This is a genomic window from Streptomyces sp. NPDC026500 (genome assembly GCF_055567635.1).
In genome coordinates, this window is the sequence record NZ_JBVHQB010000008.1 from 300,880 (window position 1) to 356,784 (window position 55,905).

The following is a 55,905-nucleotide window of genomic DNA, read 5'->3' on the forward strand; positions in this document are numbered from 1 at the left end:
CGCGTCACCCCGGCGAGCGCCGCGGTGCTGCCGTACATGGACCATGCCTTCGGCACCTGGTACGTGCGCGGCGGCGTCCGGGAGCTGGCGCGCGCCGTGTACGAGCGGTGCCTGGAGCGCCGGGTCGAGTTCCGCTTCTCCACCTCCGTCGGACGGATCGTCGAGAAGGACGGCCGGGTCGTCGGTGTGGAGCTCTCCGGAGGCGGCTCCGAGCTCTCCGGCCCCGAGGGCTCCCCCGGCACCTCGGGATCCGGGGGAGGCACGTTCGCGGAGGCGGACTTCGTGGTCGCGGGCGTGGCGCCCGGCGTCCTGGGCGGCCTCCTCCCCGGGGAGGTGCTCCGGGGCGGTGACGAGGTCCCGCCGCAGCCCGGGGCGTCCAGCCGGCTGACCGTGCTGCTCGCGCTGCGCGGCGCGCGGCCCGCCGGGGTGGCGCATCGGACGGTCGTGCACACGGTCGACCGCGACGGCGAGCTGGACCGGCTTTTCGGCGAGCGTCCCGGGGTGCCCGCGGCGCCCACCGTCGTGGTGTCACGCCCCGACGACCCGGCGCTCGTTCCGGACGGGGAGCACGAGGCGGCCACGCTGACCGTCACGGTGCCGTCGGGCGCTCCGGTGTCCGATGCGGACGTGGAGCGGGTCCTGGGTGCCGCCGAGCGTGCCCTGCCGGGTCTGCGCGACCGGCTCCTGTGGCACGAGGTCCGCACCCCGGCCGACATCGCGGCGGCGACCGGCGCGGAGGGCGGCGCGGTCCCCGCCCCTGCCCTCGCCGCGGCGGACGGCCGGCTGCTGCACCCGTCGAACAGCACGCGGATACCCGGGCTCTTCGCGGCCGGGGGCTGGGCGCACCCCGGCGGCGGTCTGCCGCACGCGGGCATGTCGGGCGCGCTGGTGGCCGGGCTGATCGTGGAAGGACCGGAGTTCCAGGGCTCGCAGTGAACGGCCCGGTGGGCAGGAACGGCGGCCGGGGCACGGACAGGCGCAGGCGGCAGGACGCGACGCGCCGGCGGGCGGCGGTGGCGGGCGGCTGAGACTCAGGTGCGGCGCACAGCGATGCGCGGAGGCCTTCGGCCGCTGTCCGGTCGGTCAGTAGCGGTACTGCTCGTCGAACCCGGCGTTGCCGTTGCCCTGGCCGTTGCCCTGGTACGGGTACTGCTGCTGCTCGGGCGGGAGTTCGGCGCCGTACTCGTCGGTGCGCTGCTGCGGCACCCAGACGCCGCCGGCCGGGGTCTCGCCGCCGTACGTGCCGGTGGCGTACTGGTCCTGGCCGTAGTTCTGCTGCTGGTACTGCTGGTCACCACCGTTGTAGGCGGTGTTGTCGTACGAGGCGCCCGTGTACGTCTGCTGGCCGATGTACGGGTCCGAGTAGGCGGCGTACTGCTGCTGACTGTTGTCGTAGCCGTACTGCTGCTGCTGGTCGTAACCCGTGTAGCCGTCGTAGGCGTAGGCCTGCTGGCCCTGGGCACCCGCCGCGTAGGCCTGCTGGCCCTGGGCACCCGCCGCGTAGGCCTGCTGGTCCTGGGCCGTGGCGTAGGCCTGCTGGTCCTGGGACTGGGACGCGCCGGCGTAGGTCTGGTCGGTGGCGGCGGCGTAGGCGGCGCCGTTGTAGACGCCGTAGGAGCCGGTGTCCTCGGGCAGGGGCTGCGGTTCGTAGACCGAGGTGGACTCCGCGGCAGTGGGCTCGGCCGACTCCGGGGGCATGAACCGGTCGGACGCCGCGGGCGTGAAGACGTCGTCCTCGCCGGCGGCGTACTGGTCGTCGCGCCGGTAGGCCGCCTCCTCGACCTCGTCGAGGTCGGAGCCCTCGAGTGACGGGTCGTCGCTCTCCAGGTCCTCCGGCTCGCCGCGGCGGCGCTTGCTGGGCTTGTCCGGCGTGGAGGGGCCGTTGATGGCCCAGCCCTGCGCGAAGCCCTGGCGGAACGAGAGCGTCACATAGGTCTGGCCGACCGTGAAGGCGGCCGCGCCCAGGCCGATCACCACGACGGAGTGCATCAGGACGCCGAGGACCACACCGAGGAAGCCGACGAACGCGAGCAGCCGGAACCGCAGCCGCGCCTTGTACTGCAACAGCACCTCGCCGAGCAGCCACAGCGCGACGATGCCGAATGCCAGATAGAGGACCGTCAAGCCCATGTACGCCCCTCTCCCAGTGGCCGCTACGCAGTGTGTCGTACGCGGGTGCGACCGGTCTAGGCCTGCTGCGGGTGGTGCAGGCCCAGATTCTCGTAGATTTCCAGCGTCGCCGTGGAGTTGTTCAGCGTGATGAAGTGCAGTCCGGGGACTCCCTCGGCCAGCAGCCTCGCACAGAACTCCGTCGCGAACTCGATCCCAATGGAGCGTACAGCCGCCGGATCGTCTTTGACTGTGAGGATCCGCTCTTTCAGGACGTCCGGGAACGAAGCATTCGACAGTTTGGGCAGCCGTTCCAACATCTTCACACTTGTCACCGGCATCACTTCGGGGATGACCGGCGTCGCGCAGCCCGCCGCGTCGACGCGGTCACGCAGCCGGAGGTAGGACTCCGGCTGGAAGAACATCTGCGTGATCGCGTAGTCGGCGCCGGCGCGGCACTTGTCGACGAAGTGGGAGACGTCCAGGTCCCACGTGGTGGACCGGGGGTGCATCTCCGGGAAGGCCGCGACCCCGACGCAGAAATCGCCGGATTCCTTGATGAGGCGCACGAGTTCGGCCGCGTAGGTCAGACCCTTGGGGTGGGGGACCCACTCGGCCATGGGGTCGCCGGGCGGGTCTCCGCGCACGGCGAGCATGTTGCGGATGCCCGCGTCCGCGTACTGCCCGATGATGTTGCGGAGTTCCGCGACGGAGTGGTTGACCGCGGTGAGGTGCGCGACTGGGGTCAGGGTCGTGTCGAGGACGATCTGCTCGGTCTCCTTGACCGTGCCGGCCCGTGTGGAGCCGCCGGCCCCGTAGGTCACGGAGACGAAGTCGGGCGCCACTGCCTCGACCCGCCGCAGGGCGTTCCACAGGTTCCGCTCGCCCTTGGGGGTCTTCGGCGCCGAGAACTCGAACGAATAGGTCTGTTTGCCGGTCGCGAGCATGTCGCGCACGGTGCGTGCGCGATCAGTCCTGGTGGAAGCAGATCCGAGGGCCATACTCGCAGGTTAGTCAGAGGGTGTCGGTCTCCCAACCGAACCGCTGCCATTTGTCCGATCTGTCGATTTCTTGTCCACCCCTCGGACACCCTCGGACGCTCGGGCCCTCGGTCGACGGCCGGCGGCGGCCGGCTGACCTGCCGGGACGCTCCGTGCGGGGCGGCCGCCGTGTCTACGCCTCGCGCAGCCGCTTCGCGAACTCCGCCGCCGCCGCGCCCGGGTCGTCCGCCTCGGTGATCGCCCGTACGACGACGACCCGGCGGGCGCCCGCTTCGAGCACCTCGTCGAGCCGGCCGAGGTCGATGCCGCCGATCGCGAACCAGGGACGGTCGGTGCCGAGGGCAGCCGTGCTGCGGACCAGGTCGAGGCCGGGTGCGTGGCGGCCGGGCTTGGTGGGGGTGGGCCAGCAGGGGCCGGTGCAGAAGTAGTCCACGCCCTCCTGGACCGCGGCGGCCGCGGCCTCGGACTCGGCGTGCGTGGAACGGCCGATGAGCACCTCGTCGCCGAGGATCGCGCGGGCCGCGGGAACCGGGAGGTCTCCCTGGCCCAGGTGCAGTACGTCGGCGCGGACGGCGTGGGCCACGTCCGCCCGGTCGTTGACCGCGAGGAGCTTGCCGTGCCGGGCGCAGGCGTCCGCGAAGACCTGGAGGTGTTCCAGTTCCTCCCCCGCCTCCATGCCCTTGTCGCGCAGCTGCACGATGTCGACTCCGCCCGCCAGGACCGCGTCGAGGAACCCGACGAGGTCGCCCTGACGCCTGCGGGCGTCCGTGCACAGGTAGACGCGGGCGTCGGCGAGCCGGCCCCGCGGGGTCGTGGCGGTGTTCTCGGGCATGCGTGGATCCCCCGTTTGTCGGTGCGCGGGGAGGGCGGCGGCCGGGATGGTCCCGCCCGCCGCGCTCCCCGTGCCGGACGGTCGCGTTCAGGTCAGACGGCGAGCGCCTGGGCGCGGCGCTTCACCTCCGTGCCGCGATTCTCGCTCAGAGCCTGCGCGGGGGTGCCGGGCAGGCTCGGGTCGGGAGTGAAGAGCCACTCGAGGGCCTCTTCGTCGGAGAAGCCGTCGTCCCTCAGGAGCGTCAGGGTGCCGGCCAGGCCCTTGACGACCTTCTGTTCGTCCACGTCGATGAAGTCGGCGGGGACGTGCAGCGCGCGGTTCTCACCACGGCGTACGGCGATCAGCTGGCCGTCCTTGACCAGCTGCCGGACGCGCGTCACCTCGACGCCGAACTGTTCGGCGATGTCGGGGAGGGTGAGCCAGGCGGGGACGAGAGCATCGATCTTTGCGTCAATCTCGGTCACGGGACAAGCCTGCCATCCCGGACCGACAGTCGGAAGCCAAGGGCGTCCGACCTGGGGTGACGGATCAGGCCGTAGCACCCTTCAGCGGCCTCGACGGGTCCGCGAGCAGCTGCGGATCCATGCGTGCGCCCGCTTCGATGAGCCGGCGGCCCTGGGCGAGATCCCTCGGACGGCCCACGGCCAGGAGGGCGACCAGACGTGTCTCGCGGAGCCAGCACACCGACCAGGAGGCGCCCGAGGAGTCGCCGCGCCACACCAGGGTGTCGGCGGGCGCATGGTGGCCGACGTACTGCACGAAGCGGCCGAACTGCTCGGACCAGAAGTACGGCACGGGGTCGTAGGCGGCGGGTGCCTCTCCGACGATGTTCAGGGCGACCGTGCGCGGGCCCTGGAGGGCGTTGTCCCAGTGGTGGACGAGGAGGCGGTCCTCGTAGCGTCCCGACGGGAAGGAGGCGCAGTCGCCGACCGCGTAGACGTCCGGCAGGGAGGTGCGCAGGTGGTCGTCGGCGACGATCTCGCGGTGGGCGCCGAGTTCGATGCCGGAGCCGGCGATCCAGGCGGTCGCGGGCCGCGCCCCGATCCCGACCACGACGGCGTCCGCGGGCACCCGGGAGCCGTCGTCCAGGATCACCGCGCCCGGCTCGATGCGCTCCACGCGCGCGTGGGTGCGCAGCGTGGCCCCGCTGTCCGCGTACCAGGCGGTCATCGGCGCGGCCACCTCGGCGGGCAGTGCTCCGGCGAGCGGCCGGTCGGCGGCCTCGACGACCGTGACCACGCAGCCCGCCTCACGCGCCGCCGTGGCGAACTCGGCGCCGATCCAGCCCGCGCCGACGACCACGATGTCGTGCTGCTGGGTGAGAACGGGACGCAGCCGGTCGGCGTCGTCCAGGGTGCGCAGCAGGTGCACCCCGGGCACGCCTTCGGCGCCCGGCAGCTGGATCGGTTCGGCGCCGGTGGCGACGACCAGGACGTCGTACGGGACGGGTCCCGCGGCCGTGTCCAGTTCGTGGTCGCCGGGACGCACGCCGAGCGCCTCGCGGCCCAGCCTGAGGTCGATGTCCAGGGCCTCGAAGTCGATGTCGAAGGCGGAGCCCTCGGCCTTGCCCAGCAGGACGGCCTTGGACAGCGGGGGCCGGTCGTACGGCTGATGCGGCTCCGCGCCGATCAGCGTGACGGTGCCCGTGAAGCCCTGCTCGCGCAGGGCGACCGCGGTCTGCACTCCGGCCATGCCCGCGCCCACCACGACGACCCGCCGTGCCGTGGGCCCCTGCGACTGAGACTGTGCCTGCGTCTGCTCGCTCACCTGATCACCATAGACACCTGACAGGTACCGCTTACCTGCAAATGGGGTACGCGGCGTCCCTTCCGCAGCGTCCGGTAACCCCGAGTCACTAAGAGCGCTTTTTCCGCAGCCCACAGCGACTCTTAGCAAGGGGAGAGCTGCGGACGCTGAACGCTGCGGAACGACGAAGAGACCACCCGCGCCGGTTCCTCGTGCAGCCCCCCGGCAGAGATCAGGGCCCGGTAAGGAGGCTGTTTTTCGCAGGGGCCAACGGCCGTCGGAGTCCAGGGCGTTGCCGCGCGAGCGTAGCGAGCTGCCAAGGGTCGTGCGGCTGTACGCCGCTCCTTGACCGTGCCGTCCTGCTCGTGGTACGCGAACCGGGTGCGGGTGCCCACCTGGCCCGGTGCCTGGTCGGCGACGGGGGCGAGGACAAGGCCGTCGAGCGGTCGCGCCACGGGCGGAGGCTCCCTTACTGAGACGGAGCGGGGCGGGCTAGGGTGGCCAACGTAAAGCACTCGCGGGAGCCCGGACGCAGCGGGCTGAGAGGGAGGCTGGAGCGGCCTCCGACCGTACGAACCTGATCCGGGTCATGCCGGCGAAGGGAGGGGCTGGACGCCCATGTCGCCTGCACGTTCGTCAGACGTCCTCGTCATCGGGGGCGGAATCATCGGTCTGGTGACGGCCTGGCGGGCCGCGCAACGCGGGTTCACCACCGCGCTCGTCGACCCCGGGCCGGGCGGTGGGGCCGCCCAGGTCGCGGCCGGAATGCTCGCCGCCGTCACCGAACTGCACTTCGGCGAGGAGACCCTGCTGGGCCTCAACCTGGCCTCCGCGCGCCGCTATCCGGACTTCGTCGCCGAGCTGACCGAGGCGACCGGCCAGGACCTCGGCTACCGCCGGTGCGGCACGCTGGCCGTCGCGCTGGACGCCGACGACCGCGCCCATCTGCGGGAACTGCACGCTCTGCAGGTCCGGTCGGGGCTGGAGTCGGAGTGGCTGAGCGGCCGTGAGTGCCGCCGTCTGGAGCCGATGCTCGCGCCCGGCGTACGCGGGGGTCTTCGGGTCGACGGCGACCACCAGATCGACCCGCGGCGCCTCGCGGGAGCCCTGGTCACGGCGTGCGAGCGGGCCGGAGTCGTCCTGCACCGGACCTGGGCGGAGCACCTGACGGTCGCGGGGGACCGGGCCGCCGGAGTGGTCACCACGGAGGGCGCCGAACTCACCGCGGGCCAGGTGGTGCTCGCCGGGGGCAGCCTCAGCGGACGCCTGGCGGGCGTCCCCGACGACGTCGTGCCGCCGGTGCGCCCGGTCAAGGGACAGGTGCTGCGGCTGACCGTGCCGCAGCGGTACGCGCCCTTCCTCAGTCGCACCGTGCGGGCCGTGGTGCGCGGCAGCCACGTCTACCTGGTGCCGCGCGAGAACGGCGAGCTGGTGGTCGGCGCGACCAGCGAGGAGCTGGGCTGGGACACCACCGTGACGGCGGGCGGCGTGTACGAGCTGCTGCGTGACGCCCACGAGCTGGTCCCCGGGATCACCGAACTGCCGCTCACCGAGACCCGCGCGGGGTTGCGCCCCGGCTCACCCGACAACGCACCGCTGCTCGGCCCGACGGCACTGGACGGACTCCTGCTGGCCACCGGCCACTTCCGCAACGGCGTGCTCCTGACGCCCGTCACCGGTGACGCGATGGCCCACGTCCTGACCACCGGCGAACTCCCCGCCGAAGCCCGCCCCTTCAGCCCTCTGCGCTTCGGCGCCGACGCCCTCACGGAGCAGCCCGCATGAACATCGTCGTCAACGGGGAGCGGCAGCGGATCGCCGCGGGAACCGCTCTCGACGCGCTCGTCGCGACCCTCACCCCGGCACCGGCCGGAGTGGCCGCCGCGTTGAACGAAACCGTCGTCCCGCGCGCGCAGTGGTCGTCCACCTCCCTCACCGAGGGCGACCGCGTCGAAGTCCTCACCGCCGTCCAAGGAGGCTGACCATGGCCGACGACCCCTTCGTCCTCGGTGGCAGGTCCTATACGTCCCGGCTGATCATGGGGACGGGCGGCGCGCCCAGCCTCGACGTGCTGGAGCGTTCCCTGGTGGCGTCCGGTACGGAGCTGACGACGGTCGCGATGCGGCGCGTGGACGCCTCCGTGCACGGCTCGGTCCTGTCGGTGCTCGACAGGCTCGGCATCCGCGTCCTGCCGAACACGGCCGGCTGCTACACCGCCGGTGAGGCCGTGCTGACCGCCCGTCTGGCGCGCGAGGCGCTGGGCACCGACCTGGTCAAACTGGAGGTCATCGCCGACGAGCGCACCCTCCTGCCCGACCCGATCGAACTGCTCGACGCGGCGGAGACGCTGGTCGACGACGGCTTCACCGTGCTGCCGTACACGAACGACGACCCGGTGCTGGCGCGCAAGCTGGAGGATGTCGGCTGCGCGGCGATCATGCCGCTCGGTTCACCCATCGGGTCCGGGCTCGGGATCCGCAACCCGCACAACTTCCAGCTGATCGTCGAGCACGCGCGCGTGCCGGTGATCCTGGACGCGGGGGCGGGTACGGCGTCGGACGCCGCGCTCGCGATGGAGCTGGGCTGCGCGGGGGTGATGCTCGCCTCGGCGGTGACGCGGGCTCAGGAGCCGGTGCTGATGGCGGAGGCCATGCGGCACGCGGTGGAGGCGGGGCGCCTGGCCCGGCGGGCGGGGCGCATCCCCCGGCGGCACTTCGCCACGGCGTCCTCTCCCGTCGAGGGCATGGCGGCGCTGGACCCGGAGCGCCCGGCGTTCTGATCACCCCTCCGCACGCCGTCGGTTTCCGGCCGGAGGCCGACGGCGGGTCTCCTGCGGAAGCGCTCGCCGTCGGCCGGTGCGGCGGGGGTGCGGTGTCGGCGCTCCGGGTGCGACCCGCGTGACGTGGACCTAGTGCCCTGGGGCGGACCGCGCGGCGGTGGAGGCCGCGGCCGGTCGCGGGCCGCTCCCGCGACGGTGCACGTTGTCCCGTTGTCGCCTGGTGGCGAACAGGATCTGATCGGACATATGTGCGACGAACGGATCTTCGCGCGTGCGGTGTGCGTCACAGCTCGGCTGCAGTCGGGCCCCGGTATCCGCCGAACGGGGCGTCGTGACAGTGGCGGCTCGTAGACTCACCTGCGTGGATACGACCCTTCAGGACCCTCTTGTCGGACACGTGCTCGACGGCCGCTACCGCGTCGACGCACGGATCGCGGTCGGCGGGATGGCCACGGTCTACAGGGCCCTGGACACCCGCCTCGACCGCGTGCTCGCACTCAAGGTGATGCACCCGACGCTGGCCGCCGACGGTTCGTTCGTCGAGCGGTTCATCCGCGAGGCCAAGTCGGTGGCCCGGCTGGCGCACCCCAATGTGGTCCAGGTCTTCGACCAGGGGGCGGACGGGTCGTACGTCTATCTGGCCATGGAGTACATCGCCGGCTGCACCCTGCGCGACGTGCTGCGCGAGCGCGGCGCCCTGCAGCCCCGGGCCGCGCTCGACATCCTGGAGCCGGTGCTCGCCGCCCTCGGCGCCGCCCACCGCGCCGGGTTCGTGCACCGCGACATGAAGCCGGAGAACGTCCTGATAGGGGACGACGGCCGGGTCAAGGTCGCGGACTTCGGCCTCGTCCGCGCCGTGGACACGGTGACCAGCACGACGGGCGCCGTCCTCGGCACCGTGTCGTACCTCGCGCCCGAACAGATCGAGCACGGCACCTCCGACACCCGGGTCGACGTCTACGCCTGCGGAGTCGTCCTCTACGAAATGCTCACCGGCGCCAAGCCGTACACCGCGGACTCGCCCGCGCAGGTTCTCTACCAGCACCTCCACGCCGACGTGCCGCCTCCGTCGGCCGTCGTGCCGGGCATGGCGTACCCGCTGGACGAGCTGGTCACCGCGGCCACGGCCCGCAATCCCGAGGTCCGCCCCGCTGACGCCGTGGCGCTGCTCGGCCACGTCCTCGAAGCACGGGCCGGCCTCACCGCCGAGCAGCTCGACGCGGTGCCGCCGGGTGCCCTGTCCGTGGGCCACTACAACGCCGACGACCGTACGAGCGTGATCCCGCGCTCGCTGTCCGTCCCCCGTCCGCTGCCCGTGAACGACGACGACAACGCTCTCGACCGGACCAGCCGGTTCGAGCAGAGCAGCCCCTTCGGTGCCGCGCCGGCCATGCCGCCGCAGCCTCCGGGCACACGTCCGCGGCGCGGGATTCTGATGGTCGTCGCCGCGATCGTGCTGGTGCTCGGCCTCGGGGGCGGTGTCTGGTACATCAACTCGGGCCAGTTCACCAAGGTCCCGCCGGTCCTGGCGAAGACGCAGAAGCAGGCCACGTCCCAGCTCCACGGCGCCGGGCTCGACGTCAAGCGGGTCAAGCACGCCTACAGCGACACCGTGAAGCGCGGCACTGTCATCAGCACCGATCCCGGTGTCGGCGAGCGGATCCGCGACAACGACTCCGTGACGCTGGTCATCTCCGACGGCCCCAGGACGGTGAAGGTGCCGGATCTGAAGGGCTTCGCGCTGTTCAAGGCGCAGGAGGTGCTGAAGGGCGACGGTCTCGCCGCGGGCATGGTCACCCGCGCATTCAGCGAGGACGTGGCCAAGGGCTTCGTGATCAGTACGAACCCGGGCGCGGGTATCCCGCGGCACTCGGGCTCGGCGATCGCGATCGTCGTCAGCAAGGGCGCCGCGGTGGAGCTGCCCGACGTGACCGGCTCGTCGGTCGAGGACGCCACCGCTCAACTGGAAGGCGCGGGCCTGAAGGTGAGGATCGCCGCGGAGCAGGTCACCTCGGAGTTCGACAGGGGCCAGGTCGCCGAGCAGACGCCGGGCGCGGGCCGCGAGGCCGCAACGGGCGACACGGTGACGCTGACGGTCTCCAAGGGCCCCGAGATGGTCGAGGTCCCGGACGTCGTGGGCGACAACGTGGACGACGCGAAGAAGGCGCTGCAGGATGCCGGGTTCGAGGTCAATGAGGACCGCGGACTGCTCGGGCTCTTCGGCGACACGGTCAAGAAGCAGTCGGTGCACGGCGGCGACACGGCGCCCAAGGGCTCGACGATCACGATCCAGATCCGCTGAGCCCTCCCGACGTACGGCCTCCGAACGGGCAGCCGCTCGGAGGCCACTCCCCCGCCAGGCCCGCGAGGTCAACTTGTGGGGCCCGCCCGTGAGGCCCGCTCGGGAGGTCCGCCCGCGGGGCGTTCAGCCGCGCGTGACACCCTGATGGGTGTGACCAGCGAGCAGCTCCGCAACCCCGTCGGCGGCCATGTCCCCGTGGCCGGCGGCCTCAACTCCGTCGGCCTGGCCTACGCCCGCGACCTCGCGGCCGAGACCGTCCAGGTCTTCGTCGCCAATCCGCGCGGCTGGGCGACGCCCGCCGGGAATCCGAAGCAGGACGAGGACTTCCGTGCCGGCTGCGCGGCCGGGTCGATCCCCGCGTACGTCCACGCCCCGTATCTGATCAACTTCGGTTCGCACACCGAGGCGACGGTCGAGAAGTCGGTGGAGTCGCTGCGGCACTCGCTGCGGCGCGGGCGGGAGATCGGCGCCCTGGGCGTGGTCGTGCACACCGGGAGCGCCACCGGCGGCCGGGAGCGGTCCGTCGCCCTGGAGCAGGTGCGCGACCGTCTGCTGCCGCTGCTGGACGAACTGACCCATGACGACGACCCGTTCCTCCTCCTGGAGTCGACGGCCGGCCAGGGTGCCTCGCTCTGCTCCCGCACCTGGGACTTCGGACCGTACTTCGAGGCCCTGGACGCCCACCCCAAGCTGGGCGTCTGCCTCGACACCTGCCACATCTTCGCGGCGGGCCACGATCTGACCGGGCCGAGCGGTATGCACCAGACCCTCGATCTGCTGGTCGACACCGTCGGCGAGGGACGGCTGAAGCTGATCCACGCCAACGACTCCAAGGACGTGGTGGGCGCACACAAGGACCGCCACGAGAACATCGGCTCCGGCCACATAGGCGAGGACCCGTTCCGCGCGCTGATGACGCATCCCGCCACGGAGGGGGTACCGCTGATCATCGAGACGCCCGGCGGGAAGGAGGGTCACGCGGCCGATGTGGAACGGCTGAAGAAGCTCCGCGATGAATGAGGACAGAACCGCCCGGCGCTTCGCGGACACCAGAGGGAATACCCCAGGGGGGTATACGGTTCCTAAGAGGCAGCAGGTACCGCAACCTGGCATTGGGGGCCACTCATGCAGCACGAGACGCAAGCGCAGCAAGCGGGGCACACGCCGGACACGGGACACACCGTCGATGCGCACGGGCACCACGAGGCGCACGGACACGCGCACGCGCCGGCCGGGGCGACCTGGCCGACGGCCGCGCGGGCGACCCTGCACTGCCTCACCGGCTGTGCCATCGGCGAAGTGCTCGGCATGGTGATCGGCACGGCGTTCGGCTGGGGAAACACGCCCACGACGGTCCTCGCGATCGTGCTGGCCTTCTTCTTCGGCTACTCGCTCACCCTGCGCGGCATCCTGAGGGCGGGAGTCGACTTCCGGACGGCGTTCCGGGTGGCCCTGGCCGCGGACACGCTGTCGATCGCCGTGATGGAGCTGATCGACAACGGGGTGATCGTGCTGTGGCCGGCCGCGATGGACGCGAAGCTGGCCGACGCGCTCTTCTGGTTCTCGCTGGCCGTCTCCCTGGTGATCGCCTTCGCGGTCACGACGCCCGTCAACAAGTGGATGATCGGCCGGGGCAAGGGGCACGCGGTCGTCCACCGGTACCACCACTGACGCACCCGGACAGGAACGCCGGGATTCAGAGCTCGGGGCCGTCCCCGGGCTCTTCCTGGTAGGAGTAGCGCTGCTCCCGCCAGGGGTCACCGACGTTGTGGTAGCCGCGCTCCTCCCAGAAGCCCCGGCGGTCGGCGGTCATGTACTCGATGCCGCGCACCCACTTGGGCCCCTTCCACGCGTACAGATGCGGGACGACCAGGCGCAGCGGGAAGCCGTGCTCCGCCGTGAGCAGTTCGCCGTCCTTGTGGGTGGCGAAGATGGTGCGCTCGGAGGCGAAGTCCGCGAGGCGCAGGTTCGAACTGAAGCCGTACTCGGCCCAGACCATCACGTGGGTGACCGTGGGTGCGGGCGGGGCTATCTCCAGGATCGTACGAGCGGGGACGCCACCCCATTCGGCCCCGAGCATGCTGAACTTCGTGACGCAGTGCAGATCGGCGACGACGGAGGCGTACGGGAGGGCGGTGAACTCCTCGTGGGTCCAGCACTGCTTCCCGCCGTCGGCGGTGGCGCCGAAGACCCTGAATTCCCAGCGTTCGGGGCGGAACTTGGGGACGGGCCCGTAGTGCGTGACCGGCCAGCCGCGCTGAAGTCGCTGTCCCGGCGGAAGCTCCGACTGTGCTGTTTCTCCAGATTCGCGCTCCACCGGCTGACCCATGACTCCATCCTGACAGACCCGGAACAGTGCCCATGACCAGCACAGGGCGAATTCGGGCAACTCCTAGTAAGCATGCACTTACTGGACGCTCTCCGGTGCCGGTGCAAAGATGCGGCGCAATCTGCCCAGTCCCCCGCTTGGAAGGAGCCGCTGCGATGCAGGGCGACCCCGAGGTCATCGAATTCCTCAACGAGCAGCTGACCGGTGAGCTGACCGCGATCAACCAGTACTTCCTGCACGCGAAGATGCAGGAGAACTTCGGCTGGACGAAGCTAGCGAAGTACACACGGCACGAGTCGTTCGACGAGATGAAGCACGCGGAGGTACTCACCGACCGCATTCTCTTCCTCGACGGACTGCCGAACTACCAGCGGCTCTTCCATGTCCGGGTGGGGCAGACCGTCACCGAGATGTTCCAGGCCGACCGACAGGTGGAGGTGGAGGCGATCGACCGCCTCAAGCGCGGGATCGAGGTGATGCGCACGAAGGGCGACATCACGTCCGCGAACATCTTCGAGTCGATCCTCGAGGACGAGGAACACCACATCGACTACCTGGACACCCAGCTGGAACTGGTCGAGAAGCTCGGTGAGGCGCTCTACATCGCACAGCTCATCGAGCAGCCGGAGAGCTAGGCGGCCTCGCGCCCGGCGGTCCCGTACTCGACGGCCTCACGCCGGCCGGCCTCGACCTGTCCGAGGACGTCGGAGAGCACCGGCATGCCCTGGTCGGCCAGCTCACGGCGCGGACACGAGCCCCTGCCCAGCAGTGCCTGGATCCGGCGTACGCACGAACCGCAGTCCGTGCCCGCCTTGGAGGCCGAGGCTATCTGCCGAGGAGTACAGGCACCGTTCTCCGCGTGCTTCTTCACCTGCTGTTCGGTGATCCCGAAGCAACTGCAGACGTACACGCGGTTCACCTTCCCGCCGGAATCGCTGGGTAGTGCCGTCCCGATGATCGGTGAGGCTAACCTAACCTTACCCGTCACACAGGAACCACAAAAGTGGCATGGGGCGCGGATCGTATGTGATCCGCGCCCCACTTCAGGTGCCGGTAACAGGCGTCGCACCTGTTGATCTACTACTGGTCGCGGTACATCTCGGCGACGAGGAACGCCAGGTCAAGGGACTGGCTGCGGTTCAGACGGGGGTCGCAGGCCGTCTCATAGCGCTGGTGCAGATCGTCGACGAAGATCTCGTCGCCGCCGCCCACGCACTCGGTGACATCGTCACCGGTGAGCTCGACATGGATGCCGCCCGGGTGCGTGCCGAGGCCCTTGTGGACCTCGAAGAAGCCCTTGACCTCGTCGAGCACGTCGTCGAAGCGGCGGGTCTTGTGGCCCGAGGCCGCCTCGAAGGTGTTGCCGTGCATCGGGTCGGTCACCCAGGCCACGGTCGCGCCGGAGGCGGTGACCTTCTCGACCAGCTCGGGCAGCTTGTCGCGGACCTTGTCCGCGCCCATCCGCACGATGAAGGTGAGGCGGCCCGGCTCGCGGTCCGGGTCGAGGCGCTCGATGTACTGGAGCGCCTCCTCGGCCGTCGTCGTCGGGCCCAGCTTGATCCCGACCGGGTTGCGGATCTTCGACGCGAACTCGATGTGCGCGCCGTCCAGCTGACGGGTGCGCTCACCGATCCACACCATGTGGCCCGAGACGTCGTACAGGTGGCCCGTACGCGAGTCGACGCGAGTGAGCGCCGACTCGTAGTCGAGGAGCAGCGCCTCGTGGGAGGCGTAGAACTCGACGGTCTTGAACTCCTCCGGGTCGGTGCCGCAGGCCCGCATGAAGTTCATCGCGTTGTCGATCTCGCGCGCCAGCTGCTCGTAGCGCTGACCCGACGGGGACGACTTCACGAAGTCCTGGTTCCAGGCGTGCACCTGGCGCAGGTCGGCGTAGCCGCCGGTGGCGAAGGCACGCACCAGGTTGAGCGTGGAGGCGGACGCGTTGTACATCCGCTTCAGGCGCTCGGGGTCCGGGATACGGGCCTTCTCGTTGAAGTCGAAGCCGTTGACCGAGTCGCCCCGGTACGTCGGCAGGGTCACGCCGTCGCGGGTCTCGGTGCCCTTGGACCGCGGCTTGGAGTACTGGCCGGCGATCCGGCCGACCTTCACCACCGGTACCGAGGCGGCGTACGTGAGGACGGCGCCCATCTGGAGCAGGGTCTTGAGCTTGTTGCGGATCTGGTCGGCCGACACGGCGTCGAAGGCCTCGGCGCAGTCGCCGCCCTGGAGAAGGAACGCCTCTCCCTTGGCGACGGACGCCATCCGGGCGCGCAGCTGGTCGCACTCGCCCGCGAAGACGAGCGGCGGATACGACTCGAGGTCCGCGATCACATCGCGCAGAGCCTCGGCATCGGGGTACTCGGGCTGCTGCGCCGCGGGCAGGTCTCGCCAGGTGTTGCCAGCGCTCGCGCTGGACTTAGCGTTCACGGTCACCCCCACAACATTACGGGGTCGTGTCGGGCATCCATTCCCGTGCTCATCAATTGAGACGAAGCGCGCTCGATCGGCGTCTCCCCGGGCGGCCATACGACACGTCGCCGCGGCAGCCCGGGAAGGCAATCCGCTAGTCCACGTCGAGGCGGTCGCGGTCGATGGAGATCTTCACACCGCCGTGGGTCTCGGTCGTGTCGCCCACGTACTGGTGAATGCGCTGGTGCTTGCCCCACAGCGTCGGGGGCATCGAGGAGTCGGAGGTGGTCGACTCGCCGTTCCATCGGGCGAAGTGGATCACGTCGGGCAGAGTGACGTCCCCGCGGTTGGCGATCAGGTCGGACACCAGGGACGAGGTGTTGCCGTACGCGCCGGAGCGATAACCGAGTGCGTGCAGGCGCACGGTGTAGGCGTCGAGGTAGGCGAGCACCTGGTCGGTGACCTTTCCGCCCGGCTCGTAGTGCTCCAGGTCGTTGTAGATCACCGTGCCCTTGGCGAAGCCCAGCGCGGCGGCCTGCTTGACCGCGTCGTCGGCCGCCGCGGTGCCCTGCGACACCGGGCTGGTGATCGCCGAGCAGCCGCCCCCGCAGCTGCCGCCGTCGGAGGAGGGCTGCCGGCCGACGTACAGCGGGAAGAACCGCCAGCCGCGCGTGTACTGCGTCCGCACCCAGTCGGCGGTGAGGTGCTGCTGGGCGCAGGCGCGGTTGAGACCGCCGATGTAGACGCCGATGGCGCCGTAGCCGGAGTCGTCGCGCCAGGCGTCCATCGCCGACTGGCTCGGGGCGGTGCAGGCGTCGAAGCCCTCGCCGCGGAAGGAGGTCGCGTCCTTGGGCAGCGGGGCAGCAGCCCGCTGCTGCGCGGGTTCCTCGCGCCGGGCGGCGGCGACGGGCAGTCCGGCGCTGTTCAGGACGTCCTGGATGCGCGCGCGGTCGTATCCGTAGGCCGCGGTGACGGCGATGCGGTCGGCGGTGGCCCGGTAGGTGCGGGCCACCGGGTTCTCGGTGACGGCCCTGGGGGCCACGGGGGCGGGCTGGACCAGCAGCGCCTCGGTACGGCCGCTGGCCCTGGCCGGGCAGTTCTGGTCGGTGCCGGGGGTGCCGAGGTAGACGGCGTGCCGGTCGAAGCGGACACAGGTGTCGGGATGTTTCTTCAGGTCCACGATCCGCCAGGAGTCGGGGACGGTGAAGATGTAGCCGCGGTAGGCGACCTGGGTGAGGTCCTCGGCGTCGCTCGGGCGCGGGGCGGAGCTCGCGGGGACGAGCGGTCCGGCGGCGAGGGCGGCTGCCGCGAGGAGCACGGTCAGGGCGCGGGCGCCGGTCCGGCGGCTCTGGGGTGAACGGACTGCGTGCATGGCTCTCGTTTCACGGTGGGTTCGGACGGTCGGACTGTCTGGCCATCCATGGCCGGTGACCGGGCGGTCGGAACGCCATGCGGGAACGGTTCACGCTGTTGCCCGCCCCTCCGCGTCGGGTAAGGTGCGGCGCATGTTCGCGCATTCGAACCAGAACTGGTGGTGGACCGCTCATCCGGCGGCCCACTGACTGCGCGTAGACACGACTTCGCGAAGGCCGCCCGAGGGGCGGCCTTCGGTGTTTGCGGACCCGGGTCGTTCCTCTCCGAGATGCACGCTTCGAGAGAAGGACCGCACCGATGAATCTGCTCGACCTGCTGGACGATCCCCGTCCCTTCGCCCTCCTGCGCCGCCGGACTCCGGGCCGCGACCACGATGTGGTGGAACTGCTGCTGGGGCCGGTGCGCGAGGTGGAGCGCCTCGCCGACATCCCCGACGAGGGCCTCGCGCTGATCCCGTTCCGGCAGATCCGGGAGCGCGGCTTCGACGTCCGTGACGACGGCACCCCGCTTTCGGTGCTCGTTCCCGAGGAGCGCCACGAACTGCCGCTCGGACAGGCGCTGGCGGAGCTGCCGGCGCACGACGTCCGGGTCGAGGGTGGTGGCTTCGACGTCGGCGACGAGGAGTACTCCCGGATCGTGGAACGGGTGCTGCGCGAGGAGATCGGGCGCGGCGAGGGCGCCAACTTCGTGATCCGGCGGACGTACGAGGGACGGATCCCGGGGTTCGGACGGGCCGACGCGCTGCCGCTGTTCCGCCGGCTGCTGGTCGGCGAGCGGGGCGCGTACTGGACGTTCGTCGTGCACACCGGGGAGCGGACGCTGGTCGGGGCGAGCCCGGAGGTGCATGTCCGGATGGCCGCCGGGACGGTCGTGATGAACCCGATCAGCGGGACCTACCGCTATCCGGCCGGGGGGCCGACGCCCGAGGACCTGCTCGCGTTCCTCGCCGACGGCAAGGAGATCGAGGAGCTCTCGATGGTCGTCGACGAGGAGCTCAAGATGATGTGCACGGTCGGCGACATGGGCGGCGTGGTGATCGGGCCGCGGCTCAAGGAGATGGCCCATCTCGCGCACACCGAGTACGAGTTGCGGGGCCGCTCCTCGCTGGACGTACGGGACGTGCTGCGGGAGACCATGTTCGCGGCGACCGTCACCGGCTCACCGGTCCAGAACGCCTGCCGCGTCATCGAGCGCCATGAGGTCGGCGGGCGCGGCTATTACGCGGGCGCGCTGGCGCTGGTGGGACGGCGGCCGGCGGACGGGCCGGAGGGAACGGCCGGGGCGCAGACCCTCGACTCCCCGATCCTCATCCGGACCGCCGACATCGACGCGGCCGGCCGGCTGCGGGTACCGGTCGGCGCCACCCTCGTACGGGGATCGGATCCGGCGGGCGAGGTCGCCGAGACACATGCCAAGGCGGCGGGCGTGCTGGCGGCGCTGGGCGTGCGGCCCGGCAGGCCGCGCCCGGACGGCGTACGGCCGAAGCTGGGCGACGATCCGCGGGTGCGGGCATCGCTCGACGGGCGGCGGGCCTCGCTGGCGCCGTTCTGGCTGCGGATGCAGGAGCGCTCCCGGGAACTCGCCGGGCACGCGCTGGTCGTGGACGCCGAGGACACCTTCACCGCGATGCTGGCGCATCTGCTGCGGTCGTCCGGGCTCGACGTGACCGTGCGCCGGTACGACGAACCGGGGCTGCGCGAGGCGGTCCTCGCGCACGAGGGGCCGGTGGTCCTCGGCCCCGGTCCCGGGGACCCCTCCGATCCGGCGGACCCCAAGATGCGCTTCCTGCGCACGCTCACCGCCGAGGTGCTCCGGGGCCACCGGCACGGCGTCCTCGGTGTCTGCCTCGGCCACGAGCTGATCGCGGCCGAACTGGGGCTGGACATCGTCCGCAAGGACGTGCCGTACCAGGGCGCGCAGACCCGCATCGACCTCTTCGGGCGGGCGGAGACCGTCGGCTTCTACAACAGCTTCGCGGCGCGCTGCGACGACGACGCGCTGGTGGAGCTGCGGGCGCACGGCGTCGAGGTCAGCCGCGCCGCGAACGGCGAGGTGCACGCGCTGCGCGGTCCCGGGTTCGCGGGTGTGCAGTTCCACCCGGAGTCGGTGCTGACGCTGAACGGCGCGACGGTCGTACGGGAGCTGACGGGTCAGCTGCGGGGCACCAGCACGTTCTCCGAGCGGCGGCCCTCGGTGTAGTCGAGGACGTTCCGGACGGTGGTGTCGACGATCTGGCCCACGGCGTCGCCGGTGTAGTACGCCTGGTGCGAGGTGACCAGGACGTTCGGGAAGGTGACCAGGCGGGCCAGGGTGTCGTCCTCGACGGTTTCGAGGGACTTGTCGAGGAAGAACAGCCCTGCCTCGGCCTCGTACACGTCGAGGCCGACGCCCGTGAAGCGGCCCTCGCGCAACTGGGCGACGAGGGCCTGGCTGTCGATCAGGCCGCCTCGGCTGGAGTTCACCAGGATCGCGTCGTCCTTCATCGCGAGCAGGGCGTCGGCGTCGATGAGGTGCTCGGTCTGCGGCATCAGCGGCACGTGCAGGGTGACCAGGTCGGACTCGGCGAGGAGTCGGTCCTTGGAGACGTACTTCATGCCGAGTTCGACGCAGGCCGGGTTCTCGGCGATGTCCCACCCGAGCAGGTTCATGCCGAAGCCGTGGGCGATCCGGGTGAAGGCCTCGCCGATCTTCCCGGTGCCGAGGACGCCCACGGTGCGGCCGTGCATGTCACGGCCCATCAGTCCGTCGAGGCGGAAGTCGAAGTCGCGGGTGCGGTTGGCGGCGCGCACGATACGGCGGTTGACGGCCATGCCGAGGGTCCAGGCGAACTCGGCGACCGAGTAGGGCGAGTAGTACGAGACCCGGGCGACCGTCATGCCGAGGCGCTCGGCGACCTCGAGGTCGATGTTGTTGAACCCGGTGGAGCGCTGGGCGACGAGTTGGGTGCCGCCGGTCGCCAGGGTCTGCAGAACGCGGTTCCCCAGGCCGCAGTTGACGCTGGTGGAGATGGCCTCGTAGCCGGCCGCGATGGGGGCGGTGTCCTCGGTGAGGAAGACGCCGAGGCAGCGGACCTCGTGGCGTCCCGCGAAGGCCTTCTCGATCAAGGGCTTCTCGTCGGACTGGACGCCGAACGCCAGAATCTCCACCGGTTTCTCCCGTTCTGGGGTATGGGCCGAATATACGACCCATACCCCGGAGCCGCAGAGGAGCCGCCGTCAGCCGAAGAAGACCCCGACCTCTTCGTACAGCTTGGGGTCGACCGTCTTCAGCTTGGCGGTGGCCTCCGAGATCGGAACACGGACGATGTCCGTGCCGCGCAGGGCCATCATCTTGCCGAAGTCGCCGTCACGGACGGCCTCGATGGCGTGCAGGCCGAAGCGGGTGGCGAGCCAGCGGTCGAAGGCGCTGGGCGTCCCGCCGCGCTGGACGTGACCGAGGACCGTGGTGCGGGCCTCCTTTCCGGTGCGCCGCTCGATCTCCTTGGCCAGCCACTCGCCGACACCGGAGAGCCGGACATGCCCGAAGGAGTCCAGCGTGCCGTCCTTGAGGACCATGTCGCCGTCCTTGGGCATGGCACCCTCGGCGACGACCACGATCGGCGCGTACGACGCCTTGAAGCGCGAGGTCACCCAGGCGCAGACCTGCTCGACGTCGAAGCGCTGCTCGGGGATGAGGATGACGTTCGCGCCGCCGGCCAGGCCCGAGTGGATGGCGATCCAGCCCGCGTGACGGCCCATCACCTCGCAGACGAGGACGCGCATATGCGATTCGGCGGTGGTGTGCAGGCGGTCGATGGCCTCCGTCGCGATGTTGACCGCCGTGTCGAAGCCGAAGGTGTAGTCGGTGGCGGAGAGGTCGTTGTCGATGGTCTTCGGTACGCCGACGATGTGGATGCCGTACTCGTCGCCGAGTCGCGCGGCGACGCCCAGGGTGTCCTCGCCGCCGATCACCACGAGGGCGTCGACCTCCTGCTTGGCGAGGTTCTCCTTGATCCGGCGGATGCCGTTCTCGTGCTTGAGGGGATTGGTGCGCGAGGATCCGAGGATGGTGCCGCCGCGCGGCAGGATCCCGCGCACGGCGGGGATGTCGAGCTGTACCGTGTCGCCTTCGAGCGGCCCCCGCCAGCCGTCCCGGTAACCGACGAAGTCATAGCCGTACTCCTGCACGCCCTTGCGGACGATGCCCCGGATGACGGCGTTGAGCCCGGGGCAGTCGCCGCCTCCGGTCAGTACTCCGACCCGCATGGAAAGTCCCTTCGCCATGGGTGGCTGTCGGACTCACGCTAATAGTGATCCAGGTCACTTCGGCATGGTGCGGAAGGTCTATTCCGGTGAATTGTCGGCCAGTTGATCAGTGCAGATCACCCGAAGGGCGGCATGCGACCGGGTCAGGCCTCGTCCAGTCCGCGCTCTATGGCGTAGCGGACCAGCTCGACGCGGTTGTGCAACTGGAGCTTGCCCAGGGTGTTCTGCACATGGTTCTGGACGGTGCGGTGGGAGATGACCAGGCGCTCGGCGATCTGCTTGTAGCTCAGGCCCTTGGCGACCAGCCGGAGCACCTCGGTCTCACGGTCGGTCAGCTGCGGGGCTCTCGGCTCGCCCGAACCCGTGGACGTGACCGGCTCCGAGGCCAGCCGGCGGTACTCGCCGAGGACCAGGCCCGCGAGGCCCGGTGTGAACACCGGGTCGCCGACGGCCGTCCGGCGCACCGCGTCGGTCAGCTCCTCCGCGGACGCCGACTTCAGGAGGTAGCCGGTCGCGCCGGACTTCACCGCCTCCAGCACATCGGCGTGCTCGCCGCTGGCCGACAGGACCAGAACGCGCAGGGCCGGGTTGGCGCCGACCAGCTCCTTGCAGACCTGGACACCGGGTTTGGCCGGCAGGTTCAGATCGAGGACGAGGACGTCGGGCGCCACCGCCAGCGCGCGGCGCACGGCCTGTTCGCCGTCGCCCGCCGTGGCGACCACGTCGAACCCGGCGGCCGCCAGGTCACGGGCCACGGCGTCGCGCCACATGGGGTGGTCGTCCACCACCATGACCCTGATGAGGTTCTCGCCCGCCCGCGGCTCCGCCGCCGTCCCGCCCGTCATCGCCGTACCGTCGCCTTCGTCATCGCGTCGTCGCCTTCCCCCGCACGTCCTTCGGTACCTTCAGCTCGACCTCCGTGCCCTGCCCCGGGACCGAGATCAGCTCCGCCGCGCCGCCCAGCTCGCGCAGCCTGCCGCGGATCGACAGCGCCACCCCTAGCCGCCCCTCGCCCTCGGCCTGGGCGAGCCGCCCCTCCGGGATGCCCGGGCCGTCGTCGCGCACCGTCACGATCACCGCGTCCGGCTCGTCCTCGACCAGGATCCAGGCACGGGCGTCCGCGCCCACGTGCTTGCGGACATTGTCCAGGGCGGCACCGACGGCAGCGGCCAGTTCCCGCGCCACGGGCGGGTCGAGCGGCACCGGCGCGCCGGGCTCGGAGAGGGTCACGCGCGCGGTGGCGTACGGGGCGAGCAGGGCGCGCAGGTCGACGGGGCGCGCGGGATCCTCGTCGTCGGGTTCGTCGACGGCCAGTACGACCGCGCCGAGCGCGGCGTCCTCCGACACCCGTGAGACGGGCACCAGACCGCCTGACACCAGCGTGCGCAGCGCGGCCTCCTGCTCACCGGCCATCCGGCCGAGCTCCGCGGCCTCGCCGCCGAGCGCGCTGCCACGCCGCTGCACCATGGCGAGGACCTGGAGCACGCCGTCGTGGATGTCCCGGGCGAGCCGCTCGCGTTCGCGGGTGGCTGCCTCGATCTCCAGGGCGCGGGCGAGGGTGCGCTCGGAGGCGCGGGCGACCTCGACGACATAGCCGATGGCGATGGAGGCGACCCAGACGAGGACCACGTTGTGCACGGTGTCCCGGGTCGGGGCTCCGCGCTCGATGATGTTGGCCGCGGCGACGAGCGTGGAGGCGAAGGCCGCCCACCGCCAGCCGCCCTTGATCGCGAAGGCCAGGACGGCGCCCGCCGTCCATATCGACGGCAGCGTCGGGCCGCCCGATTCGATGCGCGAGGCCGAGTCGGCGACGCGGGTGAGCATGATGCCGGCCAGCGCGACGGTGAGGTCGGCGGCGAGGAACCGCTTGGTGCAGTTGGCCGCCCCGGAGACTCTGGGGAGTGTGGCCAGCGTCCAGACCAGCAGGAACGCGAAGAACCCGACGGCCACCCAGGGGCGGGCGAACTTGTCGTACGCGGTGGCGAAGAGCCCGATCGCGTACAGAACGGTCAGCACCCGGTACCCGGTCAGCGCACGCCACAGCGGCTGCTCGACCGACATCCTCATGACTCTCTCGCGCCTGGCCATGCCCCCCACCCCACGCTGCCGACGTCCCTACGGACGCTTCTAGGAGCCGGACCGTTGCCTGTCGGCCGGTCCGGCTTCCCCGGCGGCCTGCCGACCGCTCGACGGATCGGCCTGCTCGCCGACACGCCCCTCGACAGCCTGCTCCTCGTTCTCCTCCTCGGCCGCCTGATCCTCGGCCGGCTCTTCGTCCTGTTCCTCGGCCACCTGATCCTCGGCCGGCTCGTCGGCCTGTTCCTCGGCCGCCTGCTTCGCGGCCTGGGCGAGTGCCGCCCTGGCCGCCTTCTCCGCGTCCTTCTCGGCCTTCGCCGCATCCGCGATCTGCCGCTTGGCGGCCGTCGCGTACATGTCGACGTACTCCTGGCCGGAGAGCTTCATGATCTCGTACATGACCTCGTCGGTCACCGCGCGGAGCACGAACCGGTCGTGCTCCATGCCGCTGTAGCGGCTGAAGTCCAGCGGCTTGCCGATGCGGATGCCCGGACGCATCAGCTTGGGCATCAACTTGCCCGGCGGCTGGATCTTCTCGGTGTCGATCATCGCGACGGGGATGACGGGCGCGCCGGTGGCGAGAGCCACGCGCGCGAGGCCACCGGGCTTGCCCCGGTAGAGGCGGCCGTCGGGCGAGCGCGTGCCTTCCGGGTAGATGCCGAACAGTTCACCGCGCTCGATCACGTCTATGCCGCTCTTGACGGCCGCCTCGCCCGCGCCGCGCGCGCCGGAACGGTCCACCGGGAGCTGGCCGACACCCTTGAAGAAGGCGGCGGTCATCCGGCCCTTGATGCCCGGGGTCGTGAAGTACTCGGCCTTCGCGATGAAGGTCACCTTGCGGTCGAGGACCGCCGGCAGGAAGAACGAGTCCGAGAACGACAGGTGATTGCTCGCCAGAATGGCCGGGCCCTCGGCGGGGATGTTCTCGAGGCCTTCCACCCAGGGCCTGAAGGCGAGCTTCAGCGGCCCTCCGATGGAAAACTTCATTGCGCCGTAGATCACCCGAGTGCCTCCTGTGTCGTAGATCAGACCTTAACCCGGAGCACCGCCAAAGGACCCGACGACCCTGGTCGGTGTCAGTACGGTCGCGTACGGTGAAGCACACCTGGAGTCGTTTTCCGCCCAACTCATGAACAGGAGACCGAGGTGCCGGTCCTTCCTGGAGCCGAGCCGTTCCGCCACGAGGGCGGAGAGGTCGGCGTCCTTCTCTGCCACGGTTTCACCGGCTCCCCGCAGTCACTGCGTCCCTGGGCGGAGTATCTCGCCGAGCGCGGTCTCACTGTCGCGCTGCCCCTGCTGCCGGGACACGGCACCCGCTGGGAGGACATGCAGCTCACCGGCTGGCAGGACTGGTACGCCGAGGTGGACCGCGAGCTGCGTGCCCTGCGCGAGAGCTGCTCCCAGGTCTTCGTCTTCGGGCTCTCGATGGGTGGCGCGCTGGCCCTGCGGCTCGCCGCCAAGCACGGCGACGAGATCAGCGGCGTCGTGGTCGTCAACCCGCTGAACAAGGTGCAGGGCCTCTCCGCGCACGCCCTGCCCGTGCTCCGTCACCTTGTTCCGTCCGTCAAGGGCATCGCGAGCGACATCGCGAAGGAGGGCTCCGAAGAGCTCGGCTACGACCGGGTGCCGCTGCACGCCGCGCACTCGATGCGGCAGCTGTGCGGGGTCGTGGACGCGGAGTTGCCGCAGGTCACCCAGCCGCTCCTGCTGCTGCACAGCCTCCAGGACCATGTGGTCTCCCCCGCCGACTCGGCGCGCATCCTCGGCCGGGTGTCGTCCACGGACGTGACGGAGATCGTGCTGGAACAGAGCTACCACGTCGCGACGTTGGACCACGACGCGGGCCGGATCTTCGAGGAGAGCTACTCCTTCGTCACCCGGCTCGCACCCGGTGCCGGCAAGGAGGCCGACGCGGGTCAGGTGGGTCGGCAGGAAGGGACGGCAGCCGGTGGCTGAGCACGACGCGGACCGCGGCGATTCCGAGGAGAAGGGCGTACCCGTCGGCGAGCCGCTCGACGGGACTCTCGGCGAGGGGCTCGGCGACGCGCTCGGAGAGTCCGTGGGGGACCCGCTCGGAGAGTCGCTCGATGGTGCCCGCGGGGAGTCTCCCGGTGACGAGCAGAGCGTGCCCTTCGACGAGGACGCCGCCTGGCAGTCGATCGTCGCGGGATACGGCGAGGAGCCGCCGGACCCGCCCGGCTCACGGCCGTATCGGTCGGTGGAGGACCTCGCGCTCCCCGAACCCGGGACGGACGCAGGGCCCGGGGCCGGCGACGAGGGCGCCGGGGACGGCACGGGCGAGGGCGACGACGGCTCGGCTCCGGGGGCCACGCCCGAGCCGGAGGCCTCCTCCGACCGGCCGTCCGCCGCCAAACCCCTCGGCAGCTCGATCGCCTTCGCGCCCGGTGTCGGCGGCCCGCGGGACTACCGCGCGCCCGAGCCGGCCGAGGACGACTTCGACGAGGACGACGAGGGCCACTTCGTACCGCCCGAGCCGCCTCCGCTGCCGGCCGCGGACACGACCGCCAAGTTCGCCTGGCTCGGTGTGCTCGGCGGCCCCGCCCTGCTCCTGCTGGCTGTCCTGCTCAGCTGGGACATGACCTGGTGGCTCACCACCCTCGGCATCGGCGGTTTCCTCGGCGGCTTCGCCACCCTGGTGACACGCATGAAGGGCGACGACGAGGACCTCGACGACCCGGGGCGCGGCGCGGTGGTCTGACCCGGCCCCATGAAACGGGCGCTCGGGACGCGGGCGCTCAGGTCACAGGTACTCAGGACACGGACACTTTGAGGGCGGCCAGCACGGGCAGGTGGTCCGTGGCCGCCCTCAGGTCTGTCCCGGTCACGCCGGTGAGGCCGAGCGGCACCCCGCAGCCGAGGACCTCGATGCCGGGCGTGGCGAAGATCGCGTCGATGCGCCGGTCGGGCCCCGCGAACGTCCAGGTGTGCTCCCCGCCCCAGGGACGGGTCGCCCAGCCGTCCTGGAGCGTGCCCGCGAGACGGCGGAACGTGGGTCCTGTCGGGCGTTCGTTGAGGTCACCGCCCGCGACGGCGTGCGGGGTGCCGAGACCGGCGAGACGGTCCAGGAGCATGCCGCTCTGCTGATACCGCTCGTCCTTCTGGAGCGACAGATGGCAGCTCAGTACGCCGAGCCGGGCGTCCCCGAAACGCACGACCGCCGTGGCGAAGCCGCGTCGGTGCAGACCCGGGGTCAGCGGGAGCAGTACGTCCTCGGTGCGCTCCACGGTGGCCCGCAGGTTGCACAGCAACGCGGGGCCGGAGGCGGTGGCACCGCCGGACAGGACGACCAGGCCGGAGGCGGCGGCGAGACGTGCGAGCTTCTTGCGCCAGCGGAAGAAGCGCGGCGCCTCCTGGACCAGGACAAGGTCCGGAGCGCAGGCGCTGATCACACGGGCGAGCGCGGCGGTGTCGTCGCGCATCGAGCGGATGTTGTAGCTGAGCACGCGGATGACGGCCGAACCGTCGGATTCGGTGCGGGACGCGGGCAGCGGACTGGCGGAAGGGCTGGTCGGCATGGCGATCAAGATACGCGCCGAGAGCCTCCCGGAAGGGGTGAAACCCCCAGCGCGGCCGGTCCGGGAACGGCGGCGCCCGCCGTCCCGTGGGGGTGCGGCGGGCGCTGCCGTGCGACAGGGTGTGCGGGCACTACATGATCGGGTCGGGCTCCCGGGCCAGGTCCGCCGCTCCGACGAGACCCGCCTTGTTGCCCAGTTGGGCGGCGATCACATCGGCGACCGGGCGCCAGTTGCCGCCGACCAGCCAGCGCTTGTACGAGTTGCGGATCGGGTCGAGGACCAGCTCGCCCTCGTCCGAGAGGCCGCCGCCGACGATGAAGGCGGACGGGTCGAAGAGCGAGGCGAGGTCGGCCAGACCCGCACCGGCCCAGCGGGCCAGCTCGCGGTAGGAGTCCACCGCGACATGGTCGCCCTGGCGGGCGGCCATGGAGATGTGCTTGCCCTCGATGCCGTCCGGGGTGCCGTCACCGAGGCCCAGGAGGACCTCCGCGGCCTCCGGGGTCGCGTTCGCCCGCTGCTTCGCGTAGCGGACGAGGGCGCGCCCGGAGGCGTACTGCTCCCAGCAGCCCTGCGAGCCGCAGCCGCACAGCAGACCGTCCGGCACCATCCGGATGTGGCCGAACTCGGCGGCCACGCCGTAGTGGCCCCGGCGCAGCTTGTTGCCGATGATGATGCCGCCGCCGAGGCCGGTGCCGAGGGTGATGCAGATGACGTTGCGGTGGCCCTTGCCGGCGCCGAACTTGTATTCGCCCCAGGCGGCCGCGTTCGCGTCGTTCTCCACGACGACCGGCAGGCCCACGCGCTGCTCGACCTCGGCCTTGAGCGGTTCGTTGCGCCAGTCGATGTTCGGCGCGAAGTAGACCGTCGAGCGCTGGCGGTTCACGTATCCGGCGGCACCGATGCCGACGCCGACGATGTCGTGACCGGCGCGCGCGCCCTCCACTGCCGATGCGATCGCGTCCACGATGGCCTGCGGCGTGGTGGGAGTCGGCACCTTGTGGGTCGAGAGGATATTGCCTTCCTCGTCGACCACACCGGCCGCGATCTTCGTGCCGCCGATATCGACGCCGATGGTGAGTCCCATGAATCCCTCAGTTTCGGTCGAGCCCCGCTACGGCCAACCGTACCCGAGGGGCGATTAGTCCAAGTCGATGTGTTCGCCCGGACCCGACTCGTCGTCGCGCGATCCGGTGCCCCCGGTGGTCCAGCGGCGCTCCTGGTTCTCGACGGCCGAACGGTAGGCGGCGAGCAGTTCGGAGCCCGCGGCCGCGAGGTGGTCGAAGACCTCGGGGTTGCGCTCCAGCACCGGTTCCACGGCGGCCTTGGCCTGCTGCACGACCTGGTTGACCATCTGCTGGGCGGTGCCGGAGGCGACCGCCCCGAACAGCGGCGACTGGAGTCCGGAGAGCTTGTCGGCGACGGCGTCGACGAGTTTGCGCAGTTCCTCGGCGGCCGAGCCGGGCGGCGGGCCGTGCTGGGCGCGGCGACGGGCCTTCTCCGCGGCGAGGTCCTCCTCGCAGGCCGTCGCCCAGGCGTCGGCGTCGGTGGGGTGCGCTTCTTCGACGCGCACCTCGTCGGCCGTCTCCTCCTGAGCGGCGTCGGATGTGGGGCGCTCTTCGCTCATGGCGGGACTCCTGCCTACTTTTTCGTGCCTTCGACGTTACCCGAACGGGGGTATCCCTTTCACCGTGTCCGGTGCCCCGGATCACGGCACGGTCACTTCTCGCGCGGCCACAGCCCGGGATCGGGCGTGAAGCGGATGCGCAGTTCGCCCTCGCGCAGTGCCGCGCCCGCCACCGTGCAGCGGCGCAGCGCGGAGGGGAGCGGGACGATCCTGTGGAACTGGCCGACGGTGAGGACGAGTTCGTCGCCGCGCCGGATGAGGTCGAGTTCGTCGCGTATCGCGCCGGGCAGCGGGATGTGCCAGACGAGCACGCCGTCGTCGGCGAGGTGGTCGGTCACGGGCCACTCGACGGGGGTGGGCGCGGTGTTGACGCCGGGCACGGGGAGCGCTTCGAGGTCGTCGGCGCCGCGCGGGTCGTGGCCGCGGTGCGGGACCTCGTGGACGTCGTACGTCTCCTGCCACTCGTCCAGGGCCTTGCGCTGCTGGGCCGCGAGGGCCCCCAGCCAGGCGTCGTTGGTGGCGCCGGGCAGCACCCGGTTGGCGACCAGGCCGTCGACGGGCAGGCCGCGCAGGGCGAGGGCGGTGGCGGCGGTGCGGACGGCGTCGGCACCGGCCGGTCCGGGCTCGGCGACCAGTCGTACGGTCGTGGCGCGGTCCTCGACGACGGCCTGCACGGCGGCGAGCTCGACGTCCCAGCGCCCCGCCGTCTCGTAGAGCCACTCGGCGGGCATGGGCACGCCCGCGAGGCGGCCGAGGACGGGGCGCAGGGCACGGGCCGCCTGGCGCTCCGGCGGGAGCAGGCGGCGCAGATAGCGGCGCAGTTCCTCGGGCAGGGCGAGGAGGGCGAGGGCCTGGGGGGCCGGGGGAAGGTCCACGACGAGCAGGCCGTACGCCTCCGACAGCGCGGCGTCCCGCAGGGCGCGCAGCAGGGCGAGTTCCTCGGCGCCGGGGAGCGGGGTGACTTCCTCGGCGTCCAGCCGGGAGGCGCCGAGCAGGTCGAGGGCGGTGGTGGCGCGCCGCTGGAAGGCGGTGAGGTCGTCGCGGAAGCGGGCGGCGGCGTCGGGGCGCCAGGCGGTGAGGCCGGGAACAGCTTCCACGGGGTCCGGGCCGGTGGGGACGCCCAGGACGGCACCGAGGGTGTCGGTGCGGTCGGCGGTGAGCACCAGGGTGCGGGTGCCTTCCCTCGCCGCCTTCAGCGCGGTGGCCGCGGCGACGGTGGTACGGCCGGTGCCGCCTTGGCCGGTGATCAGGATGGTGCGCATGGGGGTGAACGCTACCGGTGCGGGGGCCTCGGCGGTTTTCGGGTTCCGGTCCGGTGGGCGGGTCGGGGCCGCGCCGGTACATTCCGCCCGCATCCGAACGGATCCCACCGGCGATTCGAAGCGGGCGCGGCTGATGATCCGTCCGGCCTGCGGGCATCTGATGTACCGGCACGGCCCCTCCCGTGCGCTCCCGGCTGCGGGTGTGTCGTGGTTCCGGCCGTCCACCGCGGGTGCGTGGGGTGCAGCCCCTCCGGCGTTTGAGGGGCGGAGCCCCAGGTACGGGAAGGGTAGGCGCGGCGGGGGCGAAAGAAGCGGTGTGGCTCCGGCGGGCGCCTTATGGGTCTCGCCGGGGTCGTCGTCGCCCGGGGTGCGGGGCGCGCTCCGAGGGCTCGGCGGGCTGACGCCCCGGGGTGTGGGGCGGGCGCACGCGGGTGGCTAGACCGTTTCCTCGACGCGCTTCTTCAGGCCTGCCAGGGCACGGTCGATGATGACCTTCTCGGCCTTGCGCTTGATCATGCCGAGCATGGGGATCTTGACGTCGACGGTCAGCCGGTAGGTGACCTCGGTGGCGCCGTCGCCCGCGGGCTTGAGGAGGTACGAGCCGTCCAGGGAACGGAGCATCTGCGACTTGACCAGGGTCCAGGAGACCTCGTGGTCGCCGGTCCAGGTGTAGCCGAGGGTCTGGTCGTCCTTGATGGCGCCGGCGTCCATGACGAGGCGGACCTGTTCGGCGCGCCCCCGCTCGTCCGTCCCGAGGACCTCCGCCTCCTTCACCTCACCCGTCCAGTCCGGGTAGCGGGCGAAGTCGGCGATCACCGCCATGACGTCAGCCGGTGCCGCCTCGATCGTGATGCTCGAACTGGTGTGTTCCGCCATCGCGGTGGCTCCTCCAGATGAGGTCCGGTGAGGGAGGGTGGTGCGCACGTGTGTGCAGCGTGAAGGCTACCGCGCACGGCTGCGGGCGCCGTCACCCCACCCGGCGTTCACCACGGCCTGCGGCTCACCACTCCAGCGCCCAGGGCCGGCCCGACCCGGCGAAGTGCCCCACATTCACGCATTCCGTCGCCCCGACGCGCATCCGGCGGACGAGGGGCTGGTGGACGTGGCCGAAGAGCGCGTAACGGGGGCGCGTACGCCGGATCGCGTCCAGCAGGGCACGGGAGCCGCGCTCGAAGCGGCGCGCCACGGTGTCGTACACCAACTCCGGCACCTCCGGCGGAATGTGTGTGCACAGCACGTCGACCTCGCCGACCGCCTCGATCTTGGCCGCGTACTCCTCGTCGCTGATCTCGTACGGGGTCCGCATCGGCGTCCGCAGCCCCCCGCCGACGAACCCGAAGACGCGGCCGCCGATCTCGACCCGCTCGCCGTCGAGGACGGTGATGCCGGGTCCGGCGTACTCCGGCCACAGGGTCGGCATGTCGACATTGCCGTAGGTCGCGTACGTCGGTGTCGGGAACGCGGCGAACATCTCGGCGTACTGCTTGCGCACCGCCTTCTCGATCGCGGCGGCCCGGTCCGTGCCGATGCCTGCCCACAGCCGGGCGCCGAACGCGCGCGCCTCCTCGAAGCGGCGGGCGGTGCGCAACTCGACGATGCGGTCGGCGTTCTCCACGCCGAACAGGTCCGGGAAGATGCCGCGCCCGTGGTCGGCGTAGTCAAGGAAGAGGACCAGGTCACCGAGGCAGATCAGGGCGTCGGCGCCGTCGCCCGCTCGGGCCAGGTCCCGGGCGTTGCCGTGCACGTCACTGACCACATGAATGCGCGTCCTCGGACGGCCGACCGGTGTGAATGCCATGACGATCAAGCGTAGGCCTGTGCGGCAAACGTGAACAGAGGTGGCCGGACCTGCGGTTACTGGCTAGGCAAGAAGGGCGTGGACTACTGTGCGCGAAGGAACGCCAACACGTGTGACGCATAGAACATCTCGCCGGGACCCCCTGTCGAAGAAGCCATACCGGCGGGTAACGTCCGGGCCGTCCAGTCGTACTCGGGATTTCAACAAGCGATCTCTTGAGTACCTGCCCGAGCCTTGGACCGCACCGTCGCATCACACAGAGTCGTGGCGCCGGCGCCCTATGAGGAGCAGCAGTCTTGCGCGAGTTCAGCCTTCCGGCTTTGTACGAGGTCCCTGCGGACGGAAATCTCACCGATATCGTCCGTCGAAACGCCGCGCAGCATCCCGATGTAGCCGTGATCGCTCGCAAGGTGGGCAGCACGTGGACGGACGTCAGCGCCACCACGTTCCTCGCCGAGGTACGGGCCGCTGCCAAGGGCCTGATCGCCTCGGGCGTGCGGCCCGGCGACCGGGTCGCTCTGATGTCCCGTACCCGCTACGAGTGGACGCTGCTCGACTTCGCGATCTGGAGCGCCGGCGCCGTCACCGTGCCGGTGTACGAGACCAGCTCGGCCGAGCAGGTGCAGTGGATCCTCGGCGACTCGGGCGCGACCGCCTGCATCGTGGAGCTGCCCACGCACGCGGCCTCCGTGGAGTCCGTGCGCGACCGGCTGCCCGCCCTCGAGCACGTCTGGCAGATCGAGGCCGGCGGCGTCGAGGAGCTGGGGCGTCTGGGCAAGGACGTCAGTGACGCCACCGTCGAGGAGCGCAGCTCGCTCGCCAAGGCGGACGACCCGGCGACCATCGTCTACACCTCCGGGACCACCGGCCGGCCCAAGGGCTGTGTCCTCACCCACCGCGCCTTCTTCGCGGAGTGCGGCAACATCGTGGAGCGGCTGCGCCCGCTGTTCCGCACGGGCGAGTGCTCCGTCCTGCTCTTCCTCCCGCTCGCGCACGTCTTCGGGCGGCTCGTGCAGGTCGCGCCTATGATGGCGCCGATCAAGCTGGGCTGTGTCCCGGACATCAAGAACCTCACCGACGAGCTGGCCGCGTTCCGGCCGACGCTGATCCTCGGTGTGCCGCGCGTCTTCGAGAAGGTCTACAACTCGGCGCGCGCCAAGGCCCAGGCGGACGGCAAGGGCAAGATCTTCGACAAGGCGGCGGACACGGCGATCGCGTACAGCCGCGCGCTGGACACCCCCGCGGGCCCGTCGCTCGGTCTGAAGATCAAGTACAAGACGTTCGACAAGCTCGTGTACAGCAAACTGCGCGCCGTCCTCGGCGGGCGCGGCGAGTACGCGATCTCGGGCGGTGCTCCGCTGGGTGAGCGGCTCGGCCACTTCTTCCGCGGCATCGGCTTCACGGTCCTCGAGGGCTACGGCCTCACCGAGTCCTGCGCGGCCACGGCCTTCAACCCGTGGGACCGTACGAAGATCGGCACGGTCGGCCAGCCGCTGCCCGGCTCCGTGATCCGCATCGCCGACGACGGCGAGGTGCTGCTGCACGGCGAGCACCTGTTCAAGGAGTACTGGAACAACGAGGGCGCGACCGCCGAGGCGCTGGCCGACGGCTGGTTCCACACCGGTGACATCGGCACCCTCGACGAGGACGGCTACCTCCGCATCACCGGCCGCAAGAAGGAGATCATCGTCACCGCGGGCGGCAAGAACGTCGCCCCGGCCGTGATCGAGGACCGGATCCGCGCCCACGCGCTGGTCGCGGAGTGCATGGTCGTCGGCGACGGGCGCCCGTTCGTGGGCGCGCTGGTCACGGTCGACGAGGAGTTCCTGGGCCGCTGGGCCGAGGAGCACGGGAAGCCGGCCGGCTCGACCGCGGCGTCGCTGCGTGAGGACGCGGACCTGATCGCCGCCATCCAGGACGCGATCGACGACGGCAATGCGGCGGTGTCCAAGGCGGAGTCGGTACGCAAGTTCCGCATCCTCGCCCACCAGTTCACCGAGGAGTCGGGGCACCTCACGCCGTCTCTGAAGCTGAAGCGCAACGTGGTCGCCAAGGACTACGCGAACGAGATCGAGGCGATCTATCGGGGCTGACGCCCGAGCGACCGGGTTCCACCCCGGCCGGGAACAACACGGCTGGGCTCCCTTCGTTGGAGGGGGCCCAGCCGTTTTTCCGTACCGGCCGAGGTGTTTTCGGGGACCGCCGGGAACCGCCGTAGGCGGTGCGGGTCCTTCCCGGGCGGAAGGTGCATCGTCGTGCTCGCGCGGTTCCCCGCGCCCCTGACGGGGCGCCCGTCAGGGGCGCGGGGAACCGCGCGGCCAGGCGAAGGCGGCCCGCAGGCGCCTGCGGGCGGCAAGTGGCACCCCCGTAGGCGCACCCGGTCGCGCTAGAGCAGCTCCCGCAGCCGCTCCGCCAAGAGGTCCCAGCGCCATTTCTCCTCGACCCAGGCGCGGCCCCGCTCGCCCATCCGGCGGCGCAGTTCGGGATCGCCGAGCAGGGTGACGATGCGGTCGGCGGTCTCCTCGGCGGAGCCGCCGCGTACGACCCAGCCCGTCTCGCCGTCGAGCACGGCGTCGGGCGCGCCGCCCGAGTCACCCGCGACCACCGGAAGGCCCGTCGCCGACGCCTCCAGGTACACGATGCCGAGCCCCTCGACGTCGAGCCCGCCCCTGCGGGTCCGGCACGGCATCGCGAAGACGTCCCCGGCTCCGTAGTGCGCGGGCAGCTCCGACCAGGGCACCGCCCCGGTGAACCGGACCGAGCCGGCGACACCGGTGTCGTACGCGAGCTTGCGCAGCTCCTTCTCGTACGGCCCGCCGCCGACGATCAGGAGTACCGCGTCCGGCTCCTTGGCCAGGATCCGCGGCATCGCGAGCACCAGGGTGTCCTGGCCCTTGCGCGGGACCAGGCGGGAGACGCAGACGACGACCGGCCGGTCGGTGAGGCCGAGCCGGGCCCTGACCTGCTCGCCGCCCGAGCCGGGGTGGAAGGTCCCCTCGTCGACGCCGGGCGGCAGCTGGACCATGCGCGCGGCCGCCTCGGGGGTCAGCGCTGAGGCGATCCGCGAGCGCGTGTACTCCCCGAGGTAGGTGATCGTGTCGGTGGACTCACCGATCCGGCGCAACAGCGTGCGGGCGGCGGGCAGCTGGGCCCAGCCGGCCTCGTGGCCGTGCGTGGTCGCCACGAGGCGTCGCGCGCCCGCCTTGCGCAGTGCCGGAGCCATCAGGCCGAGCGGGGCCGCCGCCCCGAACCACACCGACGTACAGCCGTGTTCGCGCAGCAGGCCGACCGCCCTCCGGGTGGCGCCGGGCGTCGGCAGGAGCACGGTCGTGCGGTCCCGTACGACGGTGAAGGGCTGCTCCGCGTCGAACGCGGCGGTCGCCTCGGCACCCTCGCGGCCGCGCTTCCACGTCGAGGCGTAGACGACGAGCTGCCCGGGGTCCAGACGCAGTGCCATGTTGTGCAGAAAGGCCTGGATGCCGCCGGGGCGGGGCGGGAAATCGTTCGTCACGATCAGGGTCTTGTGCATCGTGTTCGACACTATCGAACCTATACTCACAGCTCGGCACGGCCGCGCTCGACGGCTCGCACACAGACCGGCGCGTCACCCTGGGTCCGCGAAGAGCACGGCGGCGACGCACACGGTTTCCGGACGAAGAGGGCCAGGTGGGCATGACGGGGGCACGGAGCACGAGGTCCCCGTTCGGCGTGGCCGCACTGCTGGGAATCTGGGGCCTGACCAGGCTGATGCTGCTGCTGTTCGTGGCCAAGGTGTACATCTTCCCCGGCCCGGACGTCACCAGCGACGTCGCCGTGATCTACCACGGCTGGTACGACGTCCTGCGCAACGGCGCTTTCCCGCTGAACGACGTGACCTGGCAGTATCCGCCGGCCGCCGCCCTCGCGATCCTCTCCCCCGGTCTGCTGCCCTTCCTCGACTACCCGCACGCCTTCTTCGTGCTGGCCTTCGTCGCCGACCTGGTGGCGTTCGGGCTGCTCCTGTACGCGGGCTCGCGCTCCGGCAAGACGCTGCGCGGCGCCTGGGTCTGGATGATCGGGGTGCCGCTGCTCGGGCCGACCGTGTACGCCCGCTACGACGTGATGGTGACGGCCGTCGCGGTCGCCGCGCTGCTCGCCGGAGCCCGCCATCCCCGGGTGATGGGGGCTCTCGCGGGCTTCGGCGCGATGGTGAAGGTGTGGCCGGTGCTCCTGCTGCTCGGCGCCGTGCGCCGCCGGGCCTGGGTCTCGGCCGCGGCGACGGTGGCCGGGATCGCGGCGCTGTTCTGGATGACGATGCCGGGCGCGTTCGCCTTCCTGACCTTCCAGCGCGACCGCGGCACCGAGGTGGAGTCGCTGGGCTCCCTCGTCTTCCATGTGGCCCGGCACCACGGCTGGAACGGGCGTGTGCTGCTCAACTACGGCTCGGTGGAGTTCGTCGGCCCCTACGTCGACCTGGTGAGCACGGCGGCCCTGTTCCTGACGGCGCTCGCCTTCGGCTGGCTGCTGCTGTGGCGGCTGTGCGCCAAGCGGTTCCTGCCGCACACGCTCGCCGACGCCGCGTTCGTGGCCGTCCTGATGTTCACGGCCACCAGCCGGGTCATCAGCCCGCAGTACCTGGTGTGGCTGGTCGGTATCGCGGCGGTCTGTCTGTGCTTTCGCGCGAGCCGGATGACGGTGCCCGCCTGCCTGGTGCTCCTCGCCTGCTCCGTGACGGTGCTGGAGTTCCCCACCTGGTTCGCGGACGTCGTGGGCAGCACCCCGCTCGGCATCACTCTGCTCGTCATCCGCAACGGCCTGCTGGTGGTCGCCGCGCTGCTCGGCGCGCGGCAGCTGTGGCGGAGCACGGTCTCCTCGCCGCCGCAGGCGCTCCCCGCTCAGGCGGCCCGCACCAAGGAGACCCTGGCGTCCTCCTGACGCCGGGTCCGCCCGGCCCACAGCCACAGGGCTGCGCACTGCACCGCCATGGACAGCGCGAGGGCCAGGCAGACGCCCGGCAGCCCCAGTCCGGACAGGGCGTGGGCGAGCGGGAGCTGGACCGCGGTACCGGCCAGCGTCACGCGGAGCAGCGCCGACGCTCCCCCACTGCCCTCGAAGACCCCGCCGACGGCGATGAAGCAGGCCATCAGCAGCAGGTAGGGGCCGACGCAGCGCAGGAACAGCACGCCGTCGTGGGCCACCGCGGGGCCGGCGCCGAAGGCCCGCATGATCCAGGGCGCCAGGGCGCACAGGAGCCCTGCGGCGAGCAGCCCGGCGGTCCCCGAGACGAGGACGGCCTGCCGTCCGATGGCGCCCCGCTCGTCGCGGCCCGCGCCCCGCGTGTGCGCGGTGTGGATCGAGGCGGCCTGCCGGACCGAGTAGAACGCCATGGTGGCGATGTACATGACCTTGTAGGCGATCGCGTACGCCGCCACCGCCGTCGTCCCGAGCCGGGCCACGATCGCGACCAGCACGAGCGCGCCGCCCTGCCGCACCGTGAAGTCGGCGGACATGGGCAGACCGGTGGTGAGGGTGCGGCGCAGCGCGGCGCCGGTGGTCTCGGCGGGCGGCGCGGTCGCCGCCTCGGACAGCAGGGTGTTCCGGCGCAGGGCGCGCAGGCCGGCGCCGAGGGCCACCGAGCGGCACAGCACGGTCGAGACGGCGGCGCCCCGGACGCCGTACGCGTGGATGAGAAACGGGTCGAGGCCGAGGATCAGACCGTTGGCCAGCAGGGCGAGGCGCATCGGGGTGCGGGTGTCGCCGGTGCCCTTCAGGATGCCGTCGACGAGGTTCTGCGCGAAGAAGACGGCGATACCTGGCAGCGAGACGGCGAAGTACTGGACGGCGAGGGTCAGCGCGCGTCCGTCGCCGCCGAGCACCAGCCGGGCCAGCGGCTCGCGCAGCAGGTAGCCGCCGAGGGCGATCACCGGCGTGACCGCGGCGCACAGCGCCCAGCCTCCGCGTACGGCCGCCCGGACCGCGCCCGGATCACGGGCGCCCCGGGCGTGCGCGACCAGGACGGTGGTGCCGGACGCGAAGACCAGGGCCACGCCGAGCAGCACGTTCTCGGTGTTCGTCGCGACGGCGACGGCGGCCACGGCGTCACCGCCGAGCCGGGAGACCCAGACGGTGTTGATGATTCCCGCCGCGACGGAGGCGAGCAGGGAGAGGTAGACGGGGTGGGCGAGCGCTATGAGCTGCTTGCGATGGGCGTTCACGAAGCCTCCCTCGAAACGAGCTACCTCGTTTCGAGGTAGCTCGATAAGAGGTACCATGAGTGCCCGAACCCCGCAAGGATCAGGACGGGTGCGGGGGTGCGGGGCGTCCGTGAGCGGAGCGGGATGCGGGAAAGTGATCCGCGGTACGGCAGACGCGTCGTACCGCGACGACCCACGAGCGAGGAGCCGACCGGATGCTTGAGCTGTCTATCCTGGGCTTTCTGTACGAGGGGCCCCTGCACGGCTACGAGCTGAAGGAGCGCATCAAGGCCCTCAGCGGCCATGTCCGCCCGGTCAGCGACGGCGCTCTCTACCCGGCGATCACCCGCCTCGTCGCCGCGGGCATGCTCGACCAGCACACCGAGCCGGGCAGCGGCGCGGCCCCGCGGCGCATCCTGTCGCTCACCGACAAGGGCCGTGAGGGCCTCCTGGAGCGGCTGCGCCACCCCAAGCAGACCGAGATCACCGACCAGGTCCGCTTCAACGCCCTGCTGGCGTTCCTGCGCCACCTGGGGGACCCACGTGAGCAGGCCGCGGTGCTGCGCCGCCGCCAGGAGTTCCTGGAGACCCCGGCGAGCTTCTTCTACCGGGACGGCCGGCCCGTGCGCGCGGAGGAGGCCGACGACCTGTTCCGGCAGGGCATGCTGCGGGTGGCACGGGCGACCGGCGAGGCCGAGCGCACCTGGCTCGCGGAGGCCATTCACCGGCTTGAGGAGTGAACGGCCCCGCCCGTCAGCCGAGTTGGTCCTTGAGGTACTGCCGCCACAACTGGGTGAACTGCTCCGGCGTCGTGCGCAGCACGTCCCGCAGCGCGCCCTCGACCGCCCCCGCCCGCTCCCGGTGGTCACCCACCGCCCGGTAGAAGTCGTTCAGCCGGACCTCGCCCCAGTGGTCGGCGATCAGTCGGCAGGCCATCCAGCCGCCCTCGTAGGCCCGCGCCAGCCGGCCCGCGTCCGAGGTGAACCCGAAGTCCCCGTCGTCGGGCAGCGCGGCAGGAACGTGCCCCTCGGCCACGGCGCGCTCCAGTTCCGGCGCGACCTGCCCGGGTGCCCGCCCGCTGCCGCGATAGCCGGCCCAGTCCGCGTACCCCTCGGAGAGCCACAGCGGGGTGGCGGCCGTGGTGTGGGCGCGGGTGGCGACATGCGTGGTCTCGTGGGTGAGCACGACCTGCTTGCCGAGGTCGCCGAGGACGCCGTACGCGTCCGGGTTGATGACGATCCGGTCCGCGGGCGCCTTCGCCGGACCTCCCCCGGCCTCGGGCCGGGGGGACCCCTGTTTCGCTTCGCTCGCCTCACCGACGGTGACCGCGGCGATCCCCCGGTACCCGGACGCCGGAGCCCCGAGCAGCCCCGCCATCCCCTCCAGCGACTTCGGTACGAGGACGACGACGTGCCGCGCCCAGTCCGTGCCCCAGGCCTCCGACACGGCGGGCACCGCCCGGTCCGCGAGATCCGCGAAGGAGCGCAGCCGCTCGCCGGACTGGCCGACCCCGAGGACGAGGCTGTGCTCACCCCGTACGGCCGTCACGGCTCCCTGGTCCCACAGCTGGGCGCCGCCCTTGCCCGCGGGCTCGTCGGAGGTGACGCGCCAGGTTCCGTCGGCGCGGGTCAGCCGCAGAGTGCGGTCCACGGTGACCGGTGCGGCGTCGTAGCCCTCGATGCGGTAGCGCAGCTGGGCGTCGGCGGTGGCCCGGTCGCCGGAGCGGCGCAGATCGGTCAGACGGTAGGACCAGTCCGCCAGCGGCACGGCGCGCAGGTTCGCGAAGCCGGCTCCGGCGCCGGCCGACGCCCCGGTGGCCCGGAACGCCGCCGCGTCCCCGTCCAGGACCGCGGTCGCCCGCCGGTCGAGGACCCGCCGCACCTCGGCCGCCGCGGTGTCCGACGGCGCCCGGCCGCCGCAGCCGACGAGCACGGCGAGCAGCAGCACCAGGGAGAGTCCCGCTCGCGACGCACACCTTCGACCAGCCATCCTCCCGATCGTACGGTGCCCGCGCCCGCCCGCCGGACCGCGTGCCGGACCCGCCCGGCGCCGGTTCCGTGCCCCGTCAGACCGGGTGACGAGCGAGTCAGACCCGGGTGACGGACGAGATCGGCATCATCCCGACCGGGTCGTAGCGCACCGGGGCGCCCGGGTAGGGCGCGTGGATCACCTGGCCGTTGCCCACGTACATGGCGACATGACTGGCGTCGGACCGGTAGGTCACCAGGTCACCGGGCTGCGCCTGGGAGAGCGGCACCTGCCGTCCGGCGTACCGCTGGGCCTGCGAGGTGCGCGGCAGACCGACCCCGGCGTGCGCGTACGACCACTGCATGAGGCCCGAACAGTCGAAGCCGCCGGGCCCGTTGGCGCCCCACACATAGGGGCGGCCGAGCGCCGAGCGGGCAGCGGCGACGGCGATGGCCGCGCGCGACGAGGACGCGACGGCGTCACCGAGGCCGGGCAGGTCGGCGCGCGTCGAGCGCGACGCCCGGTCGTAGGCGGCGCGGTCGGCGTACGGCAGCGAGTTGAGCAGTTGCCGCGCCTTGGCCAGTTTGCCCTCGATGACCCGCTTGTTCCGGGCGACGGACTCGCGGCTGCGCTCCAGTTCGGCGAGTTTCCCGTCGGCCTCCTCGCGCTCCTGGGCGAGGTCGCGCAGGGCCCGCTGGAGGTCCTTGAGTTCACCGGCCTGCCGGGTGCCGATCCGGTCGAGCGCGGAGGCCTTGTCGAGGTAGTCGTCCGGGCTGTCGGAGAAGAGCAGCGCGAGGGAGGGGTCGAGGCCGCCGGAGCGGTACTGCGCCCCGGCGAGCGAACCCAGCGCGTCCCGCATGGCGTTGACGCGCTCCTGCTGCCGGGCGATCTCGTCCTGTGCCGTGCCGATCTGCTCGCGCAGCGCGTCGCCGCGCTCGTCGGCCTTGTTGTAGGCCTCGGTGGCCTTCTCCGCCTGGGCGAAGAGGCGGTCCACCTCGGCCCGGGTGTCGTCCTGCGGTGCCGCGGAGGCGGGCAGGGCGCCGAGTGCGGCGGCCGCCGCGGACATCACGCAGGCGGCGACACCGAAGGCGCCGGCGCCCCGGTCGAAGCCGGTCGGTGCAAGGCGGCGATGGAACCCCACGGGTAGCCGCTCTCCCTTCCGCTGACGGTCCCCCGCCGTCGGGGGATCGCGCCAGACAGTAGCCGCGCGACTACGCACCGGCCAAAGGCCTCGCCGGGCACACAAAGTGACGCCCCGCCGGAGACGCAGGTCACCGACGGGGCGTGAGGTCAGCGGGAGTTGTCGCAATTCGCCCGTTTGGGCGGAGCGACAGGGGGTCCCTGCGGGCGGCGGACGCGTGTCCCGGACCGCCCGTCCGGATCAGATCCGGACGCCGAACTGGAAGGGCATGTTGGCGATCGACTCGTAACGGACGACCGCGCCGGTGTGCGGGGCGTGCAGCACCTGGCCGTTGCCCGCGTAGAGGCCGACGTGGTGCTGGTCGCCGTAGAAGATGACCAGGTCGCCGACCTGCAGAGCGCTCTGCGAGTAGATGCGGGTGCCCGCGTTGGCCTGGGCCTCCGAGGTGCGCGGTATGGTCACGCCGGCCTGGGCGTACGCCCAGGAGGTGAGGCCCGAGCAGTCGAAGGAGCTGGGGCCGGAGGCGCCGTAGACGTACGGCGATCCGATCACGCTCTGGGCGGCGGCGAACGCGGCGCCGGCGCGGCCCGAGGCGGCCTTGGTGTTGCCGAGGTCGACGCGCTCGCTGGCGCGGGTCGCCCGGTCCTGCTCCTGGGACGCCAGCGCCGCCTTCTCCTGCGCCGTCAGCGAGTTCAGGAGCTTCTGGGCGGAGCCCAGCTTGCTCTGGACTTCCTTCTTCTTCTTGGCGAGCTCGGCCCGGGTGTCGGCGAGGTCCTTGAGCTTCGCGGAGGCCTCGGCACGTTGCTGGGCGAGCGAACGCTGCTTCTCCTGGACCTTCTTGAGCGACCCGACCTGCTGGGCGCTCAGCTGGTCCATGGCCGAGGCCTTGTCCAGGAAGTCGTCCGGGTTCGAGGAGAGGAAGAGCGCCACGGAGGGGTCGATGCCGCCGGTGCGGTACTGGGCGCTGGCCATCGAACCGAGGCCGTCGCGCAGGTCGTTGAGCTCCTGCTGGCCGCGGGCGACGTTGTCCTGGAGAGCGCTGATCTGCTTCTGCAGCTTCTGCTGCTTCTCCTTGGCGCCGTCGAGCTTCTCAGTGGCCTGCTCGGCCTCTTCGTAGAGCTTGTCGACCTTGGACTTGACCTCGTCCTTGCTGGGCTTCTCGGACGGCGCGGCGTTGGCAGCGTTGGCACTGAGGACAACGGCGGCAGCGGCGGCAGTGGTGAGCACGGTCACACGGGTGCGGCTCGGCTGCTTGGGTCGACGGTGGGACGCCACGAAGGCGAGCTCCTTCTTCCTCCAGCCGCCTGCCGATGACGCCGACGGGCGGTGCCCCTCCACCGTCACTCCTCATGAGTGATCACCCTAGTTGGAGGTTCGAGGCCTGACCCTAGTGACCTTCTTGTGATCAGTTCAAATCCAAACCTGAAAATTCTTTGTCACCGAGCGCATTCTTTGCAATCAACTCACCTGCAGTGATGTCCGCTTGACACTACGTCGCGTGAAGGTCCGACTAATTCGGGCATCGGGCCCAGAGGTTGCGCATGGTGCGTAGGTGACTCATGCGACGTAGGCCACGGAACGCCGCCCACGCGAAACCCGTGGTCAGGAGCGGGAGATGACGCTCCCGAAGACGTGCGAAGGGCGCACGAAAGGGGCATGGGTGAGCGCTGGGCAACACAAGGGAGAAAGGGAACGAAAGGGATTGCTCAGCTGCGTGAGAAGCGCTTGAGGAGCACCACGGACGCCACCGGCCGGGCACCCGCCTTGGCGATGCCGTCGGCCACCTCACGGTCGGTCGAGACGACGATGACCGGCCGGCCCGGCGGTTCGGCCCGCACCAGCTGTCGGATCAGCTCGTCCGCCGTGACACCGGGCTTGGAGAACAGCACCCGCACCCCGCGCGGCGGCGCGAGCAGCACCGGCGCGGCCAGCTCGGCCCCGTCGAAGACACAGGTGACCTCGGCGCCGGTCTGCGCGGCCAGCTGCGAGAGCTGCCCGAGCAGCCTCAGGCGCTGCTTCTCCAGCGGCATCTGGGGATAGCCGGTCTTGGTGACGTTGTAGCCGTCGACGACCAGGTGCGCCTGGGGCAGCGCGAGCAGCTGGTCCAGGATCGCGGGGTCGTTCTCGGACAGCGCGCGGGTGGCGATGTCCTTCGGTGTCATCCGTCCCGGTTCTACGGCCTCCACGGTCTCCGCGGGCCGGACGGAGATGGGAGGCAGCGCCAGTTCCCGGCGCAGGCCCTGGGCCGCGTCCAGCACGGTGTCGAGCAGCAGCCGCACGCGCATGTCCTCGACGCTGCGCCCCTCGCGGGCCGCCTTGCGGGTGGCCTCCAGGGCGGCCTCGGCCTCCGAGAGGCGCCCCTTGAGCCGCCGGGCCTCGCTCTCGGCGGCGGACACCTGGGCCTGGCTCTCCGCCCTCGCCGCGTCCGTCTCCGCCTGGAGCTTGCGCAGGGCCGCCTCGCCGCGCTTGACGTCACTGAGGGCGCTGCGCAGCTTGCGGTGGAGTGATTCCGCTTCTTTCCTGGCCGATTCCATTTCCGTGCGCAGCCGTTCGGACTCGGCCCGCGTCTGCCCGCGGGCCTCGGCGAGTTCCGTGCGCAGCCGCTCCAGCTCGGCGCGGTTCTCCTCATCGGCGCGCTCGGCGTCCGCCCGCAGGGCCTCCTCGCCCGCGGCGGTCACCAGCTTCACCCAGCCCGCGGGACGCAGCACATAGGCCGCGGCCGCCACGTCCAGCGGATCCGCGGCCGGGGGCGGCGCGCCCGAGTCGAGAACTCCGACGAGCTCCGGCTGGGCCTCTCTCAGCTTCTCGGCGATGCGCTGTCTGAACAGCGGGTCCGTCTCCAGCGCCGCGGCCATGGCGTTACCGGCGAACTTGGCCCGCCGGTTCGGCGCGAATCGGGCGTACTGCCTCAACTGGACGGGCAGTTCGGCCATCGTCAGACCGCCGAAGCCGTCCGAGACGATCTGCACGACACGTCGGCGCACGCCGTCGGGCAGCGGACGGTCGAGCACCTCGGCGGTGCCGTCGTCCGGCTCCCCGCCCGTGGTCTCCACCATCCGTTCACCCCAATATCCGTGCGGGGCCCGCTCCGTCAGGAGCCGGCGCCCGGCCTGTCCACGAGTTCGACCTGATCCACCGCGTTGCACCAGCGGCACCGCACCGACTCGATGGTCTCACTGACCACCTCGCGCTCCTCGACCTTCGGCTCACCGGCCAGGTCGAGGTGTACGTACTCGACGACCTTCGAGGAGCGGGTGACGTCGAAACGCGTGAGGTTGCCGCAGAGGGCGCAGCGCCAGCGGGTCTTGGCGTCGGGCAGGGGAACTGTCATAGGGCGGTCGCTTTCCTTCTAGTGTCCGTCCGGCGCCGGTCTCCCGGTGCATGTGGCTCGTAACCCTACGGCCTGGCGGGTACTCGACGCTCGGCTGTCCGCGGCGGCGAGGCGGTCTGTGTGCATCGGTGTGGTTACGTCATGCTCTGCACCATGATCGGCAATTGGAGTACGGCGGTCGGCAGGGCGCTGCGGGGTCAGTCGGCGCCGGTGACATACGGGCTGATCGTCCTGTGCTGTCTGATCTTCGTGATCGGTCCCGCCTCGGGGCTCGATCCCGCGTACGGCACCGGGGACGAACTGCTGGTCGCCCAGCGGGCGTACTTCCGCCGCTGGGGCGTGGTCCCGGCCGACCTGTTCGGCGGGGCCCCGCGCGAGGCGCTCACCCCCGCCACCGCCCTGTTCATCCACGGCAGCTGGCTCCACCTCCTGGGCAACATGCTCTTCTTCTACGTCTTCGGGCTGATGACCGAGGAACGCATGGGCCATCTGGAGTTCGCCCTCTTCTACCTGGGCTGCGGATATCTGGCCCTGCTCGGCTACGCCGCCGCGAACGCCACCTCGCAGCAGTCCCTGGTCGGGGCCTCCGGGGCGATCTCCGCGGTGCTCGGCGCGTTCCTGTACCTGTTCCCCAAGGCCCGGGTGACCAGTCTCTTCCCGTTCCTGTTCTTCCTGCCGCTGCGGTTCCCGGCCTGGGTGGTGCTGCCGTTCTGGTTCACCCTGCAGTGGCTGGCGGCGGGCCGCAGCGCCTCGGGCCCCGGGGTCGCCTACCTGGCCCACCTCGTGGGCTTCTCCCTTGGTTTCGGCTACGCGTGGGCGCGGTTCCACCGCCGTACGGCCGTCGTGCCCGCTCCGGGGCTGCTGCCGGGGCCCCCGGTGGATCAGCCGGGTCGGGTGGACCGCGAGTAGGGTGAGATCCCCAGCAGCGGCCCCTAGGGAGAGAACCAGCCGTGATCACCGCGATCGTCCTCATCAAGACCAGCGTGGACCGGATCCCCGAGATCGCCGAGTCGATCGCGTCGCTGGAGAGCGTCAGCGAGGTCTTCTCCGTGACCGGCACCTACGACCTGATCGCGATGGTCCGGGTCAAGGCCCACGACGACCTCGCGGACGTCATTCCCGGCAAGATCAGCAAGATCCCGGGTGTCGAGGCGACGGACACGCACGTGGCGTTCCGTACGTACTCCCAGCACGACCTGGAGGCGGCGTTCGCGATCGGCCTCGACTCCTGACCGACGGCGGCACCGCCTCCGGACACGCTCGGGGCGTCAGACCGCCGGGACGCAGCGGCCGCCCTCGGTGCGGTACTGCCAGCGCGCGCCGTCCCTGACGAGCTCGCGCACCGCGCGGACGAAGCGCTCGACGTGCTCGTCGGGGGTGCCGGCCCCGAAGCTGACGCGGATGGCGTTGAGGGACTTCTCGCCGGGGGCCGCCTCGGGGGCGCCGCACTCCCCCTGGGTCTCCGGGTCGCTGCCGAGCAGCGTGCGGACCAGCGGGTGGGCGCAGAAGAGGCCGTCGCGGACACCGATGCCGTACTCGGCGGAGAGCGCGGCCGCGAAGTGCGAGCTGTTCCAGCCCTCGACGACGAAGGAGATGACGCCGACCCGCGGGGCGTCGTCACCGAAGAGGGACAGGACCCTGACCTCCGGAACTTCGGCGAGGCCCGCGCGGACGGTGCGGATCAGGTGCTGCTCACGGGCGACGAGGTTGTCGAAACCCTCCTCGGTGAGCGCCTTGCAGGCCGACGCGATCGAGTAGGCGCCGATGACGTTCGGCGAGCCGGCCTCGTGCCGGGCGGCGCTGTCGTGCCACTCCACGTCCACGCCGCCGTCCGCGCGCCGGGTGACCTTGCGGCTGGCGCCGCCGCCCGCGAGGTACGGCTCGGCGGCGAGCAGCCAGTCGGAGCGGCCCGCGAGGACACCGGAGCCGAAGGGCGCGTACAGCTTGTGCCCGGAGAAGGCGACCCAGTCGACGTCGAGATCCTGGACCGACACCGGGTGGTGCGGGGCGAGCTGGGCGGCGTCGAGGACGATGCGGGCGCCGTGGGCGTGCGCGGCGGCGGCCAGCTCCCGCACCGGCCACAGCTCCCCGGTGACGTTCGAGGCGCCGGTGACGCAGACGAGGGCCGGTCCGTAGGGGTCGCGGCCGGCGAGGGCCTGCTCCAGGGTGTCGACGGCCTCGCCCGGGGTGCGCGGGGCGTTCAGGTAGGTCACGCGGGCGTCGCGCCAGGGCAGCAGCGAGGCGTGGTGCTCGGTCTCGAAGACGAAGACCTGGCAGTCGGCCGGGAGCGCGGCGGCGAGCAGGTTGAGCGAGTCGGTGGTGGAGCGAGTGAAGACCACCTGGTCGCCGGCGCGGCAGTCGAGGAACTCCTCGACGGTCCGGCGGGCGTTCTCGAAGAGGTCGGTGGACAGCTGCGAGAGGTAGCCGGCACCCCGGTGGACGCTGCCGTAGTACGGCGCGTACGCGGCCACGTCGTCCCACACCCGCTGGAGGGCGGGCGCGCTGGCGGCGTAGTCGAGGGCCGCGTAGGTCACCTCGCCGCCGGTGACGAGCGGGACGGTGACATCCCGGCCCAGAACGGCCAGAGGGGCACAAACGGACTGGTCGGCGGCAACGGTGGAGACAGACATGGCGAGCTCCTGTGAGAGGCAGGCGGGATCACCGCGCGAGCCGGCCGCCCGCAGGCAGGGCTCAGCGCAGGAAGGTGAAAAAGGGTGTGCGGAGGCGGGGCTCTACGCCCTATCGCATTCGCTTGCTCACAGAAGGCTCCCTCGAACGACCAGGACCCCTGGTTGCATCCGCCCGGAGGGCGGGAGGGGTCCGCGCTTGCCGTAGGCCTCGCTGCCTACGACCTGGTCTTCACCCGGGGCACCCCGCCACGGACGGAGGGTTGCCGGACAGCCGGCCGGGGCCTGATGGCTGTCACTCATGACCTGGTACAGCATCTTGCCAGAGGATCTTCCACGCGCAAGGCGCAGTCCGGATTCTGGACTGCGCCTTGCTCTGTGTCACGGGTGGATCAGGCGTTGCTGGCGGCCACCCAGCGGTCCAGGGTGCGCTTCGCGGCGCCGGAGTCGATCGCCTCGGCCGCTTTCTCCATTCCGTCGCGGAGTTGGTCCGCGAGCGGCGCGCCGGTCGGCGACAGGGCCACCAGGGCCGCCGCCGAGTTCAGCAGCACCGCGTCCCGCACGGGCCCCTTCTCGCCGTCCAGGAGGCGCCGGGCGACCTCCGCGTTGTACGAGGCGTCCGCGCCGCGCAGGGCCTCCACCGGGACGATGTCGAGCCCGACGTCGCGGGGGTCGAAGCGCTCTTCGGTGACCTTGCCGTCGCGGACGACCCAGACGTGGGAGCCCGCGGTGGTGGTCAGTTCGTCGAGACCGTCGTCGCCGCGGAAGACGAGCGAGGAGTTGCCGCGCTCGGCGAACACGCCGGCCACGATCGGCGCCATGCGGGGGTCGGCGACGCCGACCGCCTGGGCCTTCACCCGTGCCGGGTTGGTCAGCGGGCCGAGCACGTTGAAGGTGGTCCGGATGCCCAACTGGCCGCGTGCCGCCGCCACATGACGCAGCGCCGGGTGGAACTTGACCGCGAAGCAGAAGGTGATCCCGGCCTCCTCGGCCACCTCGGCGACCCGGCTCACCGGCAGTTGGAGATTGACGCCGAGCTTCTCCAGGACGTCCGACGCCCCGGACGCGGAGGACGCGGCCCGGTTGCCGTGCTTGACGACCTTGGCGCCGGTGCCGGCCACCACGATCGAGGACATCGTGGAGATGTTGACGGTCTTCGCGCCGTCGCCGCCCGTACCGACGATGTCGACGGTGTGTCCGGGCACCTCGATCACGTTGGCGTGCTCGTACATCGCCCGGACGAGTCCGGTGATCTCCTGGACGGTCTCGCCCTTGGCCCGCAGGGCCACCACGAAGCCGGCGATCTGCGCGTCGGTCGCCTCGCCGCGCATGATGCGGTCCATCGCCCAGGCCGTGTCGTCCGCGCTCTGGTCACGGCCTTCGAGCAGGCCGTTCAGTACCGCGGGCCAGGAACGGCCCGCCGCGGTGTCGCCTCCAGCGGGGTTCACAGCGCTCATGGTCGCTCCTGGGTTCGTAGGTCACGCGGTCGTGGGTGACGGGTCGTAGGTGACACGGGGTGGATCACCCCGCACCACGGGGTGAGTCCACCCTATCCAGCCCGGGAGACGGCAAAGAGCCCCGTCCATTGCCTGGACGGGGCTCCTGCCGTGGCGAACTGCCGGGGATCAGTGGTGGCCGTGGCCGCTCGTGATCTCCTTGTACTCCTCGACGGTGGGCTTGGGGATCTGGTTGTCCTCCCCGTAGAAGCCCTGGCTCATCTTGGCGCGCAGCTTCGTCGCGCCCGAGACCTTGCGCTCGACACCGTTCTCGTCGACCGTCGGGCCGATCTCGGCCGGCTTGTACTGGTCGTGCGCGGTGAGCGTGTGCAGCGCGTCCTGGCTGAGCGGCTCGTGGACCTCGATGAACTCACCGTGCGGCAGGCGCTTGATGATGCCCGACTCTCGGCCGTGCAGCACCTTGTCCCGGTCCCGGCGCTGGAGGCCGAGGCAGACCCGCTTGGTGGCGATGAAGGTGAGCACCGGCACGACGAAGAACGCGATCCGCACGAACCAGGTGATCGAGTTGATCGACAGGTGGAAGTGCGTGGCCCAGATGTCGTTGCCGCCGCCGACGAGCAGGACGAAGTACCAGCTGATCCAGGCGGCACCGAACGCGGTCCGGGTCGGGACGTTGCGCGGGCGGTCCAGGATGTGGTGCTCGCGCTTGTCGCCGGTGACCCAGGACTCGATGAACGGGTAGACCGCGATCGCGACCAGGACCAGCGGGAAGACCACCAGCGGGATGAACACACCCAGGACGAGCGTGTGGCCCCAGAGGTTGATCTCCCAGCCCGGCATGACACGGATCAGGCCTTCGGAGAAGCCCATGTACCAGTCGGGCTGGGCGCCCGTGGACACCATGTCCGGACGGTACGGACCCATCGCCCAGATCGGGTTGATCGAGGCGATCGCCGCGATGGCCGCGATGACACCGAAGACCAGGAAGAAGAAGCCTCCGGCCTTGGCCATGTAGACCGGCAGCAGCGGCATGCCGACGACGTTGTTGTTCGTCTTGCCGGGGCCCGCGAACTGCGTGTGCTTGTGGTAGAAGACCAGGATCAGGTGGCCCACCACCAGGCCGAGCATGATGCCCGGCAGCAGCAGCACGTGCACCGAGTAGAAGCGGGCCACGAAGTCGCCGCCCGGGAACTCGCCGCCGAACAGGAAGAACGACAGGTACGTGCCCACGATCGGCACGGACAGGACCGCGCCTTCCATGAAGCGGACACCGGTGCCGGAGAGCAGGTCGTCCGGGAGCGAGTAACCGGTGAAGCCGGTGAACATGCCGAGGACGAACAGCAGGAATCCGAAGACCCAGTTGACCTCACGCGGCTTGCGGAACGCACCCGTGAAGAACACGCGCATCATGTGCACGAACATGCCGGCGAGGAAGACCAGCGCCGCCCAGTGGTGGATCTGCCGGATCAGCAGACCACCGCGCACATCGAAGGAGATGTGCATGGTCGAGTTGAACGCCTCGGACATCAGCTGGCCCTGCAGCGGGATGTAGCTGCCGTGGTACTCCACCTCGTTCATCGACGGGTGGAAGAACAGCGTCAGGTACACACCCGTGAGGATGATGATGATGAAGCTGTACAGGCAGATCTCACCCAGCATGAACGACCAGTGGTCGGGGAAGATCTTGCGCATGTTGGACTTGGCCAGGGAGTAGATCCCCAGACGGCCGTCGGCCCAGTCGGCGACCCGCTCACCGGCGGGTGCCTTCTCGCGCGAGGAGCGCGAGTCGGAGGTGGTGGTAGTGCTCATCCGCGCTCCCAGAATGCAGGACCGACGGGCTGCGTGAAGTCGCTGAGCGCCTCGAGGTAGCCCTCAGCGTTCACACCGATCTGCAGCTGCGGCAGGGCGTGACCCGCCGGGCCGAAGATGACCCGGGCGCCGTCGGAGAGGTCGAAGGTGGACTGGTGGCACGGGCACAGCGCGTGGTGCGTCTGCTGCTCGTACAGGGAGATCGGGCAGCCGACGTGGGTGCAGATCTTCGAGAAGGCCACGATGCCGTCGTAGGACCAATCGACTTCCTGCTTGTCCTTGATGTTGTCCGGCTGGAGCCGGATGACCATCAGGGCCGCCTTGGCGATCTCCTTCTGGAAGTCCTCGTCGTCCGTCTCCAGGCCCTCGGGCTTGGCGAAGGTGAGCGAACCGACGGCCACGTCCGAGGGACGCAGCGGCTCGTTCGTGTTCATGTTGACGAGGAGCTTGCCCTTGGACCACAGCGTGTGGCGCAGCTTCGTGCCGGGCAGCGGACCGAGGTCGCGCAGCAGGATGACGCCGGAGAGCGGGAACAGGGCCAGCGCGCCGAACATCGTGTTGCGGATCAGCTTGCGGCGGCCGAGCGCGGACTCCTTGGCACCCTGCTTGAAGTCGGCCAGGACCTTGGCCTTGACCGCGGGCTCCGCCTCGATCGGGTGACGCTCGTCGGCGATCTCCACGTCGGACATCAGGGTGCGGGCCCAGTGGACCGCGCCCGCGCCGATCGCGAACAGCGCCACACCGAGCGACATGCCCAGCGCGAAGTTCAGCGCGCCGATGTGCCCGAGCGGGAAGACGAAGATCGACTTGTCGTTCGGGATCGCCACGTACGAGGCGATGAAGCCGACGGTGGCCAGCATCGACAGCACGAACAGCATGGCGACAAGGCGCTCGGACCGCTTGGCGGCCCGCTCGTCGATGTCCTGGATGCGGTGCTCGTGGGGCGGCAGCCCCGGGTCCGCGAACGGGTTCTGCTCGTCCGCGACGGCTACCGCGCCATGACCGTGCTCGGCGTGGTCGTCGGAGGCCCGCTCAGCGGGCACGTTCTCTTCTGGAATGTCTTGGCTACTCATGACTTCTTGGCCTTTGCGGTCCGAGCGGCGACCCAGACGGCGACGGCGACCAGGGTTCCGAGACCGAAGACCCAGCCGAACAGGCCCTCGCTGACCGGCCCGAGGCCGCCCAGCTCAAGACCGCCCGGGCTCACGGTGTCGTCACCGTTGACCGCTTTGAGGTACGCGATGATGTCCTGCTTGTTCTTCTCCGACAGCGTGGTGTCGGGGAAGGACGGCATGTTCTGCGGGCCCGTCTGCATGGCCTCGTAGATGTGCTTCGGGTCGACACCGTCCAGGCTCGGCGCGAACTTGCCGTGCGTCAGCGCGCCGCCCTTGCCGGTGAAGTTGTGGCACTGGGCGCAGTTCGTACGGAAGAGTTCACCGCCGTTGGCGATGTCCGCGCCCTCGGGGCTGACCTGGTTCTTGGTCGGAATCGAGGGGCCGGCGCCGAGCGTGGCGATGTAGGCCGCGAGCTGGTCGATCTCGGCCTGCGAGTAGATGACCTTCTTGCGCGGGATCTGAGCGCCCGGCTGCTGGGCCGGCATACGGCCGGTGCCGACCTGGAAGTCGACCGCCGCGGCGCCCACACCCACCAGGCTCGGACCGTCGGAGCTGCCCTGACCGCCGGTTCCGTGGCAGCTTGCGCAGCCCACGGAGTACAGCTTCTTGCCCTCGGTGATACCGAGGGACTGGGCGGTTTCATCGGCCTGCGCCTTGCCCGCGGGTGCGAACGCGGCGTACAGCCCCCCGGTGGCCGCCAGCGCGAGGAGTAGGACGACGACCGCCGCCAGCGGATGGCGTCGTCGTGCGGAGAGCTTTTTCACGGATTACCCCGGTGTCAGGATCTTCTGCGTCGGTGCTTCTGGATGTTTCGGGCGGTGCGCCCGATTACTTGATCAGGTAGATCGTGGCGAAAAGGCCGATCCAGACGACATCGACGAAGTGCCAGTAGTAGGACACGACGATGGCGGCGGTTGCCTGCTCGTGAGTGAACCTCCGAGCCGCGTAGGTGCGACCGAGGACCAGCAGGAAGGCGATGAGGCCGCCTGTCACATGCAGTCCGTGGAAGCCGGTGGTCAGGTAGAACACCGAGCCGTACGGGTCGGAGGAGAGCGAGAGCCCGTCCTTCTTGACCAGTTCGGTGTACTCGAAGACCTGACCGCCGATGAAGATCGCACCCATGATGAAGGTGACGATGAACCACATCCGGAGCTTCTTCACGTCCCCGCGCTCGGCGGCGAACACGCCGAGCTGACAGGTCAGGGAGGAGAGCACCAGGATCGTGGTGTTCGTCGCCGAGAACGGAAGGTTCAGGCTGGACGCCATTTCCTTCCAGTGATCCGGCCCGGTCACCGATCGCAGGGTGAAGTACATCGCGAAGAGGGCCGCGAAGAACATCAGCTCGGAACTCAGCCAGATGATGGTTCCGACGCTGGTGAGGTTCGGCCGATTGACCGACGGGTGCGCGTGCCCGGTTTCTACTGTCGTTGCTGTCGCCACGACCGACATTATGTCGGTCGCTTATCCCGCCCTCACCCCGGGGGGTGCCGTTCGGGGTGTTGACGGGGTGTGTCCAGCCCGTATGGCCCATCGAAGCCCTGTCCGAACCGGTGTTGACGAGGTGTTCAAGGGAGTAGCATCCGCGCATCGGGCCGGGGACGATCAGCCCGATCGCTTGATGTCCGTACGACGCTGACGTCTCGGAGGAAGAATGCAGCCGACCGCCACGGTGCTGGTCTACAGCGATGACTCCAACACCCGCGCACAGGTGCGGCTCGCCACCGGGCGCAGGCCCGCACCGGACGTGCCCCTCGTCGAGTTCATCGAGTGCGCGACGCCGGCCGCCGTCATCAGGGAGCTGGACAAGGGCGGCATCGACGTCTGCGTGCTGGACGGCGAGGCGGTGCCGATGGGCGGCATGGGGGTGTGCCGGCAGATCAAGGACGAAATCTTCAACTGCCCGCCCGCGCTCGTGCTCATCGGGCGCCCGCAGGACGCCTGGCTGGCCACCTGGAGCCGTGCCGACGCCGCGGTGACCCTACCGGTCGACCCGGTGGAGTTCGCCGCCTCACTGGCCTCCCTGCTGCGTCGCGTGAACCTGCTGAGCGCCTGAGGAACCCGCGCCCCTCGGGGCGCGGCCTCACACGCTCTCGGGGCGCGGCCTCACACGCTCTCGGGGCGCAGTCTCGCGCGCTGGGCCGGGCTCGGGGCGTCCGGGGATCCGCCCACGAGGGCGCTGCCGTCGCGCCAGTTCTTCCAGGCGAGGTTCCAGTCGCCGAAGCCGTTGCCGAACGCGTCCATCGTCTTGCCCTCGGAGTTGACGACCTTGACGATGTCGCCCTCGTTGAACGTGTTGAAGAACCACTCCGCGTTCTCGGTGCTCATGCCGGTGCAGCCGTGGCTGACGTTGGCGTACCCCTGGGAGCCGGTCGACCAGGGCGCGGCGTGGACGTACTCACCGCTCCAGGTGACCCGGGTCGCATAGCGCACCTCCAGGTCGTAGGAGTCCGAACTGCCCTCGGCGATGCCGATGCTGGTACCGCGCATCCGTACGAGGGACTCCTTGCCGAGCACGACCTTGACGCCGTTGCGGGTGTCGAAGCCGGGCTTGCCCGTGGTGACGGGGATCTCCTTGATGTCCTGGCCGTTGCGGTAGACGGTCATGGAGTGGGTGGCCGCGTCGGTCAGGGCGAGCAGGCTGTCGCCCGTGGTGATCTTCACAGTCTTGGCGCCGCCGCCCCACAGGCGTTCGCCGATCCTGATGCCGGCGAGGTTGCTGTGGGCCGTCACGCTGGCGTGGGCGGGCCAGTACTCCTTGGGGCGGTAGTGCAGCGTCTTGTCGTCCACCCAGTGCCAGGCGCCGTCCACCGCGGGGATGGAGTCGACCCTGAGGGCGCGTTCGACGATGGCGCGGGCCGCCTTGTCCTTGACGGGGGCGCTGAGCTCGGCCGTTATTGGCTGTCCGACGCCGTACTTGCCCGTCTTGGGCCCGAACTCGACGTTCAGCAGCTTCTTCGTCTTCGGCGTACTGGTGTCGAAGCCGATGACCTTGCGGCCGGGCGCGCCGTCCTCGTCCTCGGTGCTCACGCGCACCGTGTAGTGGGCTCCTGCGGCGAGAGGCGAGGTGCTGTGCCAGCGGCTGCCGTCGGCGGCCAGTTCGCCCGCGACATAGCGTCCTGACGCGTCCGTGGCGGTCACGTCGGTGATGCGCCCGCCATCACTCTCGGAGGTGATTTCCAGGGGCTTGTCGGGGTCGACCTTGGCCGACTTCTTGCTGTCTCCGGAGAGGCCCTTGAACGAGATCTGTCCCGCCGCGTCGTACGGCTTCGCCGAGAGCGGGTGGTCGTCGGAGCCGCAGGCGGTGGCGCCCGCTCCGAGGGCGACCACCAGCGCGGTGCAGCTGACGACCGTGCGGATTCGCGGTGAGTGGTTCATGAGCTCACGTTATGAACGCTCGTCAAGCACGGCGCGCCGAGTGAGCCGACTGAGGGACAGAAGTCGCGGCAAACGAGGGAGCCCGGACTCTCCTGACGGAGTGTCCGGGCTCCCGGGCGTTCAGCGCGTGCTACTGGGTGCGGTTCTCACCGTGGTAGTACTCGAAGACCCAGCCCCACAGGCCCAGCGCGATGAGCGGGGCCGAGAAGTAGAGCAGCCACCAGCCGAACACGACGGACGTGAAGGCGAGCGCGCCACCGACACCGAGCGAGAGCGGCTGCCAGCTGTGCGGGCTGAAGAAACCCACCTCGCCGGCCTCGTCCGCGACGTCGGCCTCCTTGTTGTCCTGTGCCAGCTGGTCGACCCGCCGGGCCGTGAAGGCCAGGTAGTAGCCGATCATCATGCTGAGGCCGAAGCCCATGAAGAGGGCCGTGGTACCGGCCGGCTCCTTGGACCACACGCCGTAGACGATCCCCATGACGAGGATGAACACGGCCAGCCAGAGGAACATCTTGCCTTGGACCTTCACTTGCCGGCCTCCTTGCCACCAGAGAGGGACGCCGAACCGTGACCGGCGTTCTCGAGCTGGTCGAGAGCGGCGATCTCCGGGTGGTGCAGGTCGAACGCCGGGGATTCACTGCGGATCCGCGGCAGGGTGAGGAAGTTGTGCCGCGGCGGCGGGCACGAGGTCGCCCACTCCAGCGAACGGCCGTAGCCCCACGGGTCGTCGACCTCGACCTTCTTGCCGTACTTCGCCGTCTTCCACACGTTGTAGAGGAACGGCAGGATCGACAGGCCGAGCAGGAACGAGCTGATCGTCGAGATCGTGTTCAGCGTGGTGAAGCCGTCGGCCGCGAGGTAGTCCGCGTAACGACGCGGCATGCCCTCGGCACCGAGCCAGTGCTGCACCAGGAACGTGCCGTGGAAGCCCACGAACAGCGTCCAGAAGGTGATCTTGCCGAGACGCTCGTCGAGCATCTTGCCGGTCATCTTCGGCCACCAGAAGTGGAAGCCGGAGAACATCGCGAACACCACGGTGCCGAAGACGACGTAGTGGAAGTGCGCCACCACGAAGTACGAGTCGGACACGTGGAAGTCCATCGGCGGCGAGGCCAGGATGACGCCGGTCAGACCACCGAAGGTGAACGTGATGAGGAAGCCGACGGCCCAGAGCATCGGTGTCTCGAAGGACAGCGAGCCCTTCCACATCGTTCCGATCCAGTTGAAGAACTTCACGCCGGTCGGTACGGCGATGAGGAACGTCATGAAGGAGAAGAACGGGAGCAGTACGCCACCGGTGACGTACATGTGGTGCGCCCACACGGTCACGGAGAGACCGGCGATCGCGATGGTCGCGCCGATCAGGCCCATGTAACCGAACATCGGCTTGCGCGAGAACACCGGGATGACTTCGGAGATGATGCCGAAGAACGGCAGGGCGATGATGTACACCTCTGGATGGCCGAAGAACCAGAAGAGGTGTTGCCA

Annotated in this window: 54 protein-coding genes and 2 riboswitches (2 of these 56 cut by a window edge); of the genes, 18 read left to right on the forward strand and 36 right to left on the reverse strand. The window is 70.7% G+C overall.

The window, feature by feature from the left end:
* Positions 1-936: the 3' portion of a phytoene desaturase family protein gene (locus tag ACZ4N5_RS17420; protein ID WP_467757924.1), read on the forward strand. It extends 615 nt beyond the left edge of the window; the window shows 936 of its 1,551 coding nt (coding positions 616-1,551); the start codon falls outside the window, past its left edge; its stop codon occupies positions 934-936.
* A gap of 147 nt (positions 937-1,083) precedes the next feature.
* Here the strand turns inward: ACZ4N5_RS17420 and ACZ4N5_RS17425 are convergent, their stop codons facing one another.
* From ACZ4N5_RS17425 to ACZ4N5_RS17445, 5 genes are all read right to left on the reverse strand, one after another.
* Positions 1,084-2,130, reverse strand: a complete 1,047-nt coding sequence (locus ACZ4N5_RS17425; RefSeq protein ID WP_467757925.1) for a hypothetical protein — start codon at positions 2,128-2,130, stop codon at positions 1,084-1,086.
* 56 nt (positions 2,131-2,186) lie between these two features.
* On the reverse strand, positions 2,187-3,110 hold the full coding sequence (gene metF, locus ACZ4N5_RS17430) for a methylenetetrahydrofolate reductase [NAD(P)H] (RefSeq protein WP_467757926.1): 924 nt from the start codon (positions 3,108-3,110) through the stop codon (positions 2,187-2,189).
* 172 nt (positions 3,111-3,282) lie between these two features.
* Positions 3,283-3,942, reverse strand: a complete 660-nt coding sequence (gene thiE / locus ACZ4N5_RS17435) for a thiamine phosphate synthase (protein WP_467757927.1) — start codon at positions 3,940-3,942, stop codon at positions 3,283-3,285.
* Between the two features lie 92 nt (positions 3,943-4,034).
* Positions 4,035-4,406, reverse strand: coding sequence for an Rv2175c family DNA-binding protein (locus ACZ4N5_RS17440; RefSeq protein ID WP_329299189.1), 372 nt, complete (start codon positions 4,404-4,406; stop codon positions 4,035-4,037).
* Between the two features lie 64 nt (positions 4,407-4,470).
* Positions 4,471-5,709: an NAD(P)/FAD-dependent oxidoreductase gene (locus ACZ4N5_RS17445; RefSeq protein WP_467757928.1), complete on the reverse strand. Its 1,239-nt coding sequence runs from the start codon at positions 5,707-5,709 to the stop codon at positions 4,471-4,473.
* 486 nt (positions 5,710-6,195) lie between these two features.
* Positions 6,196-6,309: riboswitch (TPP riboswitch) on the forward strand.
* Between ACZ4N5_RS17445 and thiO the strand changes: the two genes are divergently transcribed.
* The 6 genes from thiO (at position 6,307) to ACZ4N5_RS17475 (ending at position 12,440) form a co-directional block, all read left to right on the forward strand.
* Positions 6,307-7,473, forward strand: coding sequence for a glycine oxidase ThiO (gene thiO / locus ACZ4N5_RS17450; protein ID WP_467757929.1), 1,167 nt, complete (start codon positions 6,307-6,309; stop codon positions 7,471-7,473). Its footprint overlaps the riboswitch before it by 3 nt.
* The gene (thiS, locus tag ACZ4N5_RS17455; RefSeq protein ID WP_355850470.1) at positions 7,470-7,670 is read left to right on the forward strand and encodes a sulfur carrier protein ThiS; all 201 of its coding nucleotides are present in this window, start codon (positions 7,470-7,472) and stop codon (positions 7,668-7,670) included. The genes thiO and thiS overlap by 4 nt, the downstream gene beginning before the upstream one ends.
* A 2-nt stretch (positions 7,671-7,672) precedes the next feature.
* Positions 7,673-8,467 (forward strand): thiazole synthase, encoded by a 795-nt coding sequence (locus ACZ4N5_RS17460; RefSeq protein ID WP_467757930.1) that lies wholly within the window; start codon positions 7,673-7,675, stop codon positions 8,465-8,467.
* A gap of 361 nt (positions 8,468-8,828) precedes the next feature.
* Entirely contained in the window at positions 8,829-10,769 is a 1,941-nt protein-coding gene (pknB, locus tag ACZ4N5_RS17465) for a Stk1 family PASTA domain-containing Ser/Thr kinase (protein ID WP_467757931.1), read from the forward strand.
* A 150-nt stretch (positions 10,770-10,919) separates the two neighbouring features.
* On the forward strand, positions 10,920-11,789 hold the full coding sequence (locus ACZ4N5_RS17470) for a deoxyribonuclease IV (protein ID WP_467757932.1): 870 nt from the start codon (positions 10,920-10,922) through the stop codon (positions 11,787-11,789).
* A 105-nt stretch (positions 11,790-11,894) separates the two neighbouring features.
* Positions 11,895-12,440 carry a DUF4396 domain-containing protein gene (locus ACZ4N5_RS17475; protein ID WP_467757933.1) on the forward strand — a complete coding sequence of 182 codons (546 nt, stop codon included), beginning with the start codon at positions 11,895-11,897 and terminating at the stop codon, positions 12,438-12,440.
* Positions 12,441-12,465: 25 nt separating this feature from the next.
* Here the strand turns inward: ACZ4N5_RS17475 and ACZ4N5_RS17480 are convergent, their stop codons facing one another.
* Positions 12,466-13,098, reverse strand: coding sequence for a sulfite oxidase-like oxidoreductase (locus ACZ4N5_RS17480; RefSeq protein WP_467757934.1), 633 nt, complete (start codon positions 13,096-13,098; stop codon positions 12,466-12,468).
* A 155-nt stretch (positions 13,099-13,253) separates the two neighbouring features.
* On the opposite strand from ACZ4N5_RS17480, the gene bfr reads away from it, so the two are divergent.
* Positions 13,254-13,733: a bacterioferritin gene (bfr, locus tag ACZ4N5_RS17485; protein WP_467757935.1), complete on the forward strand. Its 480-nt coding sequence runs from the start codon at positions 13,254-13,256 to the stop codon at positions 13,731-13,733.
* On the opposite strand, the gene ACZ4N5_RS17490 is transcribed toward bfr, so the two are convergent.
* The 3 genes from ACZ4N5_RS17490 to ACZ4N5_RS17500 form a co-directional block, all read right to left on the reverse strand.
* Positions 13,730-14,017 (reverse strand): (2Fe-2S)-binding protein, encoded by a 288-nt coding sequence (locus ACZ4N5_RS17490; RefSeq protein WP_261706918.1) that lies wholly within the window; start codon positions 14,015-14,017, stop codon positions 13,730-13,732. The two genes, bfr and ACZ4N5_RS17490, sit on opposite strands and share 4 nt — an antisense overlap.
* A gap of 161 nt (positions 14,018-14,178) precedes the next feature.
* Entirely contained in the window at positions 14,179-15,531 is a 1,353-nt protein-coding gene (locus ACZ4N5_RS17495; RefSeq protein ID WP_467757936.1) for a class II 3-deoxy-7-phosphoheptulonate synthase, read from the reverse strand.
* A 130-nt stretch (positions 15,532-15,661) separates the two neighbouring features.
* Entirely contained in the window at positions 15,662-16,879 is a 1,218-nt protein-coding gene (locus tag ACZ4N5_RS17500; RefSeq protein ID WP_467757937.1) for a glycoside hydrolase domain-containing protein, read from the reverse strand.
* Positions 16,880-17,012: 133 nt separating this feature from the next.
* On the opposite strand from ACZ4N5_RS17500, the gene ACZ4N5_RS17505 reads away from it, so the two are divergent.
* Complete coding sequence (locus ACZ4N5_RS17505) at positions 17,013-17,069, forward strand: trp operon leader peptide (protein ID WP_101392327.1); 57 nt, start codon at positions 17,013-17,015, stop codon at positions 17,067-17,069.
* A gap of 109 nt (positions 17,070-17,178) precedes the next feature.
* Entirely contained in the window at positions 17,179-19,080 is a 1,902-nt protein-coding gene (locus ACZ4N5_RS17510) for an anthranilate synthase family protein (RefSeq protein WP_467757938.1), read from the forward strand.
* On the opposite strand, the gene ACZ4N5_RS17515 is transcribed toward ACZ4N5_RS17510, so the two are convergent.
* From ACZ4N5_RS17515 to ACZ4N5_RS17535, 5 genes are all read right to left on the reverse strand, one after another.
* Entirely contained in the window at positions 19,032-20,027 is a 996-nt protein-coding gene (locus ACZ4N5_RS17515) for a 2-hydroxyacid dehydrogenase (protein ID WP_467757939.1), read from the reverse strand. The two genes, ACZ4N5_RS17510 and ACZ4N5_RS17515, sit on opposite strands and share 49 nt — an antisense overlap.
* Positions 20,028-20,096: 69 nt before the next feature.
* Complete coding sequence (locus ACZ4N5_RS17520; RefSeq protein ID WP_467757940.1) at positions 20,097-21,125, reverse strand: 6-phosphofructokinase; 1,029 nt, start codon at positions 21,123-21,125, stop codon at positions 20,097-20,099.
* A gap of 143 nt (positions 21,126-21,268) precedes the next feature.
* Positions 21,269-21,916, reverse strand: coding sequence for a response regulator (locus tag ACZ4N5_RS17525; RefSeq protein WP_467757992.1), 648 nt, complete (start codon positions 21,914-21,916; stop codon positions 21,269-21,271).
* A 73-nt stretch (positions 21,917-21,989) separates the two neighbouring features.
* The gene (gene macS, locus ACZ4N5_RS17530; RefSeq protein ID WP_467757941.1) at positions 21,990-23,213 is read right to left on the reverse strand and encodes a MacS family sensor histidine kinase; all 1,224 of its coding nucleotides are present in this window, start codon (positions 23,211-23,213) and stop codon (positions 21,990-21,992) included.
* 39 nt (positions 23,214-23,252) lie between these two features.
* On the reverse strand, positions 23,253-24,188 hold the full coding sequence (locus tag ACZ4N5_RS17535; RefSeq protein WP_467757942.1) for a lysophospholipid acyltransferase family protein: 936 nt from the start codon (positions 24,186-24,188) through the stop codon (positions 23,253-23,255).
* 159 nt (positions 24,189-24,347) lie between these two features.
* Here ACZ4N5_RS17535 and ACZ4N5_RS17540 point away from each other — a divergent pair, with 159 nt between their 5' ends.
* Entirely contained in the window at positions 24,348-25,157 is an 810-nt protein-coding gene (locus tag ACZ4N5_RS17540; protein ID WP_467757943.1) for an alpha/beta hydrolase, read from the forward strand.
* Positions 25,150-25,920, forward strand: a complete 771-nt coding sequence (locus ACZ4N5_RS17545) for a hypothetical protein (RefSeq protein ID WP_467757944.1) — start codon at positions 25,150-25,152, stop codon at positions 25,918-25,920. Before ACZ4N5_RS17540 ends, ACZ4N5_RS17545 begins: the two co-directional genes overlap by 8 nt.
* Before the next feature lie 52 nt (positions 25,921-25,972).
* On the opposite strand, the gene ACZ4N5_RS17550 is transcribed toward ACZ4N5_RS17545, so the two are convergent.
* The 6 genes from ACZ4N5_RS17550 to ACZ4N5_RS17575 form a co-directional block, all read right to left on the reverse strand.
* A complete protein-coding gene (locus ACZ4N5_RS17550) occupies positions 25,973-26,737 on the reverse strand; it encodes an endonuclease/exonuclease/phosphatase family protein (RefSeq protein WP_467757945.1) in 765 nt (254 codons plus the stop codon).
* Between the two features lie 130 nt (positions 26,738-26,867).
* The gene (locus ACZ4N5_RS17555) at positions 26,868-27,821 is read right to left on the reverse strand and encodes an ROK family glucokinase (RefSeq protein WP_467757946.1); all 954 of its coding nucleotides are present in this window, start codon (positions 27,819-27,821) and stop codon (positions 26,868-26,870) included.
* Between the two features lie 54 nt (positions 27,822-27,875).
* The gene (locus tag ACZ4N5_RS17560) at positions 27,876-28,361 is read right to left on the reverse strand and encodes a DUF5304 domain-containing protein (RefSeq protein ID WP_467757947.1); all 486 of its coding nucleotides are present in this window, start codon (positions 28,359-28,361) and stop codon (positions 27,876-27,878) included.
* 92 nt (positions 28,362-28,453) lie between these two features.
* The gene (locus ACZ4N5_RS17565; RefSeq protein ID WP_467757948.1) at positions 28,454-29,623 is read right to left on the reverse strand and encodes an ArsA family ATPase; all 1,170 of its coding nucleotides are present in this window, start codon (positions 29,621-29,623) and stop codon (positions 28,454-28,456) included.
* Positions 29,624-30,058: 435 nt separating this feature from the next.
* On the reverse strand, positions 30,059-30,499 hold the full coding sequence (locus ACZ4N5_RS17570) for an SRPBCC family protein (protein WP_467757949.1): 441 nt from the start codon (positions 30,497-30,499) through the stop codon (positions 30,059-30,061).
* Between the two features lie 124 nt (positions 30,500-30,623).
* Positions 30,624-31,379, reverse strand: coding sequence for a metallophosphoesterase family protein (locus ACZ4N5_RS17575; RefSeq protein ID WP_467757993.1), 756 nt, complete (start codon positions 31,377-31,379; stop codon positions 30,624-30,626).
* Positions 31,380-31,717: 338 nt separating this feature from the next.
* On the opposite strand from ACZ4N5_RS17575, the gene ACZ4N5_RS17580 reads away from it, so the two are divergent.
* Positions 31,718-33,514 carry an AMP-dependent synthetase/ligase gene (locus tag ACZ4N5_RS17580; RefSeq protein WP_467757950.1) on the forward strand — a complete coding sequence of 599 codons (1,797 nt, stop codon included), beginning with the start codon at positions 31,718-31,720 and terminating at the stop codon, positions 33,512-33,514.
* 293 nt (positions 33,515-33,807) lie between these two features.
* On the opposite strand, the gene ACZ4N5_RS17585 is transcribed toward ACZ4N5_RS17580, so the two are convergent.
* Positions 33,808-34,950, reverse strand: coding sequence for a glycosyltransferase family 4 protein (locus tag ACZ4N5_RS17585; RefSeq protein ID WP_467757951.1), 1,143 nt, complete (start codon positions 34,948-34,950; stop codon positions 33,808-33,810).
* A gap of 143 nt (positions 34,951-35,093) precedes the next feature.
* On the opposite strand from ACZ4N5_RS17585, the gene ACZ4N5_RS17590 reads away from it, so the two are divergent.
* On the forward strand, positions 35,094-36,335 hold the full coding sequence (locus ACZ4N5_RS17590; protein WP_467757952.1) for a glycosyltransferase 87 family protein: 1,242 nt from the start codon (positions 35,094-35,096) through the stop codon (positions 36,333-36,335).
* Here ACZ4N5_RS17590 and ACZ4N5_RS17595 read toward each other — a convergent pair.
* The gene (locus ACZ4N5_RS17595; protein WP_467757953.1) at positions 36,296-37,615 is read right to left on the reverse strand and encodes an MATE family efflux transporter; all 1,320 of its coding nucleotides are present in this window, start codon (positions 37,613-37,615) and stop codon (positions 36,296-36,298) included. The two genes, ACZ4N5_RS17590 and ACZ4N5_RS17595, sit on opposite strands and share 40 nt — an antisense overlap.
* 194 nt (positions 37,616-37,809) lie before the next feature.
* Between ACZ4N5_RS17595 and ACZ4N5_RS17600 the strand changes: the two genes are divergently transcribed.
* Entirely contained in the window at positions 37,810-38,334 is a 525-nt protein-coding gene (locus tag ACZ4N5_RS17600) for a PadR family transcriptional regulator (protein WP_467757954.1), read from the forward strand.
* A 13-nt stretch (positions 38,335-38,347) separates the two neighbouring features.
* Here the strand turns inward: ACZ4N5_RS17600 and ACZ4N5_RS17605 are convergent, their stop codons facing one another.
* From ACZ4N5_RS17605 to ACZ4N5_RS17625, 5 genes are all read right to left on the reverse strand, one after another.
* Positions 38,348-39,583, reverse strand: a complete 1,236-nt coding sequence (locus ACZ4N5_RS17605) for a hypothetical protein (protein ID WP_467757955.1) — start codon at positions 39,581-39,583, stop codon at positions 38,348-38,350.
* A gap of 97 nt (positions 39,584-39,680) precedes the next feature.
* The gene (locus ACZ4N5_RS17610; RefSeq protein WP_467757956.1) at positions 39,681-40,703 is read right to left on the reverse strand and encodes a C40 family peptidase; all 1,023 of its coding nucleotides are present in this window, start codon (positions 40,701-40,703) and stop codon (positions 39,681-39,683) included.
* Between the two features lie 240 nt (positions 40,704-40,943).
* Complete coding sequence (locus tag ACZ4N5_RS17615; RefSeq protein ID WP_467757957.1) at positions 40,944-41,978, reverse strand: C40 family peptidase; 1,035 nt, start codon at positions 41,976-41,978, stop codon at positions 40,944-40,946.
* A 431-nt stretch (positions 41,979-42,409) separates the two neighbouring features.
* Positions 42,410-43,759 carry an NYN domain-containing protein gene (locus ACZ4N5_RS17620; RefSeq protein ID WP_467757958.1) on the reverse strand — a complete coding sequence of 450 codons (1,350 nt, stop codon included), beginning with the start codon at positions 43,757-43,759 and terminating at the stop codon, positions 42,410-42,412.
* Positions 43,760-43,794: 35 nt separating this feature from the next.
* Positions 43,795-44,034: a hypothetical protein gene (locus ACZ4N5_RS17625; RefSeq protein ID WP_261706939.1), complete on the reverse strand. Its 240-nt coding sequence runs from the start codon at positions 44,032-44,034 to the stop codon at positions 43,795-43,797.
* A 153-nt stretch (positions 44,035-44,187) separates the two neighbouring features.
* Between ACZ4N5_RS17625 and ACZ4N5_RS17630 the strand changes: the two genes are divergently transcribed.
* Positions 44,188-44,943, forward strand: coding sequence for a rhomboid family intramembrane serine protease (locus ACZ4N5_RS17630; RefSeq protein ID WP_467757959.1), 756 nt, complete (start codon positions 44,188-44,190; stop codon positions 44,941-44,943).
* A gap of 41 nt (positions 44,944-44,984) precedes the next feature.
* Positions 44,985-45,266, forward strand: a complete 282-nt coding sequence (locus ACZ4N5_RS17635; RefSeq protein WP_326788250.1) for an Lrp/AsnC family transcriptional regulator — start codon at positions 44,985-44,987, stop codon at positions 45,264-45,266.
* A 36-nt stretch (positions 45,267-45,302) separates the two neighbouring features.
* On the opposite strand, the gene ACZ4N5_RS17640 is transcribed toward ACZ4N5_RS17635, so the two are convergent.
* The 6 genes from ACZ4N5_RS17640 to ctaE all read right to left on the reverse strand — a co-directional run bounded on the left by ACZ4N5_RS17640 (position 45,303) and on the right by ctaE (position 52,491).
* Positions 45,303-46,664: an aminotransferase class V-fold PLP-dependent enzyme gene (locus ACZ4N5_RS17640; RefSeq protein ID WP_467757960.1), complete on the reverse strand. Its 1,362-nt coding sequence runs from the start codon at positions 46,662-46,664 to the stop codon at positions 45,303-45,305.
* Between the two features lie 187 nt (positions 46,665-46,851).
* A riboswitch (SAM riboswitch) is annotated at positions 46,852-46,968 on the reverse strand.
* 85 nt (positions 46,969-47,053) lie between these two features.
* The gene (gene trpD / locus ACZ4N5_RS17645; protein WP_467757961.1) at positions 47,054-48,118 is read right to left on the reverse strand and encodes an anthranilate phosphoribosyltransferase; all 1,065 of its coding nucleotides are present in this window, start codon (positions 48,116-48,118) and stop codon (positions 47,054-47,056) included.
* Positions 48,119-48,286: 168 nt separating this feature from the next.
* A complete protein-coding gene (gene qcrB / locus ACZ4N5_RS17650; RefSeq protein ID WP_467757962.1) occupies positions 48,287-49,927 on the reverse strand; it encodes a cytochrome bc1 complex cytochrome b subunit in 1,641 nt (546 codons plus the stop codon).
* Positions 49,924-51,000 (reverse strand): cytochrome bc1 complex Rieske iron-sulfur subunit, encoded by a 1,077-nt coding sequence (gene qcrA, locus ACZ4N5_RS17655; RefSeq protein WP_467757963.1) that lies wholly within the window; start codon positions 50,998-51,000, stop codon positions 49,924-49,926. Before qcrA ends, qcrB begins: the two co-directional genes overlap by 4 nt.
* Positions 50,997-51,806 (reverse strand): cytochrome bc1 complex diheme cytochrome c subunit, encoded by an 810-nt coding sequence (gene qcrC, locus ACZ4N5_RS17660; RefSeq protein WP_467757964.1) that lies wholly within the window; start codon positions 51,804-51,806, stop codon positions 50,997-50,999. Before qcrC ends, qcrA begins: the two co-directional genes overlap by 4 nt.
* 64 nt (positions 51,807-51,870) lie before the next feature.
* Positions 51,871-52,491, reverse strand: a complete 621-nt coding sequence (gene ctaE, locus ACZ4N5_RS17665; protein ID WP_328453310.1) for an aa3-type cytochrome oxidase subunit III — start codon at positions 52,489-52,491, stop codon at positions 51,871-51,873.
* A 202-nt stretch (positions 52,492-52,693) separates the two neighbouring features.
* Between ctaE and ACZ4N5_RS17670 the strand changes: the two genes are divergently transcribed.
* Positions 52,694-53,095 carry a response regulator gene (locus ACZ4N5_RS17670; protein ID WP_467757965.1) on the forward strand — a complete coding sequence of 134 codons (402 nt, stop codon included), beginning with the start codon at positions 52,694-52,696 and terminating at the stop codon, positions 53,093-53,095.
* Between the two features lie 50 nt (positions 53,096-53,145).
* Here ACZ4N5_RS17670 and ACZ4N5_RS17675 read toward each other — a convergent pair whose 3' ends face one another.
* The 3 genes from ACZ4N5_RS17675 to ctaD all read right to left on the reverse strand — a co-directional run.
* Complete coding sequence (locus ACZ4N5_RS17675; RefSeq protein ID WP_467757966.1) at positions 53,146-54,417, reverse strand: L,D-transpeptidase; 1,272 nt, start codon at positions 54,415-54,417, stop codon at positions 53,146-53,148.
* Positions 54,418-54,547: 130 nt separating this feature from the next.
* Positions 54,548-54,946 (reverse strand): cytochrome c oxidase subunit 4, encoded by a 399-nt coding sequence (locus ACZ4N5_RS17680; protein WP_467757967.1) that lies wholly within the window; start codon positions 54,944-54,946, stop codon positions 54,548-54,550.
* Positions 54,943-55,905: the 3' portion of an aa3-type cytochrome oxidase subunit I gene (gene ctaD / locus ACZ4N5_RS17685; protein ID WP_467757968.1), read on the reverse strand. Its footprint extends 774 nt past the window's final position; the window shows 963 of its 1,737 coding nt (coding positions 775-1,737); the start codon falls outside the window, past its right edge — the gene reads right to left on this strand; the stop codon is at positions 54,943-54,945. Before ctaD ends, ACZ4N5_RS17680 begins: the two co-directional genes overlap by 4 nt.

Bases quoted from the DNA above. Each gene is read 5' to 3' on its own strand.
- ACZ4N5_RS17425 (WP_467757925.1), bottom strand. From the start codon at position 2,130: ATGGGCTTGACGGTCCTCTATCTGGCATTCGGCATCGTCGCGCTGTGG.
- metF (WP_467757926.1), bottom strand. From the start codon at position 3,110: ATGGCCCTCGGATCTGCTTCCACCAGGACTGATCGCGCACGCACCGTG.
- thiE (WP_467757927.1), bottom strand. From the start codon at position 3,942: ATGCCCGAGAACACCGCCACGACCCCGCGGGGCCGGCTCGCCGACGCC.
- thiO (WP_467757929.1), top strand. From the start codon at position 6,307: ATGTCGCCTGCACGTTCGTCAGACGTCCTCGTCATCGGGGGCGGAATC.
- thiS (WP_355850470.1), top strand. From the start codon at position 7,470: ATGAACATCGTCGTCAACGGGGAGCGGCAGCGGATCGCCGCGGGAACC.
- ACZ4N5_RS17460 (WP_467757930.1), top strand. From the start codon at position 7,673: ATGGCCGACGACCCCTTCGTCCTCGGTGGCAGGTCCTATACGTCCCGG.
- ACZ4N5_RS17475 (WP_467757933.1), top strand. From the start codon at position 11,895: ATGCAGCACGAGACGCAAGCGCAGCAAGCGGGGCACACGCCGGACACG.
- ACZ4N5_RS17480 (WP_467757934.1), bottom strand. From the start codon at position 13,098: ATGGGTCAGCCGGTGGAGCGCGAATCTGGAGAAACAGCACAGTCGGAG.
- bfr (WP_467757935.1), top strand. From the start codon at position 13,254: ATGCAGGGCGACCCCGAGGTCATCGAATTCCTCAACGAGCAGCTGACC.
- ACZ4N5_RS17500 (WP_467757937.1), bottom strand. From the start codon at position 16,879: ATGCACGCAGTCCGTTCACCCCAGAGCCGCCGGACCGGCGCCCGCGCC.
- ACZ4N5_RS17510 (WP_467757938.1), top strand. From the start codon at position 17,179: ATGAATCTGCTCGACCTGCTGGACGATCCCCGTCCCTTCGCCCTCCTG.
- ACZ4N5_RS17520 (WP_467757940.1), bottom strand. From the start codon at position 21,125: ATGCGGGTCGGAGTACTGACCGGAGGCGGCGACTGCCCCGGGCTCAAC.
- ACZ4N5_RS17525 (WP_467757992.1), bottom strand. From the start codon at position 21,916: ATGGTGGTGGACGACCACCCCATGTGGCGCGACGCCGTGGCCCGTGAC.
- macS (WP_467757941.1), bottom strand. From the start codon at position 23,213: ATGGCCAGGCGCGAGAGAGTCATGAGGATGTCGGTCGAGCAGCCGCTG.
- ACZ4N5_RS17535 (WP_467757942.1), bottom strand. From the start codon at position 24,188: ATGAAGTTTTCCATCGGAGGGCCGCTGAAGCTCGCCTTCAGGCCCTGG.
- ACZ4N5_RS17550 (WP_467757945.1), bottom strand. From the start codon at position 26,737: ATGCCGACCAGCCCTTCCGCCAGTCCGCTGCCCGCGTCCCGCACCGAA.
- ACZ4N5_RS17555 (WP_467757946.1), bottom strand. From the start codon at position 27,821: ATGGGACTCACCATCGGCGTCGATATCGGCGGCACGAAGATCGCGGCC.
- ACZ4N5_RS17560 (WP_467757947.1), bottom strand. From the start codon at position 28,361: ATGAGCGAAGAGCGCCCCACATCCGACGCCGCTCAGGAGGAGACGGCC.
- ACZ4N5_RS17565 (WP_467757948.1), bottom strand. From the start codon at position 29,623: ATGCGCACCATCCTGATCACCGGCCAAGGCGGCACCGGCCGTACCACC.
- ACZ4N5_RS17570 (WP_467757949.1), bottom strand. From the start codon at position 30,499: ATGGCGGAACACACCAGTTCGAGCATCACGATCGAGGCGGCACCGGCT.
- ACZ4N5_RS17585 (WP_467757951.1), bottom strand. From the start codon at position 34,950: ATGCACAAGACCCTGATCGTGACGAACGATTTCCCGCCCCGCCCCGGC.
- ACZ4N5_RS17590 (WP_467757952.1), top strand. From the start codon at position 35,094: ATGACGGGGGCACGGAGCACGAGGTCCCCGTTCGGCGTGGCCGCACTG.
- ACZ4N5_RS17600 (WP_467757954.1), top strand. From the start codon at position 37,810: ATGCTTGAGCTGTCTATCCTGGGCTTTCTGTACGAGGGGCCCCTGCAC.
- ACZ4N5_RS17605 (WP_467757955.1), bottom strand. From the start codon at position 39,583: ATGGCTGGTCGAAGGTGTGCGTCGCGAGCGGGACTCTCCCTGGTGCTG.
- ACZ4N5_RS17620 (WP_467757958.1), bottom strand. From the start codon at position 43,759: ATGGTGGAGACCACGGGCGGGGAGCCGGACGACGGCACCGCCGAGGTG.
- ACZ4N5_RS17625 (WP_261706939.1), bottom strand. From the start codon at position 44,034: ATGACAGTTCCCCTGCCCGACGCCAAGACCCGCTGGCGCTGCGCCCTC.
- ACZ4N5_RS17630 (WP_467757959.1), top strand. From the start codon at position 44,188: ATGATCGGCAATTGGAGTACGGCGGTCGGCAGGGCGCTGCGGGGTCAG.
- ACZ4N5_RS17640 (WP_467757960.1), bottom strand. From the start codon at position 46,664: ATGTCTGTCTCCACCGTTGCCGCCGACCAGTCCGTTTGTGCCCCTCTG.
- trpD (WP_467757961.1), bottom strand. From the start codon at position 48,118: ATGAGCGCTGTGAACCCCGCTGGAGGCGACACCGCGGCGGGCCGTTCC.
- qcrB (WP_467757962.1), bottom strand. From the start codon at position 49,927: ATGAGCACTACCACCACCTCCGACTCGCGCTCCTCGCGCGAGAAGGCA.
- qcrA (WP_467757963.1), bottom strand. From the start codon at position 51,000: ATGAGTAGCCAAGACATTCCAGAAGAGAACGTGCCCGCTGAGCGGGCC.
- ctaE (WP_328453310.1), bottom strand. From the start codon at position 52,491: ATGTCGGTCGTGGCGACAGCAACGACAGTAGAAACCGGGCACGCGCAC.
- ACZ4N5_RS17670 (WP_467757965.1), top strand. From the start codon at position 52,694: ATGCAGCCGACCGCCACGGTGCTGGTCTACAGCGATGACTCCAACACC.
- ACZ4N5_RS17675 (WP_467757966.1), bottom strand. From the start codon at position 54,417: ATGAACCACTCACCGCGAATCCGCACGGTCGTCAGCTGCACCGCGCTG.